This window comes from Aldersonia kunmingensis, assembly GCF_001646865.1.
Classification (GTDB): Bacteria; Actinomycetota; Actinomycetes; order Mycobacteriales; family Mycobacteriaceae; genus Aldersonia; species Aldersonia kunmingensis.
The window spans coordinates 1-57,671 of record NZ_LRRB01000161.1; the positions used below are offsets into that span (position 1 = coordinate 1).

Consider the following 57,671-nt stretch of genomic DNA (forward strand, 5'->3'; position numbering starts at 1 on the left):
GACGACATCGACCTTCTCGCCGAGGCCATCGAGCCCGCTTTGCGTGAACTCGAGGAAGCGGCCGGCCTGATCTAGCCCCGGGGGTGATCCTCGTCGGCGCCCGGAAGGGATGCGGCTCAGGCAGATTCGGCCACATCCGCCCGGACGCCGGCGAGGATCCACCGAATGGCCATCGGCAGGTTCTGCGCCATCCGCACGCCCTCCGCGATATTCTCGGGAGCCGGTTCGGCGTCACGCAGCGCGCGCACCTCGACGATCGTGTGATTGACGGTGACGTTCACCAGGGTGCGGCAGCATTCGATGGCGAGCTCGCGCGGGAATCCTTCTCGGATAGCCACTTTCACCAGTTCGTTGACGTAGTCGACGATGACCCGGCGATCGTCGAAGCTCATCAACTCGGTGAGAAACGGGTGCGCGCGCAGCGTGTCCCGCAACGCAAGACACCACTGCAATGCCGTCGACTCCCAGTCCTGGCGCTCCTGAAACTCGAAGCGCAGCTGCGAGAAATGCCGCGCCACGAGCGCGCGGATCAGCGCGTCCCGGTTCCCCACTTGCTGGTAGAGGGTGCGGGTCGAGATCTCCAGATCGCCGGCCAGCCGCCGTGCGCTGAGGCCCTCGAGACCCTCCGCATCAAGGACGGTCAGCGCATGATCGAGGATCCTCTCGACCGGGATCAGCGGCCGTGCCATAGTCGCTCCATTCCTTTCCCCGCCAAGTCGGCGTCAACTCTTGTGACACTCCACCCGGAGTGATAGAAAAACACTGTGGTTAGAACAACACTGTAGTTCTATCATCCGGAGCTTGCGAAGGAAACCGTTGACGAACGCGAAGAGCTGGGACGACGCCCTCACCGACCTCGATCGCCGCCGACAGGCCGCCGCAGCGATGGGCGGACCGGAGCGGGTGGCACGCCATCACGGCAAGGGAAAGCTCGACGCCCGTGCGCGGATCGAGTATCTGCTCGATCCCGGCACGTTCCAGGAGTTCGGCACGCTCGTCGGCGGTGACATCGCCGCCGATGCGTTGGTTGCCGGGTCGGGCCTGATCCACGGTTCACCGGTGATGGTCGGCGCGGAGGACTTCACCACCGTCGCCGGGACGATCGCGCCGGGCAGCAACTCGAAGCGCTATCGGCTCGCAGAGTTGGCTCTGCGGAACAAGATTCCGATGATCATGCTGCTCGAAGGCGCCGGCTTCCGGCCGACCGGCGCCCATTACGGGCGAACGCCCACCGACCTGATCGCCCAGGCCAGATGTTCGGGCAAGGTACCGACGGTGTCCGCGGTGCTCGGCCCGTCGGCCGGGCACGGCGCACTCGTCGCACCCGTGTGCGATTTCTCGATCATGAGCCGTCAGGGTGCCATCTTCACCGCCGGTCCCCCGGTGGTGAAAGAGTCCACGGGCGAGGAGATTTCGAAGGAAGATCTCGGCGGGCCCGATGTCGCACTGCCGAGCGGTGTCGTGCACAACCTCGCCGAGGACGACGAATCCGCGCTCGACGCGATCCGGAAGTACCTGTCGTACTTCCCTCCGAGCGCCTGGTCCTACCCCCGCTCGTTCCTCCCTGACGAGGCGTCCGAGCCGCGCGCCACGCCCGAACTGCTCGACATCATCGCCCGCGACAATCGACAGGTCTACGACATGCGAGCGGTGCTCGATGTCGTCTTCGACAGCCCGGATTGGTTCGAGGTCCAGCCGGAGTTCGGTCCGGCGATCATCTGCGCACTGGCCCATCTCGGCGGACATCCCGTCGCGGTGGTGGCCAACCAGCCGACGGTGCTCGCCGGGTCCATCGATGCCGACGCCGCCGACAAGGCAGCGCATTTCATCACCGTGGCGGACTCGTTCCACCTTCCCATCGTGTTCCTCGCCGACAACCCGGGCATGCTGCCTGGCAGCGCGTCGGAGAGCAGTGGGGTGCTGCGCAGCGGTGCACGTATGTTCGCCGCCCAGACGTCCGCGACCACGTTGAAGCTGCACCTCACGCTGCGCAAGGCCTACGGGTTCGGGTCCATGGTCATGTCTCTGCTCGGGTTCGACGATCAGGTGATCACCCTCGCCTACCCGGGCGCGACGATGGGCGCGATGAGTGCCGCGGCATTATCCCGCGCGTCGAACGCCGAGGACGATCTCGCCGCCCAGCTGCGCCAGATGGAACTGCTTGCCTCCTACAACTCCGCCGAGCACATGGGCTTCGACGAGATGATCGATCCGCGCGAGACCCGCAACGCGCTGCTCGTCGCTTTGCAGCGCGGCATCTACGCCCGCCAGCAGAACCCGGAACCGGTGTACCGCACGGTCATCACGCCCTAACCGCCGCACACTTCCTGTTGGCTCGCACACGCAGCAGCATGCGGAAGCGTATGCGGCGCAACAGGAAGTGTGCGGCGAGCGGGGTGCTAGACGAGGTCGGTAAGGACTCGGGCGACGGTTTCCGCGTCCGCCTTGCCGAACATCGGCATGGCCCGGTCGATGATTCCGCTGCACCGCGCCTTGATCGCCGCGGCCGCCTCCTCGACGGGTGCGACCACGGCGAACGCGGCGAGGACGTCGTCATCAATGAGCGACGCCATCGTCTCCCACTCCCCCTGCAGCGAGAGCGCCCGCAATTCGGTCTGCAGATCACCCCAGCCGTGCACATCGAGCACCTTGCGATAGGCCGGCGTGGAGCCGTAGAACGCAATCTGTTGCCGCACAGCAGCACCCACGGCCGCCATCTCCGCCTCGTCGCGACCGGTGACCACGAACACCGGACTGGTGACCTCCATCTCGGATCGCTTCCGCCCTGCGCGATCGAGGCCGCGCTGCAAGGTCGGCATCGCAACCTCGTCCAGATATCGCCTCGTGCTGAACGCGTGCACCAGCAGGCCGTCGGCGACCTCGCCGCACATCTCGGTCATCGCCTCGCCCACCGCGGCGAGGTAGACCTTGGGCACCGGGTACGGCATCGGCTCGGGGGTGAACATCGGAGTCATCAGCTTGTGCGTGTAGAACTCGCCCTCGAACGCTAGCTTCTCGCCATCCCGCCACGTCGCCCAAATCGCATGCAGCGCAGCGACGAACTCCCGCATACGCGGAACCGGCCGACTCCACGGCATGGCGAACCGATTCTCGATATGCGGACGGATCTGTGTGCCGAGGCCGAGCACGAACCGTCCCTGCGAGTAGGTCTGCAGATCCCAGCCGAGCTGCGCGATGCTCATCGGGTTGCGCGCGAACGCGACCGCGATATCGGTGCCGATCCGGATCCGCGAAGTGTGTTCGGCTGCCAGGACCATCGGCAGGAACACGTCGTGGTTGGTCTCACCGGTCCAGCAGCCCGCGAAACCCTGTTGCTCCAGCAGGGCAACGGCTTCGGGAACCCGTGCGAGCACATTGGGGATTCCGCCGTCGATCGCGAGCGCGCTGGTACCGATTGCCGTCATCGTTTCATCACTCCCGTAATCGACTGGCGGGCAAGTTATTCGGCCCAAGGACCGAGGAACTCCATCAGCGTTCTAGTGAGGTGCAGCGTCTTGATCCGCCATGTGCCGTCGACCTTCTCGTAGGTCTCGTGGTAATGGCCCGCACCGTGGAGTTGGCGGTCACCCGGAAAGTAGAGCCGATCCTCCATCGCCCAGATTCCGGTAGCGGTCGTCTCCGACGTCAGCGCAATCTCGGAAGTGTGACAGTGATGGATTGTTGTCACTTCCGCGAGTGTGGCCAACACGTCGGGGACCACCGAATTCACCCCGACGTACGGCGGCGACGTCATCGGATCGGCGCCACCCGTGGAGACCGCGAGGTCTACCTCCATCACCACGTCCGGGGCGAATACGGTGCGCCACCCGTCGCCGTCCTTGGTGTCGAGGAATCGGCAATAGCGTGCCTTCACCTGCCGGATTGCTTCCAGTTCCGTCGCCACATCGATCGTCGCCGTCATCGCTTCTCCGTATCGCCGGGCCCTTGCAAATACGCGTTACTGTAAGCTACACAGTATACGTTTCCAGTCCAAGGAGTGTGCTGGCGTGAAAGTTCCGTTCACCTGGAAAGTAACTGGCTGGTTCGTCATCGGCTGGTCTGCCGAGTTCCCCGTCGGCGAATCGCGCGCCCTGCACTACTTCGGCGAAGAGCTCGCCGCCTATCGCGACGAATCCGGTGAGCTGCATGTGCTTTCGGCACACTGCCGCCACCTCGGCGCGCATATCGGGCACGGCGGCAAGGTCGTCGGCGACTGCATCGAGTGCCCGTTCCATGGCTGGCGCTGGGGTCCGGACGGTTCCAACCGCTACATCCCCTACCAGCCCGACCGGCCCAACCGTGCACTGAAGCTGCGCGTATACCCGGTGCAGGAGCAGCACGGCGTGGTGTTCCTGTGGCACCAGCCCGACGGGAAGCCACCCCAGTGGGAACTGCCGGACATCTTCACCAAGTTCCCGGAGTTCGGCGCCGGCCCGGACGAGTACTACCGGGCGTTTCCCGAATTCTCCCGCAAGGCCGATCGTGAGCCCGTACACCCGCAGATCGTGGCCGAGAACGGACCCGACAGTTCGCATTTCCGCTACGTGCACGGTGCGTCGGTGACGCCGGTGTGCCTCGACTGGCAGATGGTCGACAACGAGTGGCGCTTCCTGACCGGATGGCCGGACGCACGCAGCGATGACCCGAGCGAGATGTCGCTGCGGATCCACAGCCACTTCTCCGGGCTCGGGTTCGCGATCAGCGCCTTCGAGGGCGTCCAGAACCACCGGCTCATCTTCGCGTGCACACCAGTTGATGACGAGACCTCGGATCTCTTCTACTCGATCTGGTGGCCGCGCAACCCCGGCGACAGCTCCGATGTCCCGCCCGAGGACGTCCGGGCACAGGTGGAGCGACGCTTCCTGGTCACGGTGTTCGAGGACCTGAACATCTGGCGTTACCAGCAATACGTCGAGAAGCCGCCGCTCGCGAAGATCGACGCCGAGCCGTATATGGCGATGCGGCAGTGGGCCAAACAGTTCTACGAGGTGCCGCCCGCCGATGCGGTCGTGAGCAACGCATGAGGCTCGCACTCGGCGACCTGGTCGCGCCCGAGCACACTGCGATAGTCACCCAGGAGTGCCAAGGAGCGGTCGTCGGCCCGAATGCCGGCCTGGCCGCGCTCGCAGACGAGGCGCGCCGGGAGGCGCTGCCGAATATCGGCCGGCTGCTGCCCGCCGCCCGCGACGCCGGTGTTCGGGTCGTGCATTGCCTCGTGCAGCGCCGCGCCGACGGATTCGGGTCCAACCACAATGCCAAGTTGTTCGCGCTCGGCCGCAGCGACGTTTCGATCGAGCCCGGTAGCCCGGGTGCCGGCCTGCTGCCCGAGTTCGGACCTGAACCGTCGGACATCCTGCTGACCCGCTTGCACGGACTCGGCCCGATGGGCGGCACCGACCTCGATGCCGTCCTGCGCAATCTGGGTGTCACGACCATCGTCGCTGTCGGCGTCTCGCTCAACGTCGCGATCCCGAACCTGGTCATGGACGCGGTCAACGCCGCGTACCGGGTGGTGCTACCCCGCGATGCGGTCGCCGGCATCCCGGCCGAATACGGCTCCGCGATGATCGACAACACGCTGTCGTTGCTGGCCACCGTCACCACCACGGACGACCTGCTGCGCGCCTGGAAGTAGCCGCTCACACCCCTGCGGGTGAAGTCGACCCGTGGTTGGTGCGTGCTCTGAACTGCCCATCCGGTTGACCGGCTCACTTCGCTGTGCTTCCCTATACGACTATGCGGATAAACTTGGTCATTCTTACCCACTTAATGGGAATGAAACGATGACAGCGCCCAGCAAGCTCGAGCCCGGCCACTTCGAGCTCAGCCATCTGCGATGGCTGGAGGCCGAGGCGATCCACATCATTCGTGAGGTCGCGGCCGAGTTCGAGCGTCCGGTGCTGCTGTTTTCCGGCGGCAAGGACTCCATCGTCATGCTCCACCTGGCGCTCAAGGCGTTCAGCCCTGCCCGGCTCCCCTTCCCCGTCATGCATGTCGACACCGGCCACAACTTCGACGAGGTCCTCTCCACCCGCGATGAACTGGTTGCGAGCAGTGGTGTCCGGCTCGTCGTCGCGTCCGTGCAGGACGACATCGACGCCGGCCGTGTGGTCGAGAATGGCCCGTCCCGCAACCCGTTGCAGACTGTGACGCTGCTGCGCGGGATCCGGGAGAACAAGTTCGATGCTGCCTTCGGTGGTGCCCGGCGCGACGAGGAAAAGGCCCGGGCCAAGGAGCGCGTATTCAGCTTCCGGGACGAGTTCGGGCAATGGGACCCGAAGGCCCAGCGCCCCGAGCTGTGGAACCTGTACAACGGCCGGCACAACAAGGGCCAGCACATCCGCGTCTTCCCGCTGTCGAACTGGACCGAGTTCGACATCTGGTCCTACATCGGCGCTGAGGACATCAAGCTCCCGTCGATCTACTACGCCCACCGCCGGGAGGTATTCGAGCGCGACGGGATGCTGCTCGCGGTGCACCCCTTGGTGCAGCCTCAGGAGGGTGAGCAGGTCTTCGAGACCAGCGTGCGATTCCGCACCGTCGGTGACGTCACCTGCACCGGCTGCGTCGAGTCCACGGCCGAGACGGTCGAAGAAATCATCAACGAAACCGCGGTGTCGCGACTGACCGAGCGCGGTGCCACCCGTGCGGACGACCGCATCTCCGAGGCCGGTATGGAAGACCGCAAGCGGGAGGGCTACTTCTGATGACCACGCTATTGCGCATTGCCACGGCCGGCTCGGTCGACGACGGCAAGTCCACGCTCATCGGGCGGCTGCTGTACGACTCCAAGGCCGTGATGGAAGACCAGCTCGCGGCCGTCGAGCGGACCTCTCGCGAACGCGGCAACGACTACACCGACCTCGCGCTCGTGACCGACGGGCTTCGGTCGGAGCGCGAGCAGGGCATCACGATCGACGTCGCGTACCGCTACTTCACCACGCCCAAGCGCAAATTCATCATCGCCGACACCCCCGGGCATGTGCAGTACACCCGCAACATGGTGACCGGAACCTCCACCGCCCAGCTCGCGATCGTGCTCGTCGATGCCCGGCAGGGTCTCACCGAACAGTCGCGCCGGCACGCCTTCCTCGCCTCGCTGCTCGGCGTCCAGCACATTGTTCTCGCCGTGAACAAGATGGATCTGATCGGTTGGGACGAGGCCGGTTTCGAGGCGATCCGCGACGAGTTCCACGCCTTCGCGGCCCGCCTCGACGTGCACGATGTCACGTCGATCCCGTTGTCCGCGCTGCTCGGCGACAACGTCGTGACGAAGTCGGACAACACGCCGTGGTACGAAGGACCGGCACTGCTGTCGCACCTCGAAGAGGTCTACATCGCCGGCGACCGCAACCTCATCGACGTCCGCTTCCCGGTGCAGTACGTCATTCGTCCGCAGACACTCGATCACCACGACCATCGCAGCTACGCGGGCACAGTGGCGAGCGGTGTGATGCGACCCGGTGACGAGATTGTCGTACTCCCGAGCGGCAAGACGAGCCACATCGCTGCGATCGATGGGCCCGAAGGCCCCGTGGCCGAGGCATTTCCGCCGATGGCCGTCTCGGTGACCCTCGCCGACGATATCGACATCTCGCGTGGCGATGTCCTCGCGCGGGTGAACAACCAGCCGCGCGTGGTCGACGAATTCGACGCCACTGTCTGTTGGATGGCCGACGGCTCCGTGCTCGAGCCCGGTCGCGACTACGTCATCAAGCACACCACCCGAACCACACGGGCGCGGGTTTCCGCGCTCGATTACCGTCTCGACGTCAATACGCTTCGTCGTGATCAGCGCGCAACGGCGTTGCAGCTCAACGAACTCGGCCGCATCACGCTGCGCACCCAGCAGCCGCTCATGCTCGACGAGTACAGCCGCAATGCCGCCACCGGTTCGTTCATCCTCATCGATCCCGCGACCAACAACACCGTGGCTGCCGGAATCGTGTTGCGCGACATGTCCGCTCGCGATGCGGCTGCACGCGCGGCGACCCCCAACACCGTCAAGCACAAGTCGCTGGTGACGGCAGAGGACCGGCAGAGCCTCGGCACTACGGTGTGGTTCACAGGCCTGTCCGGCTCGGGCAAGTCGTCGGTCGCCGTGCTGGCCGAACGGCTGCTGCTCGAAACCGGGCGTCCCGCGTATGTGCTCGACGGCGACAACCTCCGGCACGGCCTCAATGCCGACCTTGGGTTCAGCCTCGCCGACCGAGCGGAGAACCTGCGCCGCCTCGCCCACGTCGCTAAGCTTCTCGCCGATTGCGGTCAGGTGGTGCTCGTGCCCGCGATCAGTCCGCTCGCCGAGCACCGCGACCTGGCTCGGCAAGTGCACAAGGAGGCCGGCATTCCGTTCTACGAGGTGTACTGCGATACACCGCTGGCGGACTGCGAGCGACGGGATCCGAAGGGGCTCTACGCAAAGGCGCGGGCGGGCGAGATCACCGATTTCACCGGGATCGACAGCCCGTACGAGCCGCCGCGGGATCCGGAGTTGCGCCTGACACCGGACCGCACCGCCGATGAGCACGCCCAGCAGATCCTCGACCTGATCGGAATTCACCTATGACGGTCATCAGCGACCATGAACTAGCCGCCAAGCTCGCGACCGACGCGGGCCGGCTGCTGCTCGGCGTGCGCGAGGAGTTCGCCGAAGCGAGCACCGCGGAACGAAAGGACGCCGGAGACAAGCGCTCCCACGACTTCCTGATGGCCGAGCTCGCGCGGTACCGGCCCGACGACGCCGTACTGTCCGAGGAAGGCATCGACGATCCGGTTCGGCTCGAATCACGGCGGGTGTGGATCGTCGACCCGCTGGACGGCACTCGCGAGTTCTCCGAGCTCGGTCGCGACGACTGGGCCGTCCACGTCGCGTTGTGGGAAAGCGGCGCGCTGATCGCGGGTGCGGTGGCACTGCCCGCCCAGGACATCACGCTTGCAACGCCGACCGTGGCCGCTCCCCCGGCGATGCCCGCGGCGCCGCGCGTCGTGGTGTCCCGCAGCCGTCCCCCGGCGGTCGCGCTGGAGGTCCGCAAGCATCTCGACGGCACGCTCGTCGAAATGGGCTCGGCCGGTGCCAAGGTGGCGGCCGTCGTACAGGGCCTCGCCGATGTCTACGTGCATGCCGGCGGCCAGTACGAATGGGACAACGCGGCCCCCGTAGCGGTAGCTCGCGCCGCCGGTCTGTACACCGCACGTATCGATGGCAGCGAACTGGAGTACAACCGCCGCGACCCCCGGCTGCCGGACCTCATCGTCTGCAGGCCTGAACTCGCGGACTCCGTTCTCGCCGTCACGAGGTAGCTCCCCGGCGTCGGGTTGCGCGCGTGGCACAATCCCGGGTATGCGCATGTCGGCCAAGGCGGAGTACGCGGTCCGCGCGATGGTCGAGATGGCGGCGCGCGAGGCCGGCACGCTGGTGAAGACCGAGGATCTGGCAAAGGCGCAGGGCATTCCGCCGCAGTTCCTCGTCGATATCCTGTCCGACCTGCGCACCGCCCATCTCGTCCGGAGTCGACGCGGGCGCGACGGCGGATACGAACTCGCTCGCCCTGCCGCCCAGATCAGCCTCGCCGACGTCCTGCGCTGCATCGACGGACCGCTGGCAAGCGTGCACGACACCGGCCTGGGCGACCTCCCCTACTCGGGGGCGACCACGCCGCTCACCGACGTCTGGCGTGCGCTGCGCGCCAGCATGCGCGCCGTGCTCGAAGCGACGAGCCTCGCCGACGTCGCCGGCGGCGAGCTGCCGCCCGAGGTCGCCGCCCTCGCGGACGACTATCTCGGTCAGGAGAGCCAGCGCGGCCGCCGCCCCGCGGGCTGAGCCGACGCACGAAGCACGCCCAAACGGGTGCAAACCTAGTAATTGGGGCCAAAGCTTCGGCCCCGTTTACACAATATGCACCCGTTTGGCGGCGCGCTTTCTAACCGCGCCCGAGGCGGCGATTCACCTTCCGCCGGTTCGAGCGGAGCATGAACTCCCCCGTTCTCCGAATCCCCCGGCCGAACGGCGGCACAGCGACCGAGGTCGTGATCGGGAACGGGAGGTCGGTGCCGACGATCGAGCGCCGGTGGCTGAACGTGTCGAATCCCGCCTTGCCGTGATAGGCGCCCATGCCGCTGTTGCCGACCCCGCCGAACGGCGCGTCGGAGGGAAACATGTGGATGCCGAACTCGTTTCGCGCGACGCCACCGCTGCGGGTATTCGAGACGAAATGGCGGAAGTCCTTGCCGTCCGGTCCGAACCAGTAGGCGACCAGCGGCGAGGGACGCCGGTTGATGTACCCGATCACCTCGTCGAGATCGCGGTAGGTGAGCACGCTCAGCACGGGCCCGAAGGTCTCCTCGCGGGTGATCAGCATGCTGTCATCCACGCCTCGGATGATGGTCGGCGCGATCTTGCGCGTAGCCGCGTCCGGCAGCGTTTCGCCCTCCGGTGCAATGGCTTCCACTTGTGCGCCACGGTCTCGCGCGTCCTCGATCAGACCCACCACACGTTCGAAGTTGGCCTGGTTGACGCTGGCCGGGTACTCATCGTTACTCGCGATCGTCGGGAACGCCTCGCTCAGCGCCGTGCGGGCCGCACCGACGAATTGCTCGACCGTGCTCTCCGGCACCAGTACATAGTCCGGGCAGACACACACCTGTCCACCATTGACCATGCGTCCCAAGGCAATCCGCGTGGCCGCTCGGGTGATATCGGCACCGGACGCGACGACAACCGGATTCTTGCCGCCCAGTTCCAGCGTCACCGGAACCAGATTCGCCGCCGCAGCACGCTGCACCAGAGAGCCGACCTGAGGCGAGCCGGTGAAGAAGAGATGATCGAACGGCAGGCTAGAGAAGTCCGCGGCGACCCGTGCATCACCGGTAACGACTGCAAGCTCATCGCGATCGAAGTACTTCGGCGCCAAGGATTTCAACAGTTCGGCAGTGTGCGGCGTAACCTCCGACATTTTGATCATCACCCGGTTGCCAGCCGCGAACGCGGCCGCTGCCGGCAGCACCACCAAGTGCAGCGGGAAGTTCCAGGGCCCAATGATGCCCACAACACCCAAAGGTGACGGGGCCACCTCGGCACGGATTCCGAACAACCGTGCGGCGCGAGCAGGCTTCGTCGCTCGCATCCATTTCGGGATGTTCGATCTCGTGTGCTCGATCACCGTCATGATGCCGAGGATCTCTGTGAACAAGGTCGCGGTGCGCGACTTGGAGCCAAAGTCCGCCACGAGCGCGTCCACGAACTCATCGGTGTTGTCGAGCATCAGCGCCACCAACCGATCCATCCGGTTGCGGCGCACTGCCACACTTGGGCGCTGATCACGCAGAAACGCCTCGCGCTGCACTTCCAGCAAGCGGCGCAACTCGTCGGACGGACCGGTTTCGGTGGCCGCGACATCCGCCTCGACGGAGCTCACGCCTCTCCCCCGGCCGACAAGCTCAATGGTCCGGAGTCGACGATGGATCGCAGCCAACCCAGGTCGACCCCGGTGTCCTCTGCGGCCGATACGCAGGCGGCTACGTCCTTGCGCAGGAACGGTCCGGCGATATCGACGAACGGCTTGGTCCCGCCGATAAGCTGCACCGACGACGCCGCGTAGCTGCGACCGCTGCACATAGAGAGCGCGTCGAGGAATTGTTTGTCGCCGATCCCGAGCCGCTCACCGAGCTCCACGGCTGCGGCAACGAGCTGCGCGTTGGCCGCGAACAGAATGTTGTTGACCAGCTTGAGGTTCAGCGCCGTTCCGAGCTGACCGGTACGGATGATCGGATTCGCATAGGCGGTCAGTACTGGTTCTACACGCTCGACGGCCTGCTCCTCGCCGCCGAGGAGCACGGTGAGCCGCCCGGCCTTGATGTCGTCGGCCGAACCGCTCACGGGCGCGTCGATCAGGGCTGGGCCGTCGGGGTATTCCGCGGCGAGCTTGGCGAGCGTGCTCACGTTTCCGGTGACGTGCGAGACGACGACCGCGTCCGCTCTGGCATGTGCCATGAAACCGTCCGGTCCGCCGGCGATCTCGACAAGCTGCGCGTCGGAGAACAGGCACAACACGATGATGTCCGCACGTGCGGCGAGGTCTGCGACCGAATCGGCGAGCGTGGCCCCGGCATTCCGAACTCGCTCCTGCACCTCGGGCCTGCGGGCGAACACGACGACGTCATGCCCGGCCTCGATCAGGCGGTGCACCATCGGTTCACCCATCCGACCGGCACCGATGAATCCGACCGTTTGCGGCATCGAAACTCCTCACCTCGTGATTGCGTCGAGACTCCGGTCTGTCAGTTTCTCGGCAGGCGATAGCCGATGGTCTTGGTTTCCAGGTACTGCTGGAAACCTTCGATGCCGCACTGTCGGCCGATACCACTGTTTTTATAACCGCCGAACGGCGCGTCGGCGCCGTAGTACATGCCGCCGTTCACCCCGAACGAGCCGGTCCGCACGCGACGCGCGACACTCATGCCCCGCTCGTGCGAGGACGACATCACCGCCCCGGCCAGTCCGAAGTCGCTGTCGTTCGCGATCCGGACCGCCTCGTCGTCATCGGCGAACGACTGCAACACCACGACCGGCCCGAAGATCTCCTCGCGGGCGATCGCCATGTCACTCCGAACACCGGTGATGACGGTGGGTGCCACGAAGTGCCCGGCCGCGAGGTGCGCGGGGAGGCCTTCGAAAGCGACTCCACCAGTGCGGATTTCCGCACCATCGCGCCGCGCCTGCTCACACATCTCGAGTACTCGCTGCTTCTGACGCGCACTGATGAGCGGACCAACGAGGGTTTCCGGAAGCGCGGGGTCGCCAACCGGTGCGAGTGCGAATCCGGCGGTCACATTCGCCACCGCCTCCTCGTACAGCGATTCATGAACCAGCACACGGGTATTGATCGCGCAGCCCTGGCCGGCATGCACGCATGCACCGATCGCACCCATCACGATCCGGCCGGGATTCGCATCGTCGAGCACGACGAGCGCCGATTTGCCACCGAGTTCCAGAAAGGTTCGTTTCATGGTGTCGGCCGCCTGGCGCATGAGCGCCCGCCCAACCGCGGTGGAACCGGTGAACGAGATGAGGTCGACGCGCGGGTCACTGGCAAGGAGGCCGGCGACCGTGTTGTCCGGTGTAGGTACGACATTCACCACGCCAGCCGGAATGTCGGTGCGCTCGGCGATGAGTCGGCCGAGTCGCGTCGCGTTCCACGGAGTGTTCGGGTCCGGCTTGAGCATCACGGTGTTGCCGGTCGCGAGCGCCGGTCCGAGCTTGTTGAGGATCACTTCGATGGGGAAGTTCGACGGTGTGATCGCCGCGACCACGCCCGCCGGTTCCTTCACAACCAGTCGCGCATTTCGATCGCCGAACAGGCCACCGCCTTCGAGGTGCCGTTCCCATTCGAAGCTGTCGATCAATCCGGTCGGATAGCGCAACGCATCGGCCAGCGGCCATGCCAGCTGTGCGGTGTCGATCGTCATCGCCGGGCACCCGACCTCGGCGATCAACTCCTCTGCCAGGTCCTCTCGCTCGGCCTCGATCGCCGACTGCAGTTGCCCGAGGCAGCGCTTGCGCAGGGCACGGTTGGTTGACCAGTCGGTCTCATCGAAGGCGCGCCGGGCCGCCGCGATCGCCCGCGTCATGTCCCGGTCACCGGCGGAAGAAGTGCTGCCGAGCAACAGCCCGGTCGCGGGTGAGACGTTGTCGTATCGGGCTCCGGATTCGGCCTCGACCAACTCGCCGTCGATCAGCATTCGCGATTCGGCTCGCTTGGCTGCCCGCCGGCCCAGTTCCACACTGGCACCGGCAATATCCACAACGACCTCGCTCACACTTGCCTCCAGATTCGGTGCCGCTCACAGCTATCGCGGCGGCTGTCGAACTGTCGCCGCCACGCGGAGGTACTCAACTGGCCTTCGACCGAGCCGGCGGCGAGTAATTCGGCCGGCCCAGACCAAGCATGTGCTGCGCGATCATATTGCGGAACACCTCGAGCGTGCCGCCGTAGATTCCGCACAGCGGCGCCCAGCGGAACAGGTACTCGCTCGCGCCGTCATCGACCGCGCCCTCGGTGTAGGTGGGCAACACCGAGGCGGAACCAAGCAGGTCCATCAAGTCCGGCGAAACATCGCGCATCGTCTGGGCGAGCGCAACCCGGCCGAACATATGCGGTGTCGCCAGCGCTGCCTCCACCCGCGCGGTCGCGCGGCCGAGACGGTAGGCCGTGGAGGCGTCATCGAGGAGCCTGCGCCCGTCCGGGCCGGGCTGACCCGCGAGGACGGAAACGGTATCGATCGTGGTCCCCATGAAGTTGCCCTGATGCGACATGATCGAGACATCCTGCAGACCATCGGGATTCGCCGAAGTCACACCGTGCTCGACGTCGAGCGGACCACGCAGCACCGTCCAGCCGTCGTTGACCTCGCCGAGCCGGTACCTGTCGGAGATGCGGACGTCACTGTAGAAGACGATGTTCGTACGATCGCCGTCGACAGTCCGGATCCCCTGAATCTCGATGCCCGGAGTGTCCAGCGGCACAAGGAACATGGTGAGGCTCTTGTGCTTGCGCTCGGCATCCGCGTCGGTATTGGTGATGAGGAAGACGTAACGGCAGTTGTGTGCGCCGGTGGTGAACATCTTGGAGCCGTTGATAACCCAGCCGTCGCCGTCACGCACGGCCCGGGTCTTGCAGGTCGCGATATCGGATCCGCCCTCGGGTTCGGTGTAGCCGAGGCAGAGCCGAACATGCCCGCTGAACACGCCGGGCATGACCTCCTCACGCAGTTCCGGCGAGCCGTGGCGCTCGACCGACTGCGCCACGATCGCGGTGGTTCCCCACGTCACCCACGGCACGTGGACACGGCGCTTCTCCAGCGCCCACAGCCTGCGCTGGAGCCGGGTGAAACCACCCTCGGACTCCGGCCGGTACTCGCGCTCCAGATAGCCCGCGGCGCCCATCGCCACATGCACGTCGTGGTCGAAATTGTCACCGGTTTCGCGATCACGGCGCCGGACGTCGTCGGTCACATGGGTCGCGAGGAAAGCTCGGATCTCGTCGAGGAATGCCTGATCATCCGCGGAGAGTTCGACACGTGAAAAGTCCATGGTCAGTCCTTATGCCTTAGACCCGCGCCGGGTCGGTTACCGCGTGGTTCACGCCCTCGCGAATGTTGCGTTCGGAGATCAGCTCCGCGATCCGCAGCGCAGCAGCGCCCACGTCTCCCCCTGCCATTGGCCAGCCGCGCGCCCGCACGAGGTAGGCCGATGCCGCAGACTCGGACGAGACACCGAGCCCGCCTTGCACCTGGACCGCCATCGTCGCGGCCTTCGCAGCCTCGTCGGACATGAAAACGAATGCGGCAAGGGCCAATTCACGCCGGGCCTCGGGCTCGTTGTCCAGATACCACGCGGCCTTGCGACCGAGGCTCCGCCCGCCTTCCACCGCGATCGCGATGTTGGCCAGCGGATGCGAGATCCCCTGCAGCGTAGAGATCGGCACGCCGAGCGTGTACCGCGTGGTGGCGAACTCGGCGGCGATCCGCATGGTCTGTTCGATCAGGCCGACCAGTGCCGACGCGGTGAGCAGGCGCCATTCGTCGAGCGCCAACTCATAGTGCGCGAGCGCATCGGCGCCACCCAGTACAGTCCTGCTGTCCGCGGCCGCGGGGTCGACCCATGCCATCGGCAGGCGGCCGAGGTTGTCGACCTTCGCCGGACGGGTAGCAAAGCTGAGCCGGACGATCTCGTCACCCTCCCGGACGATGACGTGATCAGCGATCGAGCCCGCTGGAACGAGCCGCCTCCCGGTCGTCACTCCGAGTTGCGGAGCAAGCGCGGCGATCTGGCGTCCTTCGGCAACCGCGCCCGCGCTCTCGGTGTCGCCGATCCGCGCGAGCAGTCGCGCCGCGACGACATGGTCGATCCACGGCACGGGAGCGATCGCACGACCGAGCTCCTCGGCCACCAGGGTCAGATCGACAAGCGTCGCCCCGTCACCGCCCACCGACTCGGGAAGTGCCATCGTCGTAGCGCCGGTGCCACACAGCCGTTCCCACAGACTCTTGTCGAAGCCTGTCGGCTCGGCGGCACGCACGACATCGATCGGGCAGTGCGTCGCGAAGAACTTCGCGTAGGCGGCCTGAAGGTCGGCTTGATCGGCCGACAGGCTGTAGTCCTCCCTACGCAATTCGTACCGGTCCATCGTCACTACTCCTGTTCTTGCGGGCCACCGAAGAAGAACTCCTGCGCGTTGTTGTGCAGGTAGTTGTCGAGCACATCCGGCGGAAGATCGAGCGCTTCGGCCTCCGGAATGACGCGGCGCATCGCGAGCACCGGCCAGTCAGACCCGAAAATCACCTTGTTCTGGCCGCGAGTGCGCATGTAGTGCAGCAGGCTCTCCGGCAACCGCTTTGGCGACCACGCCGAGGTCATGATCCGCAGGTTCGAGTATTTGATCAGCAGCCGAATCGCGATGTCCCACCATGGATCTGCGCCATGAATCATGCAGAGCTTCAGCTCCGGGAAGCGGACGCACACCCGGTCGAGGTGCATCGGATTCTGCGCCTCACCCGGAATCGGCGGACCCGGAATACCCGTGTTCATGCACAGCGGCAGTTCGAGTTCGGCGCATTTGGCATAGAGGGGGTAGTACACGGCGTCGCTGGGCGGGTACTGCCCGTCGCCCCAAAAACTGGGACCCACTGTGGCATAGACAACCGGCAGGTCTGCCGCGACGGCGGCGAGTTCACGCATCGACGGAACCGGACGCAGCAGGTTCATCCCGCCCATCGCGAGCGCGAATCGGTCCGGATGCGCCTCGACGAACTTGCGTGCCGTCACTCGTGGCGTGGCGATCGAATCCATGAGGATCGCCTTACGCACGCCGTGCTCGTCCATCTCGTCGAGCAACTCGGCCAGGTCGACCTGGCCGAACATCGACTTGGGACCCTTGAAGTAGTCGTCGCGCACCGCGCGCATCCAAGCCGGCTGTTCCGTCTCGCCGAAATGAACGTTGACCAGACAATCGATCACATCACGTTGCATTCAGACCCCGACTTCCCGTGAAACTTCTTGCACTGCATCGTCACCCGTCCCCAGATCCGGATCATCACCGTCGACCACCACCCGATCGGCGGCCCAGCGATAGTCCGGTTTCCCATTGCCCAATCGCCGGATCTGCGTCACGAACAGCACGGCCTTGGGCACCTTGAACCCGGCGAGCCGCCCCCTGCACAGCTCGACGAGGCCCGCGCCGTCGACTCCATTTGCCGAACGCCGCTGCACCAGAGCCACGACCTCATTTCCCCACCGCTCGCTCGGGCGGCCCACAACCAACGCATCGGCGACCAGCGGATGTGATCGCAGAACGTCCTCGACCTCTTCGACGAAGACTTTCTCGCCGCCGGTGTTCACGACGAGCGAGTCCCGGCCGAGAACCCGAATCGTGCCGTCTTCCTCGACAGTCGCGCGGTCGCCAGGGATGGCGAACCGCTCACCCGCGATCACCGGGAATGTCCGTCCGGTGGCTTCCGGGTCGTTGAAGTAGCCGAGCGGAATCCGGCTCGACCGAGCCGCCCAGCCGACCTCGGAGTCGCCAGGCTCGAGGATTCGGCTGCGGTCCGCCGACACGACAGTGCCGCCGGGGCGCGGCAGGAACGTTTCCGCTGCCGAGCCACGCTGGCTGTTGCCGAACCCCATGCCGCCGGTCTCCGACGAGCCGTACCCGTCGATGATCGTCGCGTGCGGGATCGCGTCGAGCAGCGCCTCCTTGTGTACCGGGTTGGTGGCAGCGCCACCGGTTCCGATGACGAACAGTCCCGTCAGGTCGTACGAGTTCGATTTCAGTTCGGCGACAAGCGGTCCCGCGAAGGCGTCGCCGACCATCGTCATCAGGAAAACCTTCTCGCGCTCGGCCGTTTCGAGCACGGTCCGCGCATCGAACTTGTACCTGTCGTCGTAGAGCACCACCGTCTGCCCGGTGAGAACTCCGGCCAGCGCAGTCCACACGCCCGCGGCGTGCAGCAGTGGCGAAACGGCGAACCACACCTGTCCGCCGCCGCGCGCAATATCGTGCAGCACCTCGGCGGATGCATGATCCGATCCGGCCATGGCGGCGACGTACATATCGCTTTGCCGCCACAACACGCCCTTCGGCCGGCCGGTGGTGCCGCCGGTGCACATCATCAACAGGTCGTCCGGGGACGTCGGGATGACCCGGTCGGGGTCACCGAGCGCGATCGCCTCATCGAGGTTCACGGCGCCGACGACATCCGGTTCCTCGCTACCGTCGTCGACGACCACCAGCAGGTCGAGGTCGAGGCCGAGGCCGTCGAGCGCCTCGGTCACTGCCGGCCCGAAGGACCGGTGGTAGACCACTCCCCTTGGCCCGACGTAATCGAGCAGATCCCGGATCTCCGCTGCGGTGTAGTGATGGTTGACGTTGACCGGGATGACCCGCGCCTTCAAGCACCCGAGCAGCACCTCGGGGTAGCGGTCGTTGCGCATGATCAACGCGATCCGGTCCTGACCACATTCCCAGTTGGCCAGTTCCTCGCGCGGCGTGTGCAACCCGAAGCCACGGTCGGCCAGGAAGTTCGCGAACCTCCTGGTGTCGGAGGCGGTTTCGGCGAAGGTGCGCTTCCGGTCTCCGCATACCGTCATCGTGCGATCGGGCACCGCGGTGGCGACAGCATCGAGAATGTCGCCGAGCGTCCATTCCGTCATTCGCGCGTCCCGCCTCAGGCGATCGTGGAGGCAGGAGTGCCGAGGAACTCCAACGCGTTGTCTCGCATCACCTTTCGAATATCGCGATCGTCAAGTCCGGCGAGATCCTTCACGTAGGACGTCGGGTTCTCCAGTCCCTCACCGTGCGGCCAGTCGGAGCCGAAGAGGATGCGCTCGACACCGATCCTCTCCGCGAGCAGGGTCACGTTCTCCTCGTAGTACGGCGCGACCCAGACGTTGTTGCGCAGCTCGTCGATCGGGTCGTTCGGGAACGACTGGGGAAACTGATTCGCCAGCTTGTGCAGCCGCTTGGCCAGTCGGTGCACCCATTCCGAGCCGTTCTCGATGCTCGCGACGCGCAGCGTGGGGTGGCGATGGAATACACCGTGGACGATGAGCGAGGCAATGGAGTCGTGAATCGCCCGGTCGTCCGTCACGATCTTGTCGAAGGGGTCGGTCGTGCCGAACCCCTCCAAGTTGTCCTTGCCGCCCCACATCGACGCGAGCGCTTGGTAACCGCTGTCACCGAGGTGGAAGGCCACGGGCACGTTCGCTTCGGCCAGGCGCGCCCAGACCGGATCGTGCAGCCGGTCACCGAGCGAACGCGGCCGCGGGAAGCCCGGAACCGGAGCGGGCCGCACATGCACGAGGCGCGCACCGCGCGCGATCACCGCGTCGACCTCTGCCACCGCAGCTTCCGGATCGGCGAGCGAGATCATCGGCGCGGTCAGGATGCGTCCGTCCGGACGATCGAAACCCCAGTCCTCGTCGAGCCACAGATTGAAAGCGCTCAACGACGCCATCGTTGCGGGGATGTCGTTCTTCAGAGCTTCCTCGACGCCGCAGCCGAAGGTGGGGAACATGACGACGGTTTCGAGATCCTGCGTATCGACGATGGCCGCACGCGCCTCACGATTGTGATATTCGGGACGCAGCTCGAGCTCCTCGACTTGCATCATGGTCGAGCGGTCGAAGCCCTCGGGTATCTCGCCACGGAAGAACGGGTCCAGACAGCCCGGGACGATGATCGGATCGAACGTCGGATTCGGGATGAATCGACTCACCCGGTCACCGATGAGCGCCAGGGTGTGCTTGCCGTCCTGGACCATTTGCACGCCGCGCTTGCGGAACCTCTTGTCCAGGTGCCGCGTGAACGCATCCAGCGGTTCGTAGTAGTGGTTGTCGACATCGATTGCTTTGTAATCGAGTTCGGTCATCTTGATCCTCCGGTTGGCACGTTGTCGGTTTGACGGCGCGGGCGGGCGCGTCATTCCAGCGGCGGAAAGTTCGGTGGTCGCTTTTCGAAGAAGGCGGTGATGCCCTCGATGACGTCCGGCTTGGTGAGCGATTCGTTCATGAGCGTCTCGGCACGCGCCGTTGCCGCGACGACGTCGCCCTCGACATCGGTGTACGCCTGCCGCTTGATGACGGCGACGGAGGCCGGGGAACATTGCAGCGCAATGTCTTCCGCATAGGAGAGCGCCTCGGCGAGCAACTGTTCGGCCGGCACCACCCGATTCACGAACCCGAGCTCGGCGGCCTCCTCGGCACGGAACGTCCGCCCGCTGAGCAACAGGTCCATCGCCGCGGTCCAGCCGACGAGTCGCGGCAGGATCCACGAAATCCCGTGCTCGGCAATGAGTCCGCGCCGCGGGAACGCGGTGGCGAACTTCGCACCTGCGGCGGCGAACCGCACATCGCACATCGCGGCCAACGTGAGCCCGAAACCTGCGCACGCGCCATTGATCGCGGCGATAACCGGTTTGCGGAGAGTGGTCAATGAATGCGGATTGCGACCCCCCACGATGTCGGCGACATCCACTCCGTCGCTTTGATCGAGCGAGCCCACCGATGCCGCCGAGCCCATGTCCGCGCCGGCACAGAAGCCCTGGCCGGCGCCCGTCACCAACAGCACCCGCACTCCGGGATCCGCATCCGCGCTGTCGACCGCCGCATAGAACGGACGGGCGATATCGGGGCCCCAGGCGTTACGCCGCTCCGGTCGGTTCAGCGTGAGCACGGCAACGCCGGCGGGCGTCACCTCGTACCGAACCGCTGGTTCGACACTCGTCGCGTTTCCCCCGCCAGCCTTGTCGCCGGCAGCGATACTCATCGCTGCATCACCCTGTGGTGACCAACGCAACAACCCAACATTCCGGCGGGTCCTCCCGGTCCTCGGCGAGCACTCTTTCAATACATACTGTATAGCTTTCGGTAGTACCTTCCGCAAGCATTACGGCCACCTTCGAGAACCAGCTGGGGAGGGGTCGGACAACCCGTCACGGGCCGCGATGGCTACGACGCCGGAAACTCCTACTCCGACCTGCGCAACGAGCAGCAACCGGACCTGCCGACATGGGCCGCGTACGGCCTCGGACGCCGTATGACCAGAGCCGAAATTTTGCCCCGAGGAACACATTTCACACCCGGGAATCGGGACGAAATCGCGGGTGAGCGGAATACCCCTGAGAAGAGGCGTTTACTGTATCGTTTACTGTAGATGGGCAAACGTCCGTCTGGGCCCCTCGATCCAGGACAACTGCATCGCGCCGCCCGCAGGAACACGCCACGCTGGCAAGCCGGCAGTAAAGTCTGCCAGGACAAAATCCGCCGCCGGCCTCTCAGTTCCGGCGTGGGCGCACGCAGGTGTCGACGGATCTTGGGAATGTAGTAATCACGGAGGTGGCGTGGAATGGTGAAGCAGGCGACGGCGGCAAAGCGTCCGCGTCGGGAACGCGGCTCGATCGATCCCGAAGACATCATCGCCGGCGCCTTCGAACTCGCCGAGCAGGTCTCGATCGACAATCTCTCCATGCCGATGCTCGGCAAGCACCTCGGTGTCGGCGTGACGAGCATCTACTGGTACTTCCGCAAGAAGGACGATCTGCTCAACGCGATGACCGATCGCGCGTTGCGCCAGTACGCCTTCGAGACACCCTTTCCCGAGGCCGAGGACTGGCGCGAAACGCTGCGTAAGCACGCGACCCTGATGCGGGAGACGTTCCTGGCCAATCCGATCCTCGCCGATCTGATCCTCATCCGTTCCACACTGAGCCCCAAACACGCCGCCATGGGTGCCCAGCAGATCGAGCTGGCCGTGTCGAACCTCGTAGACGCCGGTCTTTCCCTCGACGATGCGTTCGATACGTATTCGGCTGTCCAACTGCATGTTCGAGGTTCCGTCGTGTTGACGCGCCTGCACGACAAGAACAAGGCGGCAGACCCGGAATCGCGCGCGTACTACGAGAACCTGATCATCACGCCGGAAGCCACGCCACTGCTGGCGGAGGGCACGTCGCGCGGGCACAGCATCGGCGCTCCGGACGACAAGAACTTCGAGTACGGCCTCGAATGCATCCTCGACCACGCGAGCCGGCTGATCGATGCTGGTGCGGGCAAGGCATCGCCCGCCCGGCGCAAGACGAAGGCCGCCGCACGCTGACATCCGCCGTACAAATCGAGAAAGGCCGGAGCGGTTGCCGCTCCGACCTTTCTCGTTGTATCGCCTACTTCATCGAGTAGCGAATCGGCAGGTGCTTGAGCCCGCCGACGAAGATCGTGGCCATATGCTCGGGCGGTCCGGCCAGCTCAATGGATTCCAGCCGTGGCAGCAAGGCACCGAAAAAGCTCTTGACCTCCATCCGCGCCAAGGCGGCGCCGAGACAGAAGTGCACGCCGTGCCCGAACGCGACGTGCCGATTCGGATCGCGGCCGACATCGAATCGGGCCGGGTCGTCGAAGACCTCTTCGTCACGATTGCCCGAAACATAGGACAGCAGAAGCGATTCGCCTTCCGCGATCGGGACGCCGCGGATCTCGGTGGCGCGCGTCGCCGTGCGCATGAACTCCTTGACCGGCGTGACCCAGCGGATCATTTCCTCGACGGCCAGCGGCATCAACGTCGGGTCCGCCTGCAATCGTCTTAGCTCGTCCGGGTTTTCGATCAACGCGTGCAGCCCGCCGGAGATCGTCGCGCTGGTCGTGTCATGCCCGGCGGTCGCGATGATGAGGTAGTACGAGACGGTGTCGATGTCGGACAGCGGTTCGCCGTCGACCTGTGCGTTCGCGATCGCCGATGCCAGATCCTCGGTGGGGTTCTCCCGGCGAGATGCCGTCAGTGCGTTGAAGTACTCGAACATATCGAGCAGTGCGGCGAGATTGTCGTCATTCGAGGGCCCGCGCTGGAACTCCGAGTCGTCGCTGCCGAATAGTTCCTGGGTGAGGTCAAGCATCCGGGGGAAATCCGACTCGGGCAGACCGAGCAGCGACAGAATCACATACAACGGGAAGTTGACGGCGACCTCCTGCACGAAATCGCATTGCGGTCCGGCAGCCAGCATCTTTTCGACGTAGCGATTGGCAAGTTCGTCGATGCGCAATTGCATCGCTCGCATCGCCTTGGGCCGGAACCAGTCCGCGGCGATGGCGCGCACCACGCGGTGCTGCGGATCATCCATGTGGATGAGGGTGCGCACCCCGAGGTTCGCCTGGGCCTCGTCGGATTCCGCGGTCATCAGCACCGGGCGCGGGTAGTTCGTGAACAGGGCGGGGTCCCGCTCGATCGCGAGGATGTCCGCATGCTTGGTAACCGCCCAGAACGGCTGGTAGCCCGGCACGTCCACCCATGATATTGGCGCCTCGGAGCGCAAATGGGTAAGTGCCGCATGCAGTTTCGGCTCGTCGGCATATGCGCTGGGGTCCGCGAAAACCCGCGCCGCCTCATCCATCACCCGTGTATCCATCGACGCCCCTTGCCTTCGACGTCCGCCATTTCCACGCGAACGACCACCCGACCGTGATTGATACCGAACACCGTACCGTATAGATTTCCGGACGTCGGGCCCGAAAGTGTCCAGGCCCGCCGTCGACCCTTCGCAATGGAGCATGCCGTTGTCATCTCCGGTGGAAAATGCCGTCCTCGTCGAGCAGCAGGGCCCGGTTCTGGTCATCACGCTCAACCGTCCGGACCAGCGCAACGCGCTCGATGCCGCCACCATGTCCGGCATCGGGTGCGCGCTCACGGATGCGGAGCACGACGACGCCGTGGCGGTGGTTGTGCTGACGGGCGCTGGTGACCGCTCGTTCTGTGCCGGTCTCGACCTGAAGGCCTTCGCCGCGGGCGGTCGGCCGCCGCTGCCCGTCGAGGGCCCCGGTCTGGATGTGCTGCTGACCCGGACGTACCCCAAGCCTGTGGTCGCGGCAGCCAATGGGAGCGCGTTCGCGGCCGGATTCGAACTACTGCTCGCCTGCGACATCATCGTCGCCGCCGACCACGCCAAGTTCGGCATTCCGGAGGTCAAGCGCGGACTCGTCGCCGCCGGCGGCGGCATCACCCAACTCCCCCGCCGCATTCCGCTGGCGATCGCCCTCGAACTCGGACTCACCGGGGATTCGATCGACGCCGACCGTGCCTACTCGCTGGGTCTGGTGAATCGCGTGGTGCCCGGCGCCGAGGTCGCAGCGACTGCACTGGCCATTGCGCAGACCATCGCCGCGAATGCGCCGCTCGCCGTTCGGTTCACCAAGGAACACATGCACGCCGCGACAGCCGCCGACACCGCCCGGCAGACCGTCCACGCACGCCTGCCGGAGATCCTCACCAGCGCGGATGCCGCCGAGGGTGCCCGCGCATTCGCCGAGCGTCGGCCGCCCGCCTGGGCGGGGCGCTGATCGACGGCGAATCCGCCTCCACGCACTATCGCAAGCCTTTCCGTATGGCTTACAGTGGCCGGAGAACAGACGCGTGTCCAACGATCCCGCCACACGAGGAGCAGCGTTGCCCGACACCAGCCCCGAGCAGGCCGAGTTCAATATCGCGGCCATCGCCGACCACGTCGCCGCGGCCATCCCCGATCGTGACCTCATCGTTTTCCGCGGCCGGCACCACAGCTATGCGCAGGTCACCGAGCGGGCCCGACGCCTGGCGTCGTACCTGCACTCGCGCGGACTGGGTTGCCACACCGAGCGGTCGGCGTTGCCCGGACACGAGACCGGCCAGGATCTGCTCGGCATCTACGCCCACAACGGCAACGAGTACGTCGAGTCGATGCTCGGAGCATTCGGCGCACGGGTGGCACCGTTCAACGTCAACTACCGCTACGTGAAGAGCGAACTTCAATACCTGCTCGCCGATTCCGGTGCCACCGCGCTGGTCTATCACGCGGCCTTCGCTCCACGTCTTGCCGAGGTTCTCCCAAACCTCCCGTCGCTGCGTGTGCTCATCCAGATCGCCGACGATTCGGGAAACGCACTGCTCGACGGTGCGGTTGACTACGAAACGGTCATCGGCGAAAACGCACCCGCCGCGCCGGTCATCCCGTCAGCGGACGATCTCTACGTCCTGTACACGGGCGGCACAACGGGAATGCCGAAGGGCGTGCTGTGGCGCCAGCACGACATCTACATGGGCGCGTGCGGAGGCAAGGCGCTCGACTCCGGCAATGCGGTCACGTCCTACGACGAGATCGTGAACAAGGCCGCCGCGAATCCCGGAATGCGAATCATGGTGCTGCCGCCGCTGATGCACGGCGCGGCGCAGTGGGCCGCAATGACCGCGCTATCGTCCGGGCAGACACTGGTGTTTCCCGATGTTGTCGACCGACTCGACACCGAATCGATACTCCGGACCATCGATCAGGAAAAGCCGGCGGTGATTCAGGTGGTTGGCGATGCCGTCGCACGACCGCTCATCGCCGCCTTCACCGCTGGGGCGGTGGACCTTTCGTCGGTCTTCGCGATCGCCAATGGCGGGGCAATCCTCTCCCCCACTGTCAAGCAGCAACTGATCGAGGCGCTTCCGAACGCGATCGTGCTCGACGGTGTCGGATCGTCGGAGACGGGCTACCAGATGATCCACACGTCGATGAACGGCGCGGTTTCCACCGGAAAGTTCACCGGCAGCACCGACACTCGCGTCGTGTCGGAGGATCGTGACGCCCTCCTCGAGCCCGGCCACGAGGGCATCGGCTGGCTTGCCCAGCGCGGATCCGTTCCGCTCGGCTACAAGGGCGACGAAACCAAAACGGCTGCAACGTTTCCCGTGATCGATGGCGTGCGGTACTCGCTACCCGGCGACCGCGCGACATTGCTGGCCGACGGCTCGGTCCAATTGCTGGGCCGCGATTCGGTGACGATCAACTCCGGTGGCGAGAAGATCTTCGTCGAGGAAGTCGAGATCGCCCTGGCATCCCATCCCGCTGTCATGGATGTGGTTGTGGCCGGCCGGCCGAGCGAACGGTGGGGCGAGGAGGTCGTCGCCATCGTGGTGCTAGTCGACGACGCGAGCGCCGACGCCAACGAACTCATCGAGCATTCCGCGCAGTCCCTGGCCCGCTACAAGCTCCCCAAGGAAGTGCTGTTCCGCCCCACGATCGAGCGCAGCCCGGTCGGTAAGGCCGACTACCGATGGGCGCGCGAACAGGCCGCGGCCACCGCTTCCTAGTCCCACGCAGATTGCCCGGGCGCTGCCCGTTGATCACGGAGGTTTACTCGATGCAAAAGGCACTGGCGCCGGAGATTTCAACCTGGCCGGACGTCGAACCACAGCTCATTGGCAGCAATTGCGGCCAGTGCGCCGCAACCGTTTTCCCGGCGCAGCCACGGTGTCCGCGATGCAGCGGGACCGACATGTCCGACCTGCCGTTGCCGCGGCGGGGAACGCTCATCGCATGGACCACGCAGGGCTTTCTGCCCGGACAGCCCTATCGCGGGCGGGAGACACCGAAGACGTTCATCCCGTTCGGCGTCGGGCTCGTTCAACTCGGCGATGTGATCCGGGTCGAGGGCCGGCTCACCGAGAGCGATCCCGACAAGCTCACCTTCGGCATGGACATGGAACTCACCATGGTGCCGTTCACCACCGATGACGACGGCACCGAAGTCATCACTTTCGCCTTTCAACCGGTCTGACCGAGAGGACATTTCGCCATGCACGATGTCGCGATCATCGGGGTGGGCATGCACCCGTTCGGCCGGTTCGACGGCAAGTCGGCCATGGAGATCGGCGCGGACGCGATCTTCGACGCGCTCGCCGATGCCGGCCTCGAGTGGCGGGATATGCAATTCGCCATCGGCGGTAGTTGGGAGATTGCCAACCCGGACGCGATCGTCAGTCTGGTTGGCCTGACTGGGATTCCGTTCACGAATGTGTTCAACGCGTGTGCAACGTCGGCGAGCGCCATCGGCGCGTGCGCGGACAACATTCGACAGGGCAAATTCGACATAGGGATTGCGATCGGCCTGGACAAGCACCCACGCGGTGCGTTCACCGCCGATCCCACGCTGGTGGGTATGCCGACGTGGTACGCCGAAAATGGCCAGTACCTGACCACGAAGTTCTTCGGCATGAAGGCCAACCGCTATATGCACGACCACGACATCTCCCACGCGACCTTGGCCAAGGTTGTCACGAAGAATCTGCGCAACGGTGCGCTCAATCCGAATGCATTCCGGCGCAAGCCGATTCCGGAGGAAGACATCCTCGCTGCTCCGATGCTGAACTACCCGCTCACGCAGTACATGTTTTGCGCGCCCGACGAGGGCGCTGCGGCGGCGATCATGTGCCGCGCCGATATCGCGCACCGGTACACCAGTAAGCCGGTCTACCTGCGCGCGGCCGAGATCAGAACGCGCACTTACGGTGCGTACGAGGTGAATACGACGTTCGCACCGGTCGAGGAGGTCGCCTCTCCCAGCGTGTTCGCCTCACAGGCCGCCTTCGAGAAGGCCGGGATCGCACCGGCCGATATCGACGTGATCCAACTCCAGGACACAGACGCGGGCGCGGAGGTCATTCATATGGCCGAGGCGGGATTCTGCGCCGACGGCGAGCAGGAGAAGCTCATCGCCGATGGGGCAACCGAGATCGGCGGGTCGATGCCGGTCAACACGGACGGCGGCCTGATCGCCAACGGTGAGCCAATCGGTGCCTCGGGCCTGCGGCAGGTGTATGAGCTGACGAAGCAACTACGCGGTGAAGCCGGCGAACGCCAGGTCGGCGGGACACCGCGCGCGGGATTTGCCTTGCTGTACGGCGCCCCCGGAACCGCGGGCGCAACGATCATCACGACCTGAATCCGTTGGCGCCCCTCGCAATTGCGAGGGGCGCCACCCGGGCCTATCGGCGGATACGCACTGGCACGCTGCCCCATCCGGCAACGTTCGCCATGGTGACGCGCCGGCACCGGTCCCAGGTCACCTCGTAGTCGGGCATGAAATCGAGCATCCGCTCGAGCGCAATGGCGCTTTCCATTCGCGCGAGCGCCGCCCCAAGGCAGCTGTGCACGCCATACCCGAAGGCGAGATTCTGTGCCTCGGTCCGGTCCCGGTCGATATCGAAGACGTCGGCATCCGTGAACGCCTCGGGATCACGGTTGGCCGAGCCGCTCACAAGGAACACCGGCTTGCCCGCGGGGATCGTCACGCCGTGGAACGTGGTCTCCTGCATCGAATAACGCACGTTGTACTGATTCGGCGACTCGAAGCGGAGCAGTTCTTCTACTGCCGCCGGGATCTTGGTGCGATCTTCGCGCAGCTTCTGCCATTCGCCGGGGAAGCGGGCGAAGGTCACCGCGGCACTGCCGACGAGTTTGGCCACGGTCTCCGCGCCGGCGCCGCCGAGCAGCGACGCGAACATGGCGATCTCCATGGTGCTGAGCCTGGTCGCCTCGTCACCGTCGCCGGCAACGTTCGCCTGTACCAGGCGCGAGATCATGTCGTCCTGTGGTTCCGCGCGACGCTGCTTGACCAGTCCGTAGTAGAACCTGGATATCTCGACGACCGCATTGAACCCCTTCTCGGACATCTCGAGTTGGCCGATCTCGCGGTGCAGAAGCTCGTCGTTCCACAGTCGCACCTGCTCGCGCGCCTCTTCGGGTACACCCAGCATCCGCGAGATCACCTCCATCGGGAACAGCGCCGAGAAGTCCTGCACCACATCGAATTCGGCGGGGTCCGCCGCAGCGAGGAACCGGTCGATCTGCTCGGCGATCATCGGGCGCAGCTCCGCGATCGCGCGGGGGGTGAAGACCTTGTTGACCAGGCTGCGCATCTCGCGATGGTCCGGTGGGTCGAGCACGATGATCGACTTGTGTGGCGGGATCTCACCGCGCCGCACGGTGGCGAGATCGATTCCGCGCGCGGACGAGAAGGTCTCGAAATCCTTGTAGCAGGCGGCGACGTCCTCGTGGCGGGACAGCGCGTAGAAGTCGTATTGCTCGCTGTAATAGACCGGAGCCTCGTCACGCATCCGGCCGTAGAGCTCGTACGCGCCGTTGAAGAACTCTGCGGAGAACGGGTCGAACACGAGCTTGGTTTTCGTCACTGATCTCTCCCGGATCACAGCATCGGAACAACACCACTTGGCTTACTTACCGTAAGCCATACTATATGTTTTTCAACCCCGCTGGACCCCCTCTTTGCCGGGAGCGAAGAGAATGTTTGTCCACGCCACCCGAAGGTATTACTGTCCTCCTTACAGTAAATCCGGCCGCGTGGATCACCAGCGGTACGAGAACGCTTGGGAGGTCACACGGATGGGTGCGGCACAACGCAAGGTCATCGTGGTCGGCGCGGGTTCGGGAATCGGTGCCGCCACCGCAGCCCATTTCCACGAACGCGGGGACCACGTACTCGCTGTCGATGTCCGGGAATCCGACACCCCGGCCACCGAATTTCGACGCTGCGACCTGCGAAACCCGTCCGACGTCGAGGACCTGCTGCGTGACGTCGGCTCAGGCTGGGACCTGCTCGCACATGTGGCGGGCGTGCCGGGTACCGCCCCGGCCGCGGAGGTAATGAAGATCAATTACTTCGGCATGCGGCTCATGGCCCTGGGCATGCTGCCGCTGCTGCAGCCCGGTGGCTCGATCGTGGCGGTGGCCTCCACCGCTGGCGTCGGCTGGGAAATGCGCGCGGCACAGCTCGAAGACCTCCTCTCCGCAACCGATCCAGCGGCCGTCGAATCGTGGCTCGCCGGACAAGATCCGTCGTACCCGGTCTACAACACCTCGAAAGAGGCAGTGATTCTCTTCGCCAAGCGCCTCTCAGGGCCGGCGTGGGCGAAGTACGGCGTGCGGATCAATACCGTCAGCCCCGGCCCGACCGAGACGCCGATTCTCACCGACTTCGAGGAGTCGATGGGGCGAGACCTGCTCGACACCGTGCGGACCACGGTGGGACGGCATGCCACCGTCGACGACATCGTGCCGATCATCGCCTTCCTTGGATCCCCCGAGGCGCGCTGGATCACCGGGCAAGATATTCGCGCCGATGGCGGATTCGTGAATTCGCTACTCGCCGGTCCGCCGATCGCCCTCTAACGTCTAGCCAACGCACCGATGTGCCCAACCGTCAGCCCCCGGAGGACCGATTGACTGCCACCGACGCGCCGCCCTCGCCGCATCCGTACCACCGCCTCGACATCTCGGCGCAGGACTTCTGGGACCGCGATTTCCGCTCCCGCGATGACGCGTTCGCAGAACTCCGCGCGGAAGAGGGGCTGAGCTGGCACCGGCCCGTCGATGCGATCTTCCCGCACGAGGAAACTGGCTACTGGGCGCTGACCAGGCACGCGGATATCAAATTCGCCAGCCAGCGCAACGATCTTTTCGGCTCGAGCTTCGGGATCAGCGTCGACCCGATGCCCGCCGAGATCCAGCGCGGCATCTCGTTCTTCCTCTCCATGGATCCGCCGGACCACACCCGCTACCGCCGGTTGATCAGCATGTCGTTCACGCCGCGCCAGGTCCGCCGCATCGAGGATCAGATCAAGAACAATTCGCGCGAGATTGTCGACCAGTTGATCGAGGACCTTCGCGCCGGCAAGCAGGTCGACTTCGCCGCCGACGTCTCCACCAAGCTGCCGATGCGGACGATCTCGGACATGATCGGCATCGAGCCGGAGGACCGGGAAAAGGTCGCTTACGCTGCGGAGTGCCTGTTCAGCACCACCGATGCGGACTATGCCTCGCTCGAGGAGCGGGCGATCCACACCATGACACAGCTGGGCATCCTGACCCAGGCCGGTAAGGATCTCGCAGTATTGCGGCGCGCCGAGAAGCGCGAAGATCTCATGAGCAACATCGTCGAGGCGGAGGTGGACGGCCACCGCCTTACCGACGACGAGATCGGCGCGTTCATGGTGCTGCTCGGTTCGGCCGGCAACGACACCACCAAGCAGACCACCTCGCACGCCTTCCGCGCACTCTTGGATAGCCCCGAGCAGATCGCTTGGCTGCTGGACGATTTCGACAACCGGATCGATGGCGCGGTGGACGAGTTCGTGCGCTGGGCGACGCCGGTGCTGAGCTTCGCCCGCCATGCACTCGTCGACACCGAACTAAGCGGGACATCAATCGCCGCCGGAGAGAAGGTCGGGCTGTTCTATTGCTCGGCGAACCGCGACCAAACGGTCTTCGACCGGCCGTACGAGTTCGACATCACCCGCTCCCCGAATCCGCACCTCGGCTTCGGCGGCGGTGGCGCGCACTTCTGCCTCGGCAGCCAGCTCGCGAAGATGCAGCTGCGCCATCTGTTTTACGAGCTGTTGACCCGCGTCCCCGCGGTCGAGCTCGGTGAGCCGGAATACCTGCACAGCAATTTCGTGCACGGCATCAAGCGGATGCCGATCACCCTGGCCTGATCACGGGAATCTTGGTAGAGCTGTGACGTGCGTGAATTTGATGACCTTGCCTTTGCCACTCGTCTGCGGCCGCTCGACGGCTTGATCGAGTGTGGTGGCGACTACGACTGTGTCGTCATCGACGGTGTCGAACCATCGCGAGTGGTTGCGCGTGACGCGACGTTCGAGGAGTGCGCATTCCGGGCCACGAGCCTGACGTCGGCCGACCTCACGGGGTCCCGGTGCGCAGACTCATGGTTCCGCAACGTCGACCTCACGGGGGTCACTCTCAACGAGGCCTATTGGCAGGACAGCGAACTGATCGAATGCGGCCTGTCCGGCATGGAAGCAACCGGCGCGGAGCTGCGGCGAGTCACATTCGACGGCTGCAAGCTGGACGGAGCCAACTTCCGTGGCGCCCGGCTCACCGACGTCACCTTCCCAGACTGCGTGCTGCGCGGACGACTGCCGTGCGGAAAGGATCTCAACGCGAGCTGTGGGTCAGGTGAAATCGGTTCCACCGTCGACATTCACGTTGGCCCCCGTCATATAGGAATTCCGCCGCGACGCCAAGAAAGCGACGACCGGACCGATCTCCTCGGGCAGCCCCACACGGGGCAGATGCGCCGGGTGGCCAAAATGCTCGGTGATGGCGTCCATCAGGAGGTACGGGTCATCGGTATCGACGCCAACCGACTTCGCCCAGCCCACAAGCGAATCGGACGCCACGCTGCCGGGCGAGATGACGTTCACCATGATCTCGTCCGTGGCAAGCAGCAGGGCAAGATTCTTCGAGATGCTGGCCACCATCGCCTTCGCGGCGGTGTAAGCGGCCAGCGAAACAGTCTGCCGCTGTGTGGAACTCGCCGAGAAGTTGACGATGCGCGCCCACTCGGCGTTTCGCAGCAACGGCAGCGCCGACTTGACGCAGTTCACCATCGCGAGCGCCCCGATATCGACAGCAGCGTGCCACTGCTCGCTGGTCAGGTCCTCAACCGTGCCACGCACATCCGGTCCGACAGCGTTGACGAGAACGTTGATCGAACCACCCCATCGCTCGTCCAGATCGGCGAACACTTCTGCGACCCGGTTCTCGTCGCGAAGGTCGGCGATGAGCCCGACCGCATCCGGGCTGCCGAGCCGGGTCAGTTCTTCGATGGCGCGGTCGAGATCGGCATCGGTACGGCCGATCACCGCAACCCGTGCGCCGTCTTCGGCGAAGCAACGGGCGGCGGCCAGGCCCATACCCCGGCTGCCGCCCGCTACTACGACACGCGCATCCGCGAATCCCAGATCCACAGTGCTTCAGTACTTTCCGGTGATCTTGTCAGACCTCGATGATGACGGCGCCACCCTGGCCGCCGCCGGCGCACATCGCCGCGACACCGATACCGCCACCTCGGCGCTGCAGCTCGTAGACGAGCGTGGTCACCATGCGCGCGCCCGAGGCCGCGATCGGGTGGCCCAGGCTGCACCCGCTGCCGGAGAAGTTCACCAACTCCTCGTCGATCCCCCACTTGCGGCACGCAGCGATCGGCACGGACGCGAACGCCTCGTTGATCTCCCACAGCGCAATGTCGGACGGCTTCAGCCCGGCCCGGTCGAGCACCTTGCCAATCACCTCGACGGCGCCCAAGCCGGTGTCGCGCGGCGCCACACCGGCGGAACCCCACGCGCGCACCGTACCGAGAACCGTCAAACCCTCAGCGGCGGCGAGACTTTCGTCGGCCAGCGTCACGGCCGCGGCGGCATCGTTGATGCCGCTGCTGTTGCCGGCGGTGATCGAGAAGCCCTCGATCTCCGGGTGTAGCACCTTCAGTCCGGCGAGACGCTCCATCGTGGTGTCGCGGCGCGGGTGCTCATCGACCGTGAACTCGAAGACGCTTCCGTCGGGACCCTGAACCTTGAGGGGGACGATCTCGTCGAGGAACTTTCCGGCGTCCTGCGCGGCAACCGCGCGCGCATGTGAGCGGCACGCCCACTCGTCCATTTCCTCACGGCTGATGCCCGCCGCCTTCGCCGTGTTCCAACCCACCGTGATCGACATGTCGCGAGTCGGGGCATCGGGCGTTTCCGGGTGGGTCGGCGGCATCCAGGGCTCCTGGAACTGCAAGTCCGGACCCGGTATCCGCCATTTCATGATCGGACTGGTGGACAGGGACTGCACACCACCGGCAACCAGCACGCGCTCCATACCGGAGCCGATCTGGGCCGCGGCATTTCCAATCGCCGTCAGGCTGCCCGCGCAGTGCCGGTTGACGGCCTGGGCGGGCACGCTCTCCATACCCGTCGCCGCAGCCGCGTAGCGGGCAAGATCGCCTCCGCCGTATCCCGATTCGGCGAGAATGATGTCGTCGACGAGCGCGGGATCGATACCGGCTCGACGGACGACCTCGGGAAGGATGGTCGTCGCCAACGTCTCCGAGGTGGTGTTGGCGAGCGTTCCCTTGAACGACCGACCGATGGCGGTCCTGGCGGCACTGACGATCACGGGTTTCGACATATTTTCTCGACCTCGTTATGGCTGGCTGCAGAAGGCAGCGTGGGCATGTTCAGTTACTTAGAAATTCGTACGAACTACCGTAGGGCTAACGGTATCGGGTGATCGGCACGCTGTCAGCCCCTAGGTCTCCTCTGGTTCCGGCACGTAGAAATGCTCGTCACGCAGCCGGAATGCCTCCTTCGTACCGTGCTGAGCACGGGTCTTCACGAAGTTGAACTCGCCCGGCGCGAACTGCAGATTCGTGCCGTACGCGTGGAAGATGTAGCTCGCTACTTCCTCCCCCTGATAGGCCTGGCTCTGCTCGACGAGGCGGAACGCCTCCTTGGCCATGACCACGCCATCCGCCGGCATCCGCGCCGCCTTCTCGGCCCAATACCGGGCCCGGGCGGTCACCGCGGTGGGCGAGCACGTCTCGGTGAAGACACCGAGGTGTTCGACCGAGGCTGCCTCGATGATGTCGCCGGTCAGCAGCATCCGCCGCGCCAGGACGGGGCCGAGTCGATGGAAGAACATATGCAGGCTGCCGAGTGCAGGACCGAGGAAACGCGTGGCCGGCATGCCGATCTTGGTGTCGCGTGCGATCACCGAAATATCGGTCATCAACGCCATTTCGAACCCGCCGCCGAGCGCGTATCCGCCGATCTCCCCCACAGTGACCTTCGGGAAGCCCATGAAGTTGTGGTAGAAGCCGAACGACTTGCGGTCGACGGTCAGCCTGCGGCGCTGGCTTGGCCGGCTCTTCGCGGGCTTGTCTCCGGAACCCGGACCGCCCGAACCATTCTCGTTGCCGTACCAGCCATACGCGTTGTTCATATCCGCGCCGGTACTGAAGACTCCTTCGGCACCACGCAGCAGGACGACGGTCACGTCGTCATCCTCGGCAACGGTGTCGAGGTGGCGCGCCAGCGCGTCACGCATAGCCGCGTCGTACGAATTGCGCTGCTTCGGATTGTTCAGGGTGATCGTGGCAATCCGGTTGTCGCGGTCCACCTCGAACAGCACCCGAGAATCGTGAGTTTCGACATCTGTCATTGCTGGTGAATCCCTCCTTGCGCACGGCGCTTGCCGTACCGGTGGCCGACGAGTTTGTCCGGCGGCAGTGCGACCGCATCGACTTCCCCGGTGCACAACACCTCGTCGCCGAACAGAAGGCGTGCGATTGACGTGATGGCGCGGTCCGTCTGCTGCCGAGTGATATCGAACCGCAGTTCGGTGGCCAGCGGAGTCGGACGCCGGTAGCTGACGTTGAGCGACCTGGTCTTGCCGGACCTTCCGGTCGCACAGTTGTGCTGCTGAACTATGCAGTCGAAGAAAACACCGAGGAAACCGCCGTGGACCAGGCCGGGAGGGCCCTCGAAGACGATCGGAAAGGTCACCGTTCCACCGGCCGAGTCGGCATCGATGCGCTCGAACCGGTATTCGGGGAAGCTCGGGTTGTACGAGCCGATATCGAAGGCATGGTCGAGGTAGATCCGCCGGGATTCCGCCAGGTCGTCACCCACCCGCGGTAAAACGTCCGGCGGGGCAGCGGCGGAGAGGTCGCGCTCCCATTCTGCGAATTGCGCGAGCATGCCGTCCACGACCGAGTGCTCGTGTTCGAGCGATAACAGCAGAACGCTCAGTCGGCGCATGGCGGCGGCCGCGGCGCGGGTTTGCTCGAGCGGCTGTTCGCCGAACCGCACAGCGGAATCATCGGCAGCGATCCCACCGATTTCGGACACGTCGCCGTGCTGCGCCATAGGCCCTCTTTCCGCGGGTTGTTCCGTCCGCTGTCTTTCCTTGCTACCTTGTGCGAGACAGTAACGGTATCGCCTACCGTAGTGTTAACAGTATCGCCCGGAAGGTGCGTACACAACGGTGACCAGAGACGCTGTAACAGCGGCAAGCACGAGCAGCGTGCGGGTGGATCGCGATGGTGCGGTGCTGCACCTCACGCTGGATCGCCCCTCCGCACGTAACTCGCTGAGCCCCAGCATGATCGAGACGCTGATCCGCACACTTACCGATGCTGCGACCGACGATTCGCTGCGCGCGATTCACATCACGGGGGCGGGCGACAACTTCTGCTCGGGCGCGGACTGGCTCGCGACCAACGACAAGCCCGCCGACGGCTCGCGTCCGGCGCGTCCACGAACCGGCGACCTCGTCCGCCGCATACCGCACGCGGCGAATCGGGTCGTCGAACTAGTGCACACCATTCAGCTACCTGTGGTGTGCAGCGTCCGCGGCTGGGCGGTCGGCCTCGGCTGCAATCTGGCCATCGCCGCGGATTTCACGATTGCCGCCGACGACGCGGTGTTCTGGGAGCCGTTCCTCGCGCGAGGTTTCAGCCCCGACTCCGGCGCCACGTGGCTACTCCCCCGCCTGGTCGGAATCGCCCGCGCCAAGCGAATGCTGCTACTGGGCGAGAAGGTGAGCGGCGCCCATGCCGAGGATTGGGGACTGGTGCACCAGAGCGTCGAAACGGCCGAACTCGACACGGCAACAGCGCAATTGCTCGACCAGCTCGCCTCCGGCCCGACGGTGGCAATCGGCCTCGCCAAGCAAGCCATCCACAACGGCGCGAACGCGAGCCTCGGACAGGCAATGACCCAGGAGCTGTACAACTTGGAATTGTCCTGCCGAACAACAGATTTCAAGGAGGGGCTGGCTGCCTTCCGCGAGCGCCGACCGCCGGACTTCGATGGCCGCTGATATTCCAGCCGGAGGCGCGTCCGCAGCGCGTCTCGATGAAGGGAACACGATGTCGTTCGACACGATCAAATACGAGGTCGAAGGCCACACGGCCACCATTACGCTCAACCGTCCGGACGCACTCAATGCGCTCAGTCCGCACATGATCAGCGAGCTGCGCGCCGCCTACGCCGAGGCGGAGCACGACGACCAGGTGTGGCTGCTGATCGTCACCGGTAGTGGGCGGGCGTTCTGCACCGGAGCGGACGTCAAGGAGATCCCCGGCGACGGGAAGGTCATCAACGAACGGCCTTACCTGTCCACCTACGAACAGTGGGAAGCGCCGCAGGAGGGCACGCCGCCGTACCGCAGCATGGCCAAGCCGGTACTCGCCGCGATCAATGGCCTGTGCTGCGGCGCAGGCCTCGACTGGGTCACCACCGGGGATATCGTCATCGCGTCGGATAAGGCCACATTCTTCGACCCACACGTCAGCATCGGCCTCGTCGCCGGGCGCGAGGTCGTTCGGCTCGCGCGCGTTCTCCCGCGCAACGTCGCACTGCGCATGGCGCTGGTCGGCAAACACGAGCGGATGAGCGCTCAGCGCGCGTACGAGTTGGGCATGATCACCGAAGTGGTCGAGCACGACCGCCTGCTCGAACGCGCGCATGAGATCGCCGCGATCGTGAACTCCAATGCGCCGCTTGCGGTTCGAGGCTCCCGGCTCGCGATTCTGAAGGGCCTCGACCTCCCCGTGCACGAGGCCGAGATGCTCGCCGAATCGTTCCGCGAGCGCGTCACCCGCACAGAGGATGCCCTGGAGGGGCCGCGCGCGTTTGTCGAGAAGCGCCCGCCGAACTGGCAGTGCCGATGAGCACCTACGAGACGATTCTGCTCGAGGTCAACGCGGAGGCTCACGTTGCCACCATCACCCTGAACCGGCCCGACAGGCTCAACTCGTTCAATCGCACGATGTGCGAGGAGATGGAACGGGCCTGGCGGGCGATCAAATCCGACGACTCGGTCCACGCCGTTGTATTGCGCGCGGCCGGGGACCGGGCATTCAGCGCCGGCCTGGACATCAAGTCCAGCTACGGGCAACCGGACAACATCTGGAACCACGAGGATCCGGGAGAGCTGCTGAGCCCGAAGTGGCAGAAGATGTGGAAGCCAGTCGTATGCGCCGTACAGGGCATGTGCACCGCCGGTGCGTTCTATTTCATTAACGAAGCCGATGTCGTGATCTGCTCGGAGGACGCCACGTTCTTCGATTCGCATGTCTCCGCCGGCCTGGTGTCGGCACTGGAACCGGTCGGCCTGATGCGCCGCGTCGGGCTCGGCGAAACGCTGCGCATGGCGCTGCTCGGCAACGACGAACGGGTCGGCGCCGACACCGCACTGCGCATCGGCCTCGTCACCGAAGTCGTAGCGGGAGATGCTCTCTGGGCACGAGCACACGAGATTGCCGCAACCATTGCCGCCAAGCCGCCGACCGCCACTCAAGGCACAGTCCGTGCAATCTGGGAATCGCTGGACAAGCCGTACCGGGTGGCCATGGAGCAGGGGCTCATCTACACACGCCTCGGCAATCCGATCGGGACCGCCGAACTGGCGGCCGGGCCGAATGGTTCGGCTCCGAACCAAGCCAAGCCGAGGATCCGGTGATGTCAGAACCAGCATCAGACATGCTGGACCACCGGCTCGTTCGGCGGATCGACGCAGTGCTCGACCTCGATCCCGGAACGCCCGCAATCGAATACGACGGGAACTGGTACAGCCTCGGCGACATCGGGACGCTCGCGCGGGCGATATCGGCACTCGTCGGCCCAGAGCCGCGGGTCGGGGTCCTGCTGCGCAATCGACCCGCACACATCGCCGCATTTCTGGGTGTACTGCTCACAGGTGGTTGTGTCGTCGTCATCAACCCGGCGCGCGGTGACGACCGGACGCGCTCCGATATCGCGGCCCTCGAACTGCCCGTGATCATCGGTGAGCTGGACGACCTGAGCACCCTCGTTGCCCCGTCCGCGGAGACCACCCAGATCTCGATCGCCGACGCGACCGACGAGCCACACATCGTCGCCGCCGGCCGGCCGGCGGGCGATGCGGGTCGCCCCGGCGTGGCTGTGCACATGCTGACGAGCGGAACCACCGGTCCACCGAAGCGGGTCGACCTGACATACGACATGCTCGCGCACAGCGTTCTCGGCCCCGCACGCGACGACGAAACCGCACCCACCGCCCCTCCGCGCGGGGTTGCCATTGTGAACGCGCCGCTCGTCCATATCGGCGGCGTCTTCCGGGTGCTGCAATGCGTCACCGCCGCACGCTCGTTCGTGCTGCTCCCGCGATTCGAGCTCGAACCGTGGGCGCGTGCGGTGCGCGAATATCGCCCGCGCACGGTCTCGCTTGTCCCCGCCGCCCTGCGTATGGTGCTGCATTCGGACCTCACCCGCGACGACCTGTCGAGCATCCGGGCGGTTACTTCCGGCACGGCACCGCTGTCGGCCGACGACGCGGACGCGTTCACCACGAAGTTCGGGATCCCCGTGCTGACCTCTTATGCTGCAACCGAATTCGGCGGCGGCGTCGCCGGGTGGAACATCGCTGATCACGAGAAGTTCTGGTCCACCAAACGAGGCAGTGTGGGCCGCGCCGACCCCACCGCCCAGCTTCGTGTTGTCGATGAGGACGGCCGCACGCTGCCCGCGGATACCGCAGGGCTGCTCGAGGTCAGACCCGGACAACTCGGCCCGGCAACGGACTGGATCCGTACGACGGACATCGCACGCATCGACACCGACGGATTCCTCTGGATCCTCGGGCGCGCCGATCAGGCGATCATCCGTGGGGGGTTCAAGATCATGCCGGACGATGTACGAACCGCCTTGGAAGGCCACCCCGCAGTGCAGGGGGCGGCGGTAGTCGGCCACCCGGATGATCGCCTCGGCGAGACGCCCGTCGCGATGGTCGAATTGCGCGATTCGAGCAGCACCACTCCGGACGAGTTGGTGCAGTATCTCGAAACCAGGTTGGCCCGCTACGAGATTCCCACTCGGATCGCTGTCGTCGACGCAATCCCGCGGACCCCCTCGGGGAAGGCCGATCTGACCGCGATCCGTGACCACTTCCGTTCAGCGCGGGGCGAATATGCCCACTAGTCCTGCGACGACACTCGGCGACCTGGTGCGATTGCGCGCGGAGACCGCTCCGGCCAAGTCGATGGTGATAGACCCAGATCACCGGCTCAGCTACCGCGAGCTCGACGACTCCACCCGCACGCTCGCGGCGGCCCTCGTGGAAGCGGGTGTCGGCAAGGGTTCACGGGTCGGGTTGATCATGCCCAACGCTGTGCGCTGGGTGCAGATCGCCGTGGCTGTCACCCGGATCGGCGCGGTCCTCGTGCCGCTGAGCACATTGTTGAGTCCGCGCGAACTGATCGCCCAGTTGGACACCGCTTCGGTCGAGTACCTGGTGTCGGTCGAGGAATTTCGCGGTCACCGGTATATCGACGATCTCGGGGAGTTCACCTCCACCGCGTTACCAGCGCTCCAGCAGGTCTGGACACCCGAGCAGCTCGGTGCCTTTCCCGCCCCCGATAACGCGCGCCACGCCGCAGATACGCTCTCCGACTCGGTCACGGCGAGCGACCCAATGGCCATCATGTTCACCTCGGGCAGCAGCGGGATACCGAAGGGCGTCGTACATTCGCACGGAAATGCGCTCGCCGCCGTGCATTCCGGGCTCGCGGCGCGCTGTATCGACGCCGACACGCGGCTCTATCTACCGATGCCGTTCTTCTGGGTGGGTGGTTTCGGGAGCGGAATCCTATCCGCGTTGGTGGCCGGTGCCACCCTGGTGACCGAGGAGATCCCCCGGCCGGAAACCACGCTGCGTCTGCTCGAACGTGAACGGGTGACCCTGTTCCGTGGCTGGCCGGACCAGGCCGAGGCGCTCGCGAAACAGGCCGGTGGAATCGGCGCGGATCTCTCGGCGCTGCGCCCGGGCAGCCTCGAGGCATTGCTACCTCTCGAGCTGCGATCCCAGCCAGGCGCACGCGCCAAGCTCTTCGGTATGACGGAATCGTTCGGTCCGTACTGCGGTTACCCCGCCGACACGGACATGCCCAAATCTGCCTGGGGCAGTTGTGGAAAGCCGTTCGAGGGCATGGAACTGCGAATCGTCGGCGAGGATGGACTCCTGGTGCCCACGGACACCATCGGGGAGATTCAACTAGGCGGGCCGCATATGTTCCGCGAAATCTGCGGACGTAGTCGCGATGACCTGTTCACCGCCGATGGCTTCTATCCGACGGGCGACCTCGGTCGACTCGATGCCGACGGCTTTCTTTTCTACCACGGCCGATCCGATGACATGTTCAAAGTCAGCGGCGCCACCGTGTACCCCAGCGAAGTGGAATCCGCGCTGCGGGCGATCGATTCCATCGAAAATGCTTTCGTGACAAACCTTCCCGGGCCCACAGGAAACCGTGTCGCCGCGGCGGTGGTGTGCGGGGACCCGGCGACCACGACCGAAGTACTCCGGGCCGCCGCGCGCGGACTGCTCAGTTCCTTCAAGGTGCCGTCGGTGTGGTTGCTCCTCGATACCGACGACACAATCCCGCGCGGGACGACTGGGAAGGTCGATGTGCGGCGGCTGCGCGAACTCCTGGCGACCGCGGACCGGCCGGCCGAGCCCGCGAGGAAGTGAGCGCGTAAGTCAGATCCGGTACTCTTCGAGCAGTCGCTTGCTAATGATCTGTTTCTGAATCTCGCTGGTGCCCTCGCCGATCAGCAGGAACGGAGCATCGCGCATAAGCCGCTCGATCTCGTATTCCTTCGAATAGCCGTAGCCGCCGTGGATCCGGAAACTCTGCTGCGTGACCTCGGCACACAACTCGCTGGCGAGATACTTCGCCATACCCGCGGCCACGTCGTTGCGCTCGCCCGAGTCCTTGAGCCGCGCAGCGTTGACCATCATCAGGTGGGCCGATTCGACCTTGGTCGCCATCTCGGCCAGTTGGAAAGCGATCGCCTGATGCTCGGCGATCGGCTTACCGAATGTCTTGCGTTGCTGCGCATATCGCACCGCAAGCTCGAACGCCCGCTGGCCGACACCGCACGCCCGCGCGGACACGTTCACGCGACCCACCTCGACGCCGTCCATCATCTGGAAGAACCCGCGGCCAGGGGTGCCGCCGAGGATGTCGTCGGCGCTCGCCACATACCCGTCGAAGATCAGCTCAGTGGTGTCGATGCCCTTGTAGCCGAGCTTGTCGATCTTGCCCGGAATCACCAAACCCGGTGCCACTTCACCGAATCCGGCCGGCTTCTCGATGAGGAACGTGGTGAGGTTGCGGTGTGGCTTCTCGGCACCCTCGTCGGTGCGCACCAGGACCGCGACGAGTGTGGAGCTCCCGCCGTTGGTGAGCCACATCTTCTGGCCGTCGATGGTGTACGTGTCATCGTCATTCTTCTTCGCCCGCGTGCGAATTGCCGCGACATCGGAACCGAGCTCGGGCTCCGACATCGAGAACGCGCCGCGCACCTCACCGATCGCCATGCGCGGCAGCAGGCGTTCCTTCTGCTCCGGTGTGCCGTGCTGGCGCAGCATGTAGGCGACGATGAAATGCGTGTTGATGACACCGGAGATGCTCATCCAGCCGCGCGCGAGTTCCTCGACGCACAGCGCGTAGGTGAGCAGCGACTCCCCCAGTCCGCCGTACTCCTCCGGAATCATCAGCCCGAACAGGCCCATGTCCCGCATCCGGTCCACGATTTCCTGCGGATACGTGTCGGTGCGCTCGAGTTCCTGCGCCGCCGGGATGATCTCCTTGTTAACGAACTCTCGCACGTTCGCGACGATGTCGGTCTGAAACTCGGTGAGGCCGAGAGTGTGAGCGAGGCGGGTCATGCCGGGCGTCCCTTCCGTGTCAGCCGACGCGTTCGAAAACCGCGGCCAGGCCCTGGCCGCCGCCAATGCACATCGTTTCCAGACCATATCGCACGTCACGGCGGTGCAGTTCGCGGGCCAGGGTGGCCAGCATGCGACCGCCGGTCGCGCCGACCGGGTGACCTAGCGAGATACCCGAGCCGTTCACATTGGTGCGCTCACGGTCCTCTTTGGTGAACTTCCATTCACTGAAGACCGACAGCGCCTGCGCGGCAAATGCCTCATTCATCTCGATGAGGTCGATCTCTGCGAGCCGCAGACCCGCCTTCCCGAGCGCGGCCTCGGTGGCCGGCACCGGCCCAATGCCCATCACGTTGGGCGGCACTCCGGCGACCGCCCACGACACCATCCGGACGAGCGGGGCCAGACCGAGTTCGGCGGCCTTCTCGGGAGTGGTCACGATGCACATCGACGCGGCGTCGTTCTGCCCGCTCGCGTTTCCTGCGGTGACTGTCGCGTCCGGGTCGTCGGCGAGCATCATCGGCTTCAACCGGCTCAGCGATTCGACCGAGGTGTCCGCGCGCGGATGCTCGTCGGTGTCGATTGTCTCTTCGCCCTGCTTCGTCCGGACGGTAACCGGAACGATCTCCTCGGCGAACACACCGTTCTTCTGCGCCGCGACCGCGCGCTGGTGCGAGGCCACGGCGAGTTCGTCCTGTTCGGCGCGCGTGATGCCGTACTGGCGGCGCAGGTTCTCCGCGGTCTCGAGCATGCCGCCCGGCACCGGATGGTTACGTCCACCCGCCGTGGTGCGACCGCGGGCAAGCCCGTCGTGCACCCGCACGCCGCCTCGCGAACCGCCCCAACGCATATCGGTCGAGTAGAAGACCACGTTGCTCATGCTTTCGGCGCCGCCCGCGACGACGAGGTCGTTGTTGCCGCTACCCACCTGCAGGCAAGCCTGAATCACGGCCTGCAGGCCGGATCCGCAGCGGCGGTCGATCTGCATGCCTGGCACGGTGACGGGGAGTCCGGCATCGAGGGCGACGACCCGGCCGATAGCCGGCGCCTCGCTGCTCGGATAGCAATGCCCGAGGATGACGTCCTCGACCGCGCCCGGAGCGATACCGGTCCGGTTCAGGAGTCCGGTCAGCGCGGCGACACCGAGGTCGACCGCGGTCTGTGCGGCGAACATGCCGCCGTACCGCCCGATCGGGGTGCGGACCGGTTCACAGATCACTGCCTCACGCATGTCGTCTCCCTCGCTCGTGTCCGCCGCGCTCGCTCACATGAACCGTCCGCCGGTGACTTCGAGGACCGTCCCGGTGAGGTAGGACGAGTCATCGGAGGCCAGGAAGAAGGCGACACCCGCGACCTCGTGCGGTTCGCCGGCGCGGCCCATCGGGACGGCCGCGAGCTTCTCGTCCCAGGCCTTCTGTGGCATGGCCTCGGTCATCGCCGAGCGGATCAGGCCGGGCTGAATGGCGTTGATCCGCACACCATGGTGCGCCATCTCCTTCGCTGCGGCCTTCGTCATGCCGACGATCCCGGCCTTCGCGGCGGAGTAGTTCGTCTGGCCGACCATGCCGACCTTTCCCGAGATCGAGGACAGGTTGATGATCGCGCCGCGCTTCTGCTCGCGCATGATGGCCGCGGCCTTGCGCAGGCCGTTCCACGTGCCCTTGAGATGCACATTGATCACCTGGTCGAACTGGTCCTCGGTCATTGTCCGCATCGTGGCGTCGCGGGTGATGCCAGCGTTGTTCACCATGATGTCCAGCGCGCCGAATGTGGTTACGGCGGCGGCGAGCATCGCATCGACCTGTTCACCATCGGTGACATCGCACTGCACGCCAATCGCTACATCGGCGCCACCGAGTTGCTTGGCGGCCGCCTCCGTCGCTGCCAGATCGAGATCTCCCAGCACGACGCGCGCACCCTCGGCCACGAATCGTTCCGCAATCGCGTAGCCAAGCCCCTGCGCACCTCCGGTGATTACCGCGGTCCGTCCACTGAGAGCGGGCATCGTCGCCACCTGCCTTTCACCTCGCGGCCTCTCGACCGGATCGTCTCTACCGTGCATGCTCACTGTGCACCCCCGGGCGGGTCGTGCGAACGACAGGTTGCGCGGCGGGGTGCTTTCACACCATATGGTAAGTATTACAGTGACCCTTACGACAGTGGCTTGTGCCATGCGGGCCCGAGGCTCGGGCCAGGGGGATTCGAGGAGGCAGCATGGGTGACAGGCTCACGGGACAGGTCGCGTTTATCACGGGCGCGGCGCGCGGCCAGGGCCGGGCCCACGCGGTCAAGATGGCAGGTGAAGGCGCGGACATCATCGCCATCGACGTCTGCGGCAAGCTCCCGGATTGTGTCCCCTACGACTCGGCCACGCCCGAGGACCTCGACGAGACGGTTCGCCTGGTGGAGGAAACCGGCCGTCGCATCGTCACCTCAATCGTCGACACCCGCGACTACGAGGGCATGCGCGACGCGGTCGATCGTGGCGTCGCGGAGCTGGGTCGCCTCGACATCATCGTGGCGAATGCCGGGATCGCGTCACCGCAGGTGTGGGACCAGATCACCCCCGAGTCGTTCCGCGACGTTATGGACGTCAATGTCACCGGCACCTGGAACGCCGTCATGGCCGGTGCCCAGAAGATTATCGACGGCGGTCGTGGCGGGTCGATCATCCTGATCAGCTCAGCCGCCGGAATCAAGATGCAGCCCTTTATGATTCACTACACCGCCAGCAAGCATGCGATCACCGGAATGGCCAAGGCGTTCGCCGCGGAACTGGGCAAGCATTCGATTCGAGTCAACAGCGTGCACCCCGGCCCTGTCCTGACCCCGATGGGAACCGGCGAGATGCCCGCGCAGATCTCCGCAGCGGGCGAGTCCAATCCCCAACTGGCCCACATGCTTACGCCGTTCCTTCCGTCGTGGGTCGCCATGCCCGAGGACATCGCCGACACCGTGTGCTGGCTGGCATCTAACGAGTCGAAGATGATCACCGCCCAGGCAATCGCGGTTGACCAGGGCTCAACCTCGTACTGATCCGGGGCGGCAAATGTCCGAGGACGCTGGATCCGAGTTCGCTACCGAGTTGACCGCGCATCTGGCGGCATACGGTGGTCGAGACTTCATCGAGTTCGAACGGAAGTGGTACTCCGGCAGCGATATCCGGCGGTACATCGACGCGATCGATGATGCGCTCGATTGCGCGGGGGTCTCTCGCTCGGCTCCGCTCGCCATTGTCGTCCGCAATCGCATCCCGCACGCCGCCGCGATCCTCGGATTCATCGCCGCGCGTAGACCGGTGGCAATGGTGTACTCGTATCAATCCTCGGGTGCCATCGCCCGCGATATCGAGAACTTGCGGCCCGCGGCCGTCGTCGCTGACCGACAGGACTGGACCGAAACACTGACCGCGGCGTGTGAACGCATCGGCAGTGCGGGAATCGCACTGTCACTGGATAATCCCTGCGCTGAGGTCGCGTCGGAACGACGCGACAACGGGGGCGGTGGCGCTCCAGCGCTCGATATTGCGGGACTGCATATCCTCACCAGTGGCACCACCGGGCCACCACGTCGAGTGCCGCTACCCACCGCCGTGTTGCGGCACACCGTGCTCAGCATGACGGGCGGCCTGACCGCTTCTCCGGATGATCCGCCCGAGCTGGTGTTCTGGCCCTTCGGCAGCATCGGGATCTGTCAGCTACTCGCGGCACCATTTCTCGGCAAGCGGATGGTGCTGCTCGAGAAGTTCACGGTCGAGGACTGGGTTCGCGCGGTCAAGACGTACCAAATCCGGCGAACCGGCGTGCAGCCCGCCATCCTGCGAATGATTCTGGACGCGGACGTGCCGCCCGAGGATCTGGCTTCGCTGCAGTCCCTGCCGGGCGGCTCCGGACCACTCGACCCGCAGCTGCGCGAGGAGTTCGAAAGGCGCTACGGCATTCCGCTGCTGTGGGGTTATGGCGCAACGGAATTCGCCGGCTCGGTCTGCGCGTGGACTCCTGATCTACACGAGAAGTACGCCAGCGAGAAGCGCAACAGTGTGGGCAGGCCGCTACCGGGAGTGGAGGTCCGAATTGTGGACCCCGACACCGCCCGCGAAGTTGCTTCTGGCGAACAGGGTTTCCTCGAGGCTCGGGTTGCTGTGATCGGACCAGATTGGGTCCGCACGACAGACGTGGCTTCGGTGGATGCCGACGGCTTCGTGACCCTGCACGGTCGTGGCGACGGAGCCATCATTCGCGGCGGTTTCAAGGTCCTCCCGGAGACCGTGCGGAAGGTGCTGCTCGATCACCCCGCGGTGCTCGACGCGACCGTTGTCGGTGTGCCGGATCGTCGACTTGGCGCAGTGCCGTTCGCGGCCGTGGAACTGCGCCACAGCGCGACGCCGCCGAGCGAAGCAGAGTTGCAGGACCTTGTGCGCGCCGAGTTGCCGAGCCACCACGTGCCGGTCGCGATAGTCACCGTCAACGAGTTGCCGCGCAACGCGGCGATGAAGGTGCTCGTGCGTGACGTGGCGGCCCTGTACGACAAGCGAGAGATCGGCCCCTAACTGGGGAACGTGACCACATCGAGGAACATCGGCAACTCGTCCGTCTTCGTGCCAGTCGAAACGGCCGACTGCATCGGCGCAGGTCCACCGGTAGTCGCGAGTTCGTCGACCGCACCGAGTGAAGCCAACCGCCCGGTGAGCTCGAACGAATCGAACTCATACGGCAAACCGTTCGCTCGCAATGGATCCGGGCCGGCCATCACGTGAAAATGCAGATGGGGTGCATCGGTGTTCCCGGAATTGCCGAGATTGCCCAGAACTTGGCCTGCACTGAGTTCATCACCCGCCTCGACCTTGACACTTCCCGTCTTCAAATGTGCATACAACGCGTAGTGGCCGTTGCCGAGGTCCTGCACGACGTGATTTCCGGCGTATTCGTCGAGCGGGAGTCCCGTCGGTGAGGCTCCGGGTACTTGCTCAGGTAGGCCGTCGAGTACAGCGACGACCTTGCCATTCGCGACAGCCTGGATATCAGTACCGAAGTACGGATACGACTCGAGTTTGGCCCGATCACCGTTGAACAGCTTGCCTTGCGCGTCGACTTGAACCCAGTCGATGGCAAAGCGTTCCGCGACCCAGAACGAACCGTCGATTGGGTTCACCGCATGGCGATGTGGTGTGACCGTGCAGCACCCGTTGGCGTCGACCCAGCCCGCACCCTGCATCGGCGGAGCGATTTTGATCGCGGAACCGGAGACGGTCATCGGCGGCAGCGGCGTGACAACAGTGGCGGGCAACAACGGCAGCATGGGCGTAGACAGGGTCACCGTGAGCGAGTTCTGGACCTGTGTGGGCACCGACTCGCCCTTCGCGATCGACACATCCATCCACACGCGGCCAGATTCGCCGGGACCCATTGTCGTGCCAGGCTTGGCGGTGCCGAACATCGATGTCCAATTGATCAGGTCTGCTGCAGACAGCGTCAGCAACGACTTGCCGTCCGCCTCGGCTTTCACCGAATCGATTGTGACGTCTTGGGGCAGCACGTTGGTCACCTCGAGCTCGTAGACCAGGTGCGTGGTGCCGTCGGTGGTGGCCACCGGCACAGGGTCGTCAAGGACATGCCCGACGACGGGAGTGACGGCGTCCGCGACATCGGCGCTCGGACTTTCGGTCGAGGCTGACGTTGACTCAGCCGACGATTCGGCACCGCTGTCTTCGGAGGACGAACATGCCGCCAGAGCTAGTGCTACAGCCAATCCGGCCACGACACCAAAGCGTCCAGACTTCATTGTTCTGTCCCTTCGCTTGCACGGCTCTGTCCGCGGCCGGCGACACACCGGATCAATAGCATCATGAACGCGGGTCGCTCATCGCGTGCAGCAAGAATCAGAATTGACCCATTTGCCGCCATGCGGGGTCAGGCGGTTTCGCGTACCGGTGGCCGCTGCATCGAGGGATTCACGTGGGGGCTGCGCAGCCGCGCGCGTTCCACCCCCGCAGGAATTTCGCGAGTGCGCAGATCGTGCTCGTACACGAAATAATCGACCTGCTGGGTATGCCGCGGCCGGTCGGTGCAATGCCCCGAATGCAGTTCCTGATCCGCGACGATGACGCGTTCCATCTCGGCGATCGGCGGAAGCGCATATCGGCCGACCGCGTAGGCGCCGAGTAGTCGGGACTGACATTCCACGAACGGGAACAGCGTCGGCACCGACTGTGCGAAGCCCATGAAGACCAGATTGTCGATGCCCGGCTTGAACATCCGCTTGTAGAGACCGATCTGGTTGCCCGGCGCGCTGATGAACTCGGAGTCGAAGAACGGGAACGTGATGTTGTAGCCGGTCGCGTAGATGATGACGTCGAAGTCGTCGCTGGTGCCGTCCTCGAAATGCACTGTCGCGCCGTCGAATCGGGAGACGTTCGGCTTCGGCGCAACGTCGCCGGAGCCGAGCCGCAGCGGCAATTCGACCGACTGGGTGGGATGCGCTTCGAAGAGCTTGTGGTTCGCCGGAGGCAGCCCGTAGAGAGTTGGGTCGGTACCCATCATCGGCATCATCATTTGCAGCGCCTTGCGCTGCCACGACAGCGGGAGGTGCGGCGTCGTGCGCCAGAACTTGTCGCCGGGTCGGCCGGCGATGTACTTGGGCACGATCCACGCACTCGATCTCGTCGACAGCGTGACGTTGTTGCCCAACGCCTTTGAGGACAGTTCGACGGTGATGTCGGCCGCGCTGTTGCCAATCCCGACCACGAGGATTCGCTTGCCATACAGATCCAGTGGTGTCCGCGGGTCGATATAGCTGTGCGAGTGGATCGTCTCGCCGGTGAATGTGCCGGGAAAGTCGGCGAACCGCGGATCCCAATGATGCCCGTTGGCCACGACCAGTAGGTCGAATTCGCGGCACTTCCCGGCCTGGTCCTCGATCTCCCATATGCCGTCCGGATTGCGCCGGGCGTGCGCGACACCATTCTCGAACTCGATGTTGTCGAGCAGGCCGAAAGCGTCGGCGTAGGCGTCGAGGTATGCCTTGATATCGGAGTGATGCGGGAAGTCCGGGTACTCCTCCGGCATCGGAAAGTCCTTGAAAGACAAGCGATGTTTGGAGGTGTCGATGTGCAATGAGCGGTAGGCGCTGCTGTGCCCGTTCGGATTTCCGAAGGCCCAGTTTCCACCGATCCGGTCGGACGACTCGAAGGTCGTGTACGGCACTCCGTAATCGGAGAGCATCTTTCCGGCCGTCAGTCCGCTGATGCCCGCGCCGATGATCGCGGTCCGTGGCAGTGCCTCGGCCATATCGCTCCTCAGTTCGTCCGTGGGATCAGATCCAGGGTCCCCAGTTCACGCATCGCTCGGCAGGCTCGGCGCAGCATTGCGACGAACATGTCGTCGCCACGCTCGGTGTTCACCGCGAAGGCACACCCGATCGCAGGGATCAGCAGCGCCTGAATCATGCCGTAACGGTAATCCTGCCAACATGTTTCGCGGTCGTAACCGCTCACTCCGTGCGCAGCGAGCGCGGCGTGGTACTCGTCGACGAGCTGCCCCTCGACGTTCGCACGTAGCTCCGGATCGAGGCCGGTTCCGACGAAGTAGGCGAGGTCGCGCGTCGGCAGACCGACACCGAGGGTCTGCCAATCCACGACCGATACCGCACTGCGGTCCGGGGCGAAGAGCAGGTTGTCGAGTCGATAGTCTCCGTGCAGCAGCGCGAATCGGTCCGGCTCGCCCATCAGCCAGTCACCGACGGAACCCAATCCGGCGAGCAAGGTTTCACGATCGGCGGCATCGAGCTTGTCACCGAGCCGGTCCAGCGTCAGGTCCGCGCTCATCTTGGCGACCTCGCCGAGGCCGCGTTTCGCTGCCTCATCCGTGAGCGCGAAGGCGAGCCCATCGAAACCAAGCCAGGACTCGTCGCACCAGGTCGGACCGTGCAGGCCCGCGAGCGCGCGGACCGCCAGTACCGACTCCGCTATACCGCAGCCCGCGATCTGATCTCCCTGGACCGCCGGCGACTGATCGGCAAGCAGCAGTGCGTAATTGAAGGCATCGTCGCTGATCTCGCAGTGGAAGCACTCCGGCGCGGGCACCGCGACGCGGTCGGCAACGGAAGCGTAGAACGCGCATTCGCTGCGATAGCCGATGGCCACCCGGTCCCGCACCGTGTCATCCCCCGACGGGAGCTTGATGACGAATCGATCGGGCAGGTTTGCCGGATTGTGGGCGTAGGTGACCGAGATCCGGTACGTCGCGCCGGTCTGCCCGGTGCCGACCGGAACAACATCGACACCCAGGACGTCGACGGGTTCGCCCGCGCGACTGAGCACCCCGGCCAGCCAGGCACTCGTGACATCCGAGGGAAATCGAGGTATCTCGGCCACCGCACTCACCGCCCCACCACCGTTTCGCTCCCCGCCGCGCGCTGACGCGCGACGAACTTGATCGACATGCGCTGCAACACACCGGGAAAGAGTCGGGCGAACAACGCGGTCGCACGCGCGCTGCGAGGCGCAACCAGCAGCGCCTTGTTGCGCTCGATCGCACGCAAGGTGTCCGACGCGAGCCGGTCCGGGGAGTAGAAGGACTTGCTCGCCTGGCCCGCGCGGTAGAACTCGCGGCCGTTGAAATTACCCATCCAGCCCTTGTCAAGGATCGGCGTCTCGACTGCGGCCGGGCAGACAGCAAGCACTCCGATGCCTTGTCCCACTGCCTCGGTGCGAAGTGCCAGCGACAGTCCCACGACTGCGTGCTTGGTCATCACGTAGCTGGTGATCCGCCCGGCGGCCGCGAGCCCCGCCATCGATGCAGTGTTGATGATGTGGCCGCTGCCCTGGCGCACCATCTGCGGATAGGCGGCGGCGACGCCGTGCACAACGCCCCGAATGTTGATGTCGATAATGGCGTTCCACTGATCGAGCGTGAGTGTCTCGGTATCGCCGCCCCACGTGATGCCGGCGTTGTTGAACATCAGGTCGAGCCGGCCGGCCCGGGCGACCACCTCGTCCACCGCCGCTTGGACGGCCGCCGCGTCGGTGACGTCGAGCCGGGCCGCCCGCGCGACACCTGGGCCGGTCGCCTCAGCGACCGTGCGCCCGGCGGCGTCGGCATCGATATCGGTACACACGACGTCCGCACCAGCGGCGACAAGTGCCCGTACCAATGCCGCGCCGATCCCGGAACCGCCGCCGGTCACGATGGCCTGCTTGCCGGCGAACCCGCTCATATAGCGGCCCCAGGGATATCTGGCACGCTCAAACCTGCCTCTCGGACTCGCCACGCGTTGGGCAACTGTAATACATACGGCAAGTGCTTCGGTAGCTCCTCCGCGCCGCGAGAAGCGTCAGCTTGCGACCTTCAGCGCGGTGCGCAGGCTCTCGCACTGCCGATCGAAGAACTCGCGGGAAATCGGCGCCTTCGGTGCGACGAGATCGAACCCGTGGAACGCGCCGGGGATGACTTCGACGGAGCAGGGAACCCCGGCGTCCTCGAGGCGAGACGCGTACTCGACGTCCTCGTCGAGGAACAAGTCTTTGTCACCAACCCCGATCCAGGCGGGTGGCAGCCGGAGAGATCCGAGCGACGGGCCGGCACGGCGAGGTTGGGATCCGCCTTGCCGCGGTAGGCCTCCCAGCCGAACCGGTTGCTGTCCCGATTCCAGAGGCGGTAGTTGTCCTGACTTCCGGTGTGCGGCCGATCGTCGAGCATCGGATAGACGAGCAGTTGAAATGCGACATCGATATCGCCGAGGTCGTGTGCGCGCTGCGCCAGTGCAGCGGCAAGTCCTCCACCCGCGCTCGCGCCGCCTACGGCGAGGCGAGACGGTTCCACGCCGGGGAGGTCCGCGAGCACTTCGAGCGCGGCGTAGCAATCGTCCAATGCGGCTGGGTAGGGGTGCTCGGGTGCGAGACGGTAGTCGACCGAGGCCACGGTTGCGCCGAGTTCACGGCTGAATCGGCGGCACAGCCTGTCGTCGAACTGGGCGCGGCCGATGACGTACCCACCGCCGTGGATCCAGAGCAGACCGGCGCCGGTCGCACTGTCCTCATCGGGATGGAACAGGCGCACCGATGCGCCGTTCGGAAGCTCTCGTACATCGACACCGGAGTCGCGTTTGGGTAGCACCTTGGTCAGAGCCCGGACGATTCCCAGGCTGTGCGGCCCCACGGCAGCGTGGGGAAGGAATCGCGCTGCCCGGCGAAGGTCGGGATGGAAAACATCGTTGGTCACCATAGAACGCAGTATGCACGCGAACCCCAGAAGTGAAAACAGTCTTGTTCAAAGCAATTACGGTTGCTTACAATCCCTTCCACTGCGGGGTTCGCTTTTCGGCAAAGGCACGCGGCCCTTCCTGCGCGTCTTCACTGTTGTAGCAGTACTCCGAGGCATGCCGGGCGGCCTGCAGCGCGGCGGATCGACCCATCTCGGTCGCCAGCATCACCGTCTCACGTGCAGCGCGCACCGACAGCGGCGCTCCGACAAGAATCTCGCCCGCCAGGTCGAGGGCCGCGTCGAGCAATTGACCCGGCTCCGCGATGCGATTGACGAGCCCGATCTCATAGGCGCGCTGCGCAGTGATCGGCTTCCCCGTCAGCAGGATCTCCATCATGATCCGCTGCGGAATCATGTGGATGAGGGGCGACGCCCATGGCGAACTGCGGCCGACCTTGACCTCGGTGATCGCGAAGGTCGCGGTGCTGCTCGCCACGCATAGGTCGCAGGACTGCGCGAGCATCCATCCGCCGGCGAACGCGGCACCGTTGACCGCAGCGATTGTCGGCTTGGACAGTTCGATCGTGTCGTAGGGCAGCGCGAACATATCGCGCGGCGGCACCTTCATACCGGTGTCGACCATTTCCTTGAGGTCGCCACCGGCGCAGAACGCCTTCTCCCCCGCACCGGTGAGGATCGCGACGCGCAACGCCGAATCGCGCTCGAAGCGGTCCCACGCGTCGGCCAATCCGGCCCGAACATCCTTGGCCAGAGCATTTCTTGTCTCGGGGCGGTTGAGGGTGATGACCGCGATGCCATCTGCACGCGCCTCGAACAAGACCGCGTCACTCATCAGAAACCCCTTCGCGCAATCTCATTCGCTTCCCGCTCCAGCTCCTCGCGGAAATCGGGGTGAGCTATGTCGATCAGCCGCCGGGCTCGCTCGGCCAGCGTTCGGCCTTTCAGTTCGGCGGCTCCGAACTCGGTGACGATCACATCCACATCGGATCGTGCGGTGGTGACAGGGCCCGACAGACGAGTCGTAATTCGGCTCACCGCACCATTTTTCGCGGTCGCGGGGAGAGCGATGATGGCGTGCCCGCCGCGTGACCGTGCACCGCCGCGAACGAAATCCACCTGCCCGCCGGTACCGCCCAGATAGGCCGAACCGGTCTGCTCGGCGTTCACCTGCCCGCCGAGGTCCACCTCGATCGCCGAGTTGACAGTGACGAGTCGGTCCAACTGGGCGAGCACACCGGCGTCGTGAGTGTAGGCGGTCGTGCACATCTTCAAGGCAGGGTTGCGGTCGACGAACTCGTACAGCCGCTTGGTGCCGATCAGAGCACCCGTGATGGATACCCCGGTGTCGATCGGCTTGCGGGCGTTGGTGACAACACCCGCTTCGACCAGTTCGACCAGGGTGTCGCCCACCATTCCCGAGTGCACGCCGAGATCGCGACGGTCGTACAGGCGACGCAGCAGCGCATCGGGCACCGCGCCCACCCCGACCTGGAGCACCGAGCCGTCCTCCACGAATTGCGCGGCGTGGGTGGCAATGGCCTCGTCGGTTTCGCTCATCCGCGCCGGCGCGACCTCCACCGGTGCGCGCGAAACCTTTACCGCACAATCGATCCGATCTGCAGGAAGCAATTCGCCATGCGTGTACGGCACCTGCTCGTTGACCTCGGCGATCACAACACGGGCCTTGGCGATGGCCGCCTGCATGTAGTCGCTGACCAGACCGAGGCTGTGATTGCCGTCGGCGTCGGCGGGGCTCACGGACACGAATGCGATATCGCAGCCGAGAATCCCGTCGGTGATCATCGGACCGACCTGGCTCACATGGATCGGGATCACGTCGAGCTTGTGCTCCTTCGTGAGCGCGCGCAGTGTGCCGATCGCGCCCATGCTCGACACCCTGAAGCCTCGTACCGCTTCAGGAGTAAGAACGCCGGAGAAGCTGGTCGCGGTGAAAAGCGACAGGCCACCGATCCGCTCTCCTTGTTCGATCAGTGCCTCGACCAAAGTCGTTGTCTCACCACATGCTTGGCCCATGACGATCCGGTCGCCGGGCCTGACGAACTCGGCCAGATCGAACTCGCCGAGGCCGTTCACAATCCTCATGCGTGGGTCGCCGAGTCGGACCAGGCGGACTGCGTTGCCCGGAGCTGTGCGGTGACATCCGCTGTGTTCTCGCCCAGGCGCGGGGCCGCCCCGTCGATTCGGCCGGGTGTCCGCGAAAACCATGTCGGCGGTCCGGGGAAGCGCACCGGGCCGTAGTCGGAATCCACTGTCTCGAAAAGACCGACGTCGTTGAGGTGCGGATTGTCGAAGAGTTCGTCGAGGGTCCGCACGGGCGCGGCGGGAACGTGCAGGGATCCGAGCAATTCGAGCCATTCTTTCGTAGTCCGCTGAAGGAAAGTCTCGCCGAGATGTGCGTACACGGTGTCGATCTGGCGCGCGCGTTGCTCGAGCGTGGCGAAATGGTCTCCGGCCCAGGGTGGTTTCACAGCGCCGATGAACGCGGCCCACTGCTTGTCGTTGTAGATCAGCGCGGAAACGTAGCCGTCCTTGGTGCGGTACGGCTTTCGGGCCGGAGTGAGTGCGCGCGGATAGGCGGCGGCGCCGAGCGGCGGCGTGAACATCGCGCCGTTGGCGTGCTCCACAAGCATGAACGCGGCCATCGTCTCGAACATGGACACCTCGACCTCTTGGCCCTCACCCGTGCGCTCGCGATGGAACAGCGCCATCGTGGTGGCGTAGAGCGCGGTGATGCCGGCGACCTTATCGGCGATGATCGTCCCGACATACGAGGGCTCTCCGGTCAACTGCTCCTGCGCATACGGAATGCCGCACTCGGCCTGAATCGTGTCGTCGTAGGCGGGCTTATCCGCATCGCGCCCACGACGGCCGTACCCATAGCAGTTGGTGTAGACGATCGACGGGTTGATCGTGGCGACGTCGTCGTACCCGAAACCGAGCTTTGTGATCGCCTTGCCCCGCATCGAATGGATGAACACATCGGCACCATCGATAAGGGTTCGCAGTGTCGCCTTGCCCTCCTCGGTCTGCAGGTCGAGGACGACGCTGCGCTTGCCTCGGTTGACGTTGACGAAAACGCCGGCCATCCCGGGTTCCGGTCCGACGGAGATATAGCGGGTGTTGTCCCCGGCCGGGGGCTCGATCTTGATGACGTCGGCGCCCATGTCGGCCATGACCTGGGTGCAGTACGGCCCAAACACCATCGTCGTCAGATCGACGACCCGCACGCCGGCCAGCGGCCCGGTGTGTTCCATTACGAGCGCCTACTTTCCTGGGAGACAGTCTTTCCGAGGCTATAGGATGAATCCTTGCAAGGATAGCGAGAATAGGGTTTGGTAGACCGCGTGAACGCTCCCGCGCCGATCGAATCGATCGCCCGTGTACTCGATGCTGCTCTCGCGGAACGCCCCGAGGCAACAGCGATCGTGGCGGCCTCCGGGTCCTGGACCTATACCGAACTCAATGCGGAGGCCGAGCGCGCTGCGGCGGCGCTGTGGTCGCTCGGCGTGCGCCCCGGCGACCGGGTCGCAGCCTGCCTGCCCAATGATCTCGACATCGTCGCGGCATTCCACGGCGCCGCGCGCATCGGTGCGATCTGGGCCGGCATCGGCGAGGCGCTCAGCGTTTCCGAGCAACAGCACCTGCGCGAACTGGTCGACCCGAAGGTCGTGCTGGCCGGCCCGCGCTGCTTGCTGGACGGGCCGACCTGCGTCGACCTCGACCGGTGGGCCGCGCTGCGCACGAACGCGGATTCCGCGCCGCATGTCGACGTTGATCTCGACGCACCCGCCGGTATTGCCTTCACCAGCGGCACCTCGGGCACACCCAAGGCCGTCGTACACAGCCAGCGCAATCTCCTGCTGCCCGGTGCCGCCTTGGTCGCGACACGTGGTTGGGGTCCCGACCTTCGCAAGGGCGACAGCTTCCCGCTGACGATTCTGAATCTGATGGTGCTGTCCACGCTGCTCACCGCCCAGGCCGGCGGATGCGCGGTGATCATGGACCGCCGCGACGTCGATGGGGTCGCCGAGTGGATCGCCGAGCATCGCGTGACCGTGTGGAACGGCGCGCCGGCGCAGCTGTTCGATATGGCGAAGCGCCCGCACCTCGACCTCAGCTCGCTCCGCGAGGTCTGGAGCGGCGGTAGCGACACCCCGGATGCACTGCGCCGCGCTTTCGCCGCCACACATGGAATCATTCCGCGCGCGACGTATGGGCTCACCGAGGCGCCGACCGTGGTCGCTATCGATCCGGCAGGCGAGGACTGGCGTCCCGGCGCGAGCGGATGTGCACTCCCCCACTTCGATGTTGCCGCCTACGACGATGATGGCAACCGCCTGCCGGCCGGCGAACTCGGTGAGCTGCGAATCGCAGGCAGCACCGAAGGCCCGTGGGCCGGGCGCTGGACACCCCTGCTCGGCTACTGGGCCGATGGCGGCGTGCACCCGGCGGAGTCCGGACCGTTTCCTACCGGCGACGTTGGCACCGTCACCGAGGACGGCTGGCTGAGCGTGCTGGACCGCAAGAAGCTCGTCATCATCCGCGGCGGGGCCAATGTGTACCCGCTCGAGGTCGAGCGCGTCCTCGCCACCCATCCCGAGGTGGCGAAGGTCGCGGTATGCCCTGTGCCGGACGAGCGGCTGGGACAACGGGTTGCTGCGGTCGTCGAATCCGCCTCTCCGGGAATCGACTTCGACGCGCTCGCCGACCTATGTCGACGCGAGCTGGCGGCGTACAAGGTGCCCGAGGTGTGGGCCCAAGTCGACGCGTTGCCGCTCAACGCAATGGGCAAGATCCAGCGCACGGAGTTGCCTGCGCTGCTCGACAGCGTCGGAGGGCGGTCCGAGTGACCACGAATTCGCCAATCACACCACCGTCTTTTGGGCTCGATGGCCGGGTCGCGATCGTCACCGGAGCATCATCCGGACTCGGAGCGGCGGTGGCGCGCTCGCTCGCCTCGCTCGGGGCTCGGGTCGCTGTTGTGGCGCGGCGCTACGACAAGCTCGCCGAACTCGC

General features: G+C 65.3%; 51 protein-coding genes and 2 pseudogenes (1 of these 53 running past the window's edge). 24 read left to right on the plus strand and 29 right to left on the minus strand.

All coding sequences use genetic code 11. From position 1 onward, the window contains the following. Positions 1–116 precede the first annotated feature (116 nt). Entirely contained in the window at positions 117–689 is a 573-nt protein-coding gene (locus A8G08_RS11855; RefSeq protein ID WP_068273991.1) for a TetR/AcrR family transcriptional regulator, read from the minus strand. 127 nt (positions 690–816) lie between these two features. Here A8G08_RS11855 and A8G08_RS11860 point away from each other — a divergent pair, with 127 nt between their 5' ends. Beyond that, positions 817–2,313: an acyl-CoA carboxylase subunit beta gene (locus A8G08_RS11860; RefSeq protein WP_068273992.1), complete on the plus strand. Its 1,497-nt coding sequence runs from the start codon at positions 817–819 to the stop codon at positions 2,311–2,313. A gap of 86 nt (positions 2,314–2,399) precedes the next feature. Here A8G08_RS11860 and A8G08_RS11865 read toward each other — a convergent pair whose 3' ends face one another. Both A8G08_RS11865 and A8G08_RS11870 read right to left on the minus strand, forming a co-directional pair. Further along, the gene (locus A8G08_RS11865; protein WP_068273993.1) at positions 2,400–3,425 is read right to left on the minus strand and encodes an LLM class F420-dependent oxidoreductase; all 1,026 of its coding nucleotides are present in this window, start codon (positions 3,423–3,425) and stop codon (positions 2,400–2,402) included. A gap of 35 nt (positions 3,426–3,460) precedes the next feature. Next, complete coding sequence (locus tag A8G08_RS11870) at positions 3,461–3,922, minus strand: nuclear transport factor 2 family protein (protein WP_068273995.1); 462 nt, start codon at positions 3,920–3,922, stop codon at positions 3,461–3,463. An 85-nt stretch (positions 3,923–4,007) separates the two neighbouring features. Here A8G08_RS11870 and A8G08_RS11875 point away from each other — a divergent pair, with 85 nt between their 5' ends. The 6 genes from A8G08_RS11875 (at position 4,008) to A8G08_RS11900 (ending at position 9,820) form a co-directional block, all read left to right on the plus strand. Then, positions 4,008–5,024 (plus strand): aromatic ring-hydroxylating oxygenase subunit alpha, encoded by a 1,017-nt coding sequence (locus A8G08_RS11875; RefSeq protein WP_068273997.1) that lies wholly within the window; start codon positions 4,008–4,010, stop codon positions 5,022–5,024. Then, a complete protein-coding gene (locus A8G08_RS11880; RefSeq protein WP_068273999.1) occupies positions 5,021–5,635 on the plus strand; it encodes a cysteine hydrolase family protein in 615 nt (204 codons plus the stop codon). The genes A8G08_RS11875 and A8G08_RS11880 overlap by 4 nt, the downstream gene beginning before the upstream one ends. A 148-nt stretch (positions 5,636–5,783) precedes the next feature. Further along, the gene (gene cysD, locus A8G08_RS11885) at positions 5,784–6,707 is read left to right on the plus strand and encodes a sulfate adenylyltransferase subunit CysD (RefSeq protein ID WP_068274001.1); all 924 of its coding nucleotides are present in this window, start codon (positions 5,784–5,786) and stop codon (positions 6,705–6,707) included. Further along, entirely contained in the window at positions 6,707–8,566 is a 1,860-nt protein-coding gene (cysC, locus tag A8G08_RS11890; RefSeq protein WP_068274003.1) for an adenylyl-sulfate kinase, read from the plus strand. Before cysD ends, cysC begins: the two co-directional genes overlap by 1 nt. A gap of 5 nt (positions 8,567–8,571) precedes the next feature. Further along, positions 8,572–9,300 carry a 3'(2'),5'-bisphosphate nucleotidase CysQ gene (locus tag A8G08_RS11895; RefSeq protein ID WP_068274091.1) on the plus strand — a complete coding sequence of 243 codons (729 nt, stop codon included), beginning with the start codon at positions 8,572–8,574 and terminating at the stop codon, positions 9,298–9,300. 40 nt (positions 9,301–9,340) lie between these two features. Then, positions 9,341–9,820, plus strand: a complete 480-nt coding sequence (locus A8G08_RS11900) for an RrF2 family transcriptional regulator (protein WP_068274005.1) — start codon at positions 9,341–9,343, stop codon at positions 9,818–9,820. A gap of 100 nt (positions 9,821–9,920) precedes the next feature. Here the strand turns inward: A8G08_RS11900 and A8G08_RS11905 are convergent, their stop codons facing one another. From A8G08_RS11905 to A8G08_RS11945, 9 genes are all read right to left on the minus strand, one after another. Then, positions 9,921–11,414: a coniferyl aldehyde dehydrogenase gene (locus tag A8G08_RS11905; protein WP_068274007.1), complete on the minus strand. Its 1,494-nt coding sequence runs from the start codon at positions 11,412–11,414 to the stop codon at positions 9,921–9,923. Then, the gene (locus A8G08_RS11910) at positions 11,411–12,235 is read right to left on the minus strand and encodes an NAD(P)-dependent oxidoreductase (protein ID WP_068274009.1); all 825 of its coding nucleotides are present in this window, start codon (positions 12,233–12,235) and stop codon (positions 11,411–11,413) included. The genes A8G08_RS11905 and A8G08_RS11910 overlap by 4 nt, the downstream gene beginning before the upstream one ends. 41 nt (positions 12,236–12,276) lie before the next feature. Continuing rightward, entirely contained in the window at positions 12,277–13,737 is a 1,461-nt protein-coding gene (locus tag A8G08_RS11915) for an aldehyde dehydrogenase family protein (protein ID WP_157108531.1), read from the minus strand. Between the two features lie 151 nt (positions 13,738–13,888). Further along, positions 13,889–15,088: an acyl-CoA dehydrogenase family protein gene (locus A8G08_RS11920; protein WP_068274013.1), complete on the minus strand. Its 1,200-nt coding sequence runs from the start codon at positions 15,086–15,088 to the stop codon at positions 13,889–13,891. 16 nt (positions 15,089–15,104) lie between these two features. Then, positions 15,105–16,184 carry an acyl-CoA dehydrogenase family protein gene (locus tag A8G08_RS11925; RefSeq protein WP_068274093.1) on the minus strand — a complete coding sequence of 360 codons (1,080 nt, stop codon included), beginning with the start codon at positions 16,182–16,184 and terminating at the stop codon, positions 15,105–15,107. Between the two features lie 5 nt (positions 16,185–16,189). Beyond that, positions 16,190–17,026 (minus strand): amidohydrolase family protein, encoded by an 837-nt coding sequence (locus A8G08_RS11930; RefSeq protein ID WP_068274015.1) that lies wholly within the window; start codon positions 17,024–17,026, stop codon positions 16,190–16,192. Next, positions 17,027–18,706, minus strand: coding sequence for an acyl-CoA synthetase (locus A8G08_RS11935; protein WP_068274019.1), 1,680 nt, complete (start codon positions 18,704–18,706; stop codon positions 17,027–17,029). Positions 18,707–18,720: 14 nt separating this feature from the next. Further along, positions 18,721–19,923: an amidohydrolase family protein gene (locus A8G08_RS11940; RefSeq protein WP_068274021.1), complete on the minus strand. Its 1,203-nt coding sequence runs from the start codon at positions 19,921–19,923 to the stop codon at positions 18,721–18,723. Between the two features lie 50 nt (positions 19,924–19,973). Continuing rightward, the gene (locus tag A8G08_RS11945) at positions 19,974–20,819 is read right to left on the minus strand and encodes an enoyl-CoA hydratase (RefSeq protein WP_068274023.1); all 846 of its coding nucleotides are present in this window, start codon (positions 20,817–20,819) and stop codon (positions 19,974–19,976) included. 579 nt (positions 20,820–21,398) lie between these two features. Here A8G08_RS11945 and A8G08_RS11950 point away from each other — a divergent pair. Continuing rightward, the gene (locus A8G08_RS11950; protein ID WP_068274025.1) at positions 21,399–22,148 is read left to right on the plus strand and encodes a TetR/AcrR family transcriptional regulator; all 750 of its coding nucleotides are present in this window, start codon (positions 21,399–21,401) and stop codon (positions 22,146–22,148) included. Positions 22,149–22,212: 64 nt separating this feature from the next. On the opposite strand, the gene A8G08_RS11955 is transcribed toward A8G08_RS11950, so the two are convergent. Beyond that, a complete protein-coding gene (locus tag A8G08_RS11955; RefSeq protein WP_187344463.1) occupies positions 22,213–23,433 on the minus strand; it encodes a cytochrome P450 in 1,221 nt (406 codons plus the stop codon). Between the two features lie 163 nt (positions 23,434–23,596). Here A8G08_RS11955 and A8G08_RS11960 point away from each other — a divergent pair, with 163 nt between their 5' ends. The 4 genes from A8G08_RS11960 (at position 23,597) to A8G08_RS11975 (ending at position 27,778) form a co-directional block, all read left to right on the plus strand. Continuing rightward, positions 23,597–24,376: an enoyl-CoA hydratase-related protein gene (locus A8G08_RS11960; protein WP_425394554.1), complete on the plus strand. Its 780-nt coding sequence runs from the start codon at positions 23,597–23,599 to the stop codon at positions 24,374–24,376. Positions 24,377–24,482: 106 nt separating this feature from the next. After that, positions 24,483–26,147, plus strand: a complete 1,665-nt coding sequence (locus tag A8G08_RS11965) for an acyl-CoA synthetase (RefSeq protein WP_068274031.1) — start codon at positions 24,483–24,485, stop codon at positions 26,145–26,147. A gap of 50 nt (positions 26,148–26,197) precedes the next feature. Beyond that, complete coding sequence (locus tag A8G08_RS11970; protein WP_068274096.1) at positions 26,198–26,614, plus strand: Zn-ribbon domain-containing OB-fold protein; 417 nt, start codon at positions 26,198–26,200, stop codon at positions 26,612–26,614. An 18-nt stretch (positions 26,615–26,632) separates the two neighbouring features. Next, complete coding sequence (locus tag A8G08_RS11975; RefSeq protein WP_068274034.1) at positions 26,633–27,778, plus strand: thiolase family protein; 1,146 nt, start codon at positions 26,633–26,635, stop codon at positions 27,776–27,778. Between the two features lie 43 nt (positions 27,779–27,821). Here A8G08_RS11975 and A8G08_RS11980 read toward each other — a convergent pair whose 3' ends face one another. Beyond that, positions 27,822–29,027, minus strand: a complete 1,206-nt coding sequence (locus tag A8G08_RS11980; RefSeq protein WP_068274036.1) for a cytochrome P450 — start codon at positions 29,025–29,027, stop codon at positions 27,822–27,824. Positions 29,028–29,238: 211 nt separating this feature from the next. Between A8G08_RS11980 and A8G08_RS11985 the strand changes: the two genes are divergently transcribed. The 3 genes and pseudogenes from A8G08_RS11985 to A8G08_RS28475 form a co-directional block, all read left to right on the plus strand. After that, the gene (locus A8G08_RS11985; protein ID WP_068274098.1) at positions 29,239–30,024 is read left to right on the plus strand and encodes an SDR family oxidoreductase; all 786 of its coding nucleotides are present in this window, start codon (positions 29,239–29,241) and stop codon (positions 30,022–30,024) included. A 50-nt stretch (positions 30,025–30,074) separates the two neighbouring features. Next, on the plus strand, positions 30,075–31,346 hold the full coding sequence (locus A8G08_RS11990; protein WP_068274037.1) for a cytochrome P450: 1,272 nt from the start codon (positions 30,075–30,077) through the stop codon (positions 31,344–31,346). A 141-nt stretch (positions 31,347–31,487) separates the two neighbouring features. Beyond that, positions 31,488–31,775: pseudogene (locus A8G08_RS28475) on the plus strand (pentapeptide repeat-containing protein); the annotation flags it as partial. A gap of 51 nt (positions 31,776–31,826) precedes the next feature. Here A8G08_RS28475 and A8G08_RS11995 read toward each other — a convergent pair. The 4 genes from A8G08_RS11995 to A8G08_RS12010 all read right to left on the minus strand — a co-directional run bounded on the left by A8G08_RS11995 (position 31,827) and on the right by A8G08_RS12010 (position 35,567). Then, positions 31,827–32,624, minus strand: a complete 798-nt coding sequence (locus A8G08_RS11995; RefSeq protein WP_068274038.1) for an SDR family NAD(P)-dependent oxidoreductase — start codon at positions 32,622–32,624, stop codon at positions 31,827–31,829. A gap of 28 nt (positions 32,625–32,652) precedes the next feature. Then, a complete protein-coding gene (locus tag A8G08_RS12000) occupies positions 32,653–33,828 on the minus strand; it encodes a thiolase family protein (protein WP_068274040.1) in 1,176 nt (391 codons plus the stop codon). 120 nt (positions 33,829–33,948) lie between these two features. Continuing rightward, on the minus strand, positions 33,949–34,860 hold the full coding sequence (locus A8G08_RS12005; protein ID WP_068274042.1) for an enoyl-CoA hydratase/isomerase family protein: 912 nt from the start codon (positions 34,858–34,860) through the stop codon (positions 33,949–33,951). Beyond that, positions 34,857–35,567: a hotdog family protein gene (locus A8G08_RS12010; protein ID WP_068274044.1), complete on the minus strand. Its 711-nt coding sequence runs from the start codon at positions 35,565–35,567 to the stop codon at positions 34,857–34,859. The genes A8G08_RS12005 and A8G08_RS12010 overlap by 4 nt, the downstream gene beginning before the upstream one ends. Before the next feature lie 118 nt (positions 35,568–35,685). Between A8G08_RS12010 and A8G08_RS12015 the strand changes: the two genes are divergently transcribed. Genes A8G08_RS12015 through A8G08_RS12035 form a run of 5 tightly spaced genes read left to right on the plus strand, consistent with a single transcriptional unit; the run spans position 35,686 to position 41,211 of the window. Continuing rightward, positions 35,686–36,522 carry an enoyl-CoA hydratase/isomerase family protein gene (locus A8G08_RS12015; protein WP_068274046.1) on the plus strand — a complete coding sequence of 279 codons (837 nt, stop codon included), beginning with the start codon at positions 35,686–35,688 and terminating at the stop codon, positions 36,520–36,522. A 49-nt stretch (positions 36,523–36,571) separates the two neighbouring features. Beyond that, complete coding sequence (locus tag A8G08_RS12020; RefSeq protein ID WP_068274100.1) at positions 36,572–37,375, plus strand: enoyl-CoA hydratase/isomerase family protein; 804 nt, start codon at positions 36,572–36,574, stop codon at positions 37,373–37,375. After that, entirely contained in the window at positions 37,372–38,166 is a 795-nt protein-coding gene (locus A8G08_RS12025; protein WP_068274102.1) for an enoyl-CoA hydratase/isomerase family protein, read from the plus strand. The genes A8G08_RS12020 and A8G08_RS12025 overlap by 4 nt, the downstream gene beginning before the upstream one ends. Positions 38,167–38,186: 20 nt before the next feature. Then, complete coding sequence (locus tag A8G08_RS12030; RefSeq protein WP_068274047.1) at positions 38,187–39,662, plus strand: class I adenylate-forming enzyme family protein; 1,476 nt, start codon at positions 38,187–38,189, stop codon at positions 39,660–39,662. Then, positions 39,652–41,211: a class I adenylate-forming enzyme family protein gene (locus A8G08_RS12035; RefSeq protein WP_068274049.1), complete on the plus strand. Its 1,560-nt coding sequence runs from the start codon at positions 39,652–39,654 to the stop codon at positions 41,209–41,211. The genes A8G08_RS12030 and A8G08_RS12035 overlap by 11 nt, the downstream gene beginning before the upstream one ends. Before the next feature lie 9 nt (positions 41,212–41,220). Here the strand turns inward: A8G08_RS12035 and A8G08_RS12040 are convergent, their stop codons facing one another. From A8G08_RS12040 to fabG, 3 genes are read right to left on the minus strand one after another with little or no spacing between them, the layout of a single operon-like run. Further along, positions 41,221–42,414, minus strand: coding sequence for an acyl-CoA dehydrogenase family protein (locus A8G08_RS12040; protein WP_068274051.1), 1,194 nt, complete (start codon positions 42,412–42,414; stop codon positions 41,221–41,223). A 19-nt stretch (positions 42,415–42,433) separates the two neighbouring features. Then, positions 42,434–43,645 (minus strand): acetyl-CoA C-acetyltransferase, encoded by a 1,212-nt coding sequence (locus A8G08_RS12045; RefSeq protein WP_068274052.1) that lies wholly within the window; start codon positions 43,643–43,645, stop codon positions 42,434–42,436. A gap of 33 nt (positions 43,646–43,678) precedes the next feature. Beyond that, a complete protein-coding gene (gene fabG, locus A8G08_RS12050; protein ID WP_068274104.1) occupies positions 43,679–44,419 on the minus strand; it encodes a 3-oxoacyl-ACP reductase FabG in 741 nt (246 codons plus the stop codon). A 209-nt stretch (positions 44,420–44,628) separates the two neighbouring features. Between fabG and A8G08_RS12055 the strand changes: the two genes are divergently transcribed. Beyond that, the gene (locus tag A8G08_RS12055) at positions 44,629–45,450 is read left to right on the plus strand and encodes a mycofactocin-coupled SDR family oxidoreductase (protein WP_068274053.1); all 822 of its coding nucleotides are present in this window, start codon (positions 44,629–44,631) and stop codon (positions 45,448–45,450) included. A gap of 13 nt (positions 45,451–45,463) precedes the next feature. Further along, positions 45,464–46,963: an ANL family adenylate-forming protein gene (locus A8G08_RS12060; protein WP_068274059.1), complete on the plus strand. Its 1,500-nt coding sequence runs from the start codon at positions 45,464–45,466 to the stop codon at positions 46,961–46,963. On the opposite strand, the gene A8G08_RS12065 is transcribed toward A8G08_RS12060, so the two are convergent. From A8G08_RS12065 to A8G08_RS12100, 8 genes and pseudogenes are all read right to left on the minus strand, one after another. Next, the gene (locus A8G08_RS12065) at positions 46,960–48,003 is read right to left on the minus strand and encodes a M23 family metallopeptidase (protein ID WP_245672792.1); all 1,044 of its coding nucleotides are present in this window, start codon (positions 48,001–48,003) and stop codon (positions 46,960–46,962) included. The genes A8G08_RS12060 and A8G08_RS12065 overlap by 4 nt on opposite strands. Before the next feature lie 320 nt (positions 48,004–48,323). Then, entirely contained in the window at positions 48,324–49,700 is a 1,377-nt protein-coding gene (locus A8G08_RS12070; protein ID WP_068274063.1) for a flavin-containing monooxygenase, read from the minus strand. Positions 49,701–49,708: 8 nt separating this feature from the next. Beyond that, positions 49,709–50,785 (minus strand): phosphotransferase family protein, encoded by a 1,077-nt coding sequence (locus A8G08_RS12075; RefSeq protein WP_157108529.1) that lies wholly within the window; start codon positions 50,783–50,785, stop codon positions 49,709–49,711. 5 nt (positions 50,786–50,790) lie between these two features. Beyond that, positions 50,791–51,627 (minus strand): SDR family NAD(P)-dependent oxidoreductase, encoded by an 837-nt coding sequence (locus tag A8G08_RS12080; protein ID WP_068274069.1) that lies wholly within the window; start codon positions 51,625–51,627, stop codon positions 50,791–50,793. 117 nt (positions 51,628–51,744) lie between these two features. Further along, positions 51,745–52,634: pseudogene (locus A8G08_RS12085) on the minus strand (alpha/beta hydrolase). Between the two features lie 64 nt (positions 52,635–52,698). Beyond that, positions 52,699–53,466, minus strand: coding sequence for an enoyl-CoA hydratase/isomerase family protein (locus tag A8G08_RS12090; protein WP_068274071.1), 768 nt, complete (start codon positions 53,464–53,466; stop codon positions 52,699–52,701). Further along, positions 53,466–54,737: an acetyl-CoA hydrolase/transferase family protein gene (locus A8G08_RS12095; RefSeq protein WP_068274073.1), complete on the minus strand. Its 1,272-nt coding sequence runs from the start codon at positions 54,735–54,737 to the stop codon at positions 53,466–53,468. The genes A8G08_RS12090 and A8G08_RS12095 overlap by 1 nt, the downstream gene beginning before the upstream one ends. Continuing rightward, positions 54,734–55,909 carry a CaiB/BaiF CoA transferase family protein gene (locus A8G08_RS12100; protein ID WP_068274074.1) on the minus strand — a complete coding sequence of 392 codons (1,176 nt, stop codon included), beginning with the start codon at positions 55,907–55,909 and terminating at the stop codon, positions 54,734–54,736. Before A8G08_RS12100 ends, A8G08_RS12095 begins: the two co-directional genes overlap by 4 nt. A 90-nt stretch (positions 55,910–55,999) precedes the next feature. Here A8G08_RS12100 and A8G08_RS12105 point away from each other — a divergent pair, with 90 nt between their 5' ends. Together A8G08_RS12105 and A8G08_RS12110 are read left to right on the plus strand one after the other, a co-directional pair. Beyond that, positions 56,000–57,505: a class I adenylate-forming enzyme family protein gene (locus A8G08_RS12105; RefSeq protein ID WP_068274075.1), complete on the plus strand. Its 1,506-nt coding sequence runs from the start codon at positions 56,000–56,002 to the stop codon at positions 57,503–57,505. Beyond that, positions 57,502–57,671 carry the start of an SDR family NAD(P)-dependent oxidoreductase gene (locus A8G08_RS12110; protein ID WP_068274076.1) on the plus strand. 607 nt of this gene lie beyond the right edge of the window, so the window shows 170 of its 777 coding nt (coding positions 1–170); its start codon is at positions 57,502–57,504; the stop codon falls past the right edge of the window. The genes A8G08_RS12105 and A8G08_RS12110 overlap by 4 nt, the downstream gene beginning before the upstream one ends.

Bases quoted from the DNA above. Each gene is read 5' to 3' on its own strand.
- A8G08_RS12100 (WP_068274074.1), bottom strand. From the start codon at position 55,909: ATGGAACACACCGGGCCGCTGGCCGGCGTGCGGGTCGTCGATCTGACG.
- A8G08_RS11915 (WP_157108531.1), bottom strand. From the start codon at position 13,737: ATGCTGATCGACGGCGAGTTGGTCGAGGCCGAATCCGGAGCCCGATAC.
- A8G08_RS12030 (WP_068274047.1), top strand. From the start codon at position 38,187: ATGCTGGACCACCGGCTCGTTCGGCGGATCGACGCAGTGCTCGACCTC.
- A8G08_RS12005 (WP_068274042.1), bottom strand. From the start codon at position 34,860: ATGACAGATGTCGAAACTCACGATTCTCGGGTGCTGTTCGAGGTGGAC.
- A8G08_RS12040 (WP_068274051.1), bottom strand. From the start codon at position 42,414: ATGACCCGCCTCGCTCACACTCTCGGCCTCACCGAGTTTCAGACCGAC.
- fabG (WP_068274104.1), bottom strand. From the start codon at position 44,419: ATGCCCGCTCTCAGTGGACGGACCGCGGTAATCACCGGAGGTGCGCAG.
- A8G08_RS11930 (WP_068274015.1), bottom strand. From the start codon at position 17,026: ATGCAACGTGATGTGATCGATTGTCTGGTCAACGTTCATTTCGGCGAG.
- A8G08_RS12055 (WP_068274053.1), top strand. From the start codon at position 44,629: ATGGGTGACAGGCTCACGGGACAGGTCGCGTTTATCACGGGCGCGGCG.
- A8G08_RS12025 (WP_068274102.1), top strand. From the start codon at position 37,372: ATGAGCACCTACGAGACGATTCTGCTCGAGGTCAACGCGGAGGCTCAC.
- cysC (WP_068274003.1), top strand. From the start codon at position 6,707: ATGACCACGCTATTGCGCATTGCCACGGCCGGCTCGGTCGACGACGGC.
- A8G08_RS11925 (WP_068274093.1), bottom strand. From the start codon at position 16,184: ATGGACCGGTACGAATTGCGTAGGGAGGACTACAGCCTGTCGGCCGAT.
- A8G08_RS11935 (WP_068274019.1), bottom strand. From the start codon at position 18,706: ATGACGGAATGGACGCTCGGCGACATTCTCGATGCTGTCGCCACCGCG.
- A8G08_RS11880 (WP_068273999.1), top strand. From the start codon at position 5,021: ATGAGGCTCGCACTCGGCGACCTGGTCGCGCCCGAGCACACTGCGATA.
- A8G08_RS11910 (WP_068274009.1), bottom strand. From the start codon at position 12,235: ATGCCGCAAACGGTCGGATTCATCGGTGCCGGTCGGATGGGTGAACCG.
- A8G08_RS12045 (WP_068274052.1), bottom strand. From the start codon at position 43,645: ATGCGTGAGGCAGTGATCTGTGAACCGGTCCGCACCCCGATCGGGCGG.
- A8G08_RS12035 (WP_068274049.1), top strand. From the start codon at position 39,652: ATGCCCACTAGTCCTGCGACGACACTCGGCGACCTGGTGCGATTGCGC.
- A8G08_RS11940 (WP_068274021.1), bottom strand. From the start codon at position 19,923: ATGACCGAACTCGATTACAAAGCAATCGATGTCGACAACCACTACTAC.
- A8G08_RS11855 (WP_068273991.1), bottom strand. From the start codon at position 689: ATGGCACGGCCGCTGATCCCGGTCGAGAGGATCCTCGATCATGCGCTG.
- A8G08_RS11945 (WP_068274023.1), bottom strand. From the start codon at position 20,819: ATGAGTATCGCTGCCGGCGACAAGGCTGGCGGGGGAAACGCGACGAGT.
- A8G08_RS11975 (WP_068274034.1), top strand. From the start codon at position 26,633: ATGCACGATGTCGCGATCATCGGGGTGGGCATGCACCCGTTCGGCCGG.
- A8G08_RS12090 (WP_068274071.1), bottom strand. From the start codon at position 53,466: ATGAGTGACGCGGTCTTGTTCGAGGCGCGTGCAGATGGCATCGCGGTC.
- A8G08_RS11870 (WP_068273995.1), bottom strand. From the start codon at position 3,922: ATGACGGCGACGATCGATGTGGCGACGGAACTGGAAGCAATCCGGCAG.
- A8G08_RS11985 (WP_068274098.1), top strand. From the start codon at position 29,239: ATGGGTGCGGCACAACGCAAGGTCATCGTGGTCGGCGCGGGTTCGGGA.
- A8G08_RS11970 (WP_068274096.1), top strand. From the start codon at position 26,198: ATGCAAAAGGCACTGGCGCCGGAGATTTCAACCTGGCCGGACGTCGAA.
- A8G08_RS12010 (WP_068274044.1), bottom strand. From the start codon at position 35,567: ATGGCGCAGCACGGCGACGTGTCCGAAATCGGTGGGATCGCTGCCGAT.
- A8G08_RS11865 (WP_068273993.1), bottom strand. From the start codon at position 3,425: ATGACGGCAATCGGTACCAGCGCGCTCGCGATCGACGGCGGAATCCCC.
- A8G08_RS12020 (WP_068274100.1), top strand. From the start codon at position 36,572: ATGTCGTTCGACACGATCAAATACGAGGTCGAAGGCCACACGGCCACC.
- A8G08_RS12070 (WP_068274063.1), bottom strand. From the start codon at position 49,700: ATGGCCGAGGCACTGCCACGGACCGCGATCATCGGCGCGGGCATCAGC.
- A8G08_RS12095 (WP_068274073.1), bottom strand. From the start codon at position 54,737: ATGAGGATTGTGAACGGCCTCGGCGAGTTCGATCTGGCCGAGTTCGTC.
- A8G08_RS12000 (WP_068274040.1), bottom strand. From the start codon at position 33,828: ATGTCGAAACCCGTGATCGTCAGTGCCGCCAGGACCGCCATCGGTCGG.
- A8G08_RS12080 (WP_068274069.1), bottom strand. From the start codon at position 51,627: ATGAGCGGGTTCGCCGGCAAGCAGGCCATCGTGACCGGCGGCGGTTCC.
- cysD (WP_068274001.1), top strand. From the start codon at position 5,784: ATGACAGCGCCCAGCAAGCTCGAGCCCGGCCACTTCGAGCTCAGCCAT.
- A8G08_RS12060 (WP_068274059.1), top strand. From the start codon at position 45,464: ATGTCCGAGGACGCTGGATCCGAGTTCGCTACCGAGTTGACCGCGCAT.
- A8G08_RS11900 (WP_068274005.1), top strand. From the start codon at position 9,341: ATGCGCATGTCGGCCAAGGCGGAGTACGCGGTCCGCGCGATGGTCGAG.
- A8G08_RS11955 (WP_187344463.1), bottom strand. From the start codon at position 23,433: ATGGATGAGGCGGCGCGGGTTTTCGCGGACCCCAGCGCATATGCCGAC.
- A8G08_RS11950 (WP_068274025.1), top strand. From the start codon at position 21,399: ATGGTGAAGCAGGCGACGGCGGCAAAGCGTCCGCGTCGGGAACGCGGC.
- A8G08_RS11920 (WP_068274013.1), bottom strand. From the start codon at position 15,088: ATGGACTTTTCACGTGTCGAACTCTCCGCGGATGATCAGGCATTCCTC.